The organism is Caldinitratiruptor microaerophilus, assembly GCF_025999835.1.
GTDB classification, from domain to species: Bacteria; Bacillota; Sulfobacillia; order Symbiobacteriales; family ZC4RG38; genus Caldinitratiruptor; species Caldinitratiruptor microaerophilus.
In genome coordinates, this window is sequence record NZ_AP025628.1 from 574,427 (window position 1) to 631,433 (window position 57,007).

General features: G+C 70.7%; 51 protein-coding genes and 2 pseudogenes (2 of these 53 cut by a window edge). 26 read left to right on the forward strand and 27 right to left on the reverse strand.

Annotated elements, in window-relative coordinates:
- From nuoI to caldi_RS02760, 7 genes are all read left to right on the forward strand, one after another.
- A protein-coding gene (gene nuoI, locus caldi_RS02730; RefSeq protein ID WP_264843582.1) for an NADH-quinone oxidoreductase subunit NuoI crosses the window boundary here: on the forward strand, positions 1 to 307 show its 3' portion. 182 nt of this gene lie to the left of the window's left edge; the window shows 307 of its 489 coding nt (coding positions 183-489); its start codon lies off the left edge, out of view; its stop codon occupies positions 305 to 307.
- Positions 304 to 807, forward strand: a complete 504-nt coding sequence (locus tag caldi_RS02735; protein WP_264843583.1) for an NADH-quinone oxidoreductase subunit J family protein — start codon at positions 304 to 306, stop codon at positions 805 to 807. The genes nuoI and caldi_RS02735 overlap by 4 nt, the downstream gene beginning before the upstream one ends.
- A gap of 34 nt (positions 808 to 841) precedes the next feature.
- The gene (nuoK, locus tag caldi_RS02740) at positions 842 to 1,144 is read left to right on the forward strand and encodes an NADH-quinone oxidoreductase subunit NuoK (protein WP_264843584.1); all 303 of its coding nucleotides are present in this window, start codon (positions 842 to 844) and stop codon (positions 1,142 to 1,144) included.
- Positions 1,145 to 1,219: 75 nt separating this feature from the next.
- Complete coding sequence (gene nuoL, locus caldi_RS02745) at positions 1,220 to 3,151, forward strand: NADH-quinone oxidoreductase subunit L (RefSeq protein ID WP_264843585.1); 1,932 nt, start codon at positions 1,220 to 1,222, stop codon at positions 3,149 to 3,151.
- A gap of 22 nt (positions 3,152 to 3,173) precedes the next feature.
- Complete coding sequence (locus caldi_RS02750) at positions 3,174 to 4,670, forward strand: NADH-quinone oxidoreductase subunit N (protein ID WP_264843586.1); 1,497 nt, start codon at positions 3,174 to 3,176, stop codon at positions 4,668 to 4,670.
- Complete coding sequence (locus tag caldi_RS02755; protein WP_264843587.1) at positions 4,667 to 5,053, forward strand: hypothetical protein; 387 nt, start codon at positions 4,667 to 4,669, stop codon at positions 5,051 to 5,053. The genes caldi_RS02750 and caldi_RS02755 overlap by 4 nt, the downstream gene beginning before the upstream one ends.
- Before the next feature lie 106 nt (positions 5,054 to 5,159).
- Positions 5,160 to 5,672, forward strand: a complete 513-nt coding sequence (locus caldi_RS02760; protein ID WP_264843588.1) for a MogA/MoaB family molybdenum cofactor biosynthesis protein — start codon at positions 5,160 to 5,162, stop codon at positions 5,670 to 5,672.
- A 9-nt stretch (positions 5,673 to 5,681) separates the two neighbouring features.
- Here caldi_RS02760 and caldi_RS02765 read toward each other — a convergent pair whose 3' ends face one another.
- The 19 genes from caldi_RS02765 to caldi_RS02855 form a co-directional block, all read right to left on the reverse strand.
- On the reverse strand, positions 5,682 to 6,731 hold the full coding sequence (locus caldi_RS02765) for a hypothetical protein (protein WP_264843589.1): 1,050 nt from the start codon (positions 6,729 to 6,731) through the stop codon (positions 5,682 to 5,684).
- Positions 6,732 to 7,282: 551 nt separating this feature from the next.
- Positions 7,283 to 8,794: a tripartite tricarboxylate transporter permease gene (locus caldi_RS02770; protein WP_264843590.1), complete on the reverse strand. Its 1,512-nt coding sequence runs from the start codon at positions 8,792 to 8,794 to the stop codon at positions 7,283 to 7,285.
- 19 nt (positions 8,795 to 8,813) lie between these two features.
- Entirely contained in the window at positions 8,814 to 9,344 is a 531-nt protein-coding gene (locus caldi_RS02775) for a tripartite tricarboxylate transporter TctB family protein (RefSeq protein ID WP_264843591.1), read from the reverse strand.
- 87 nt (positions 9,345 to 9,431) lie between these two features.
- Positions 9,432 to 10,529, reverse strand: coding sequence for a Bug family tripartite tricarboxylate transporter substrate binding protein (locus caldi_RS02780; RefSeq protein ID WP_264843592.1), 1,098 nt, complete (start codon positions 10,527 to 10,529; stop codon positions 9,432 to 9,434).
- A gap of 34 nt (positions 10,530 to 10,563) precedes the next feature.
- A complete protein-coding gene (locus caldi_RS02785; protein ID WP_264843593.1) occupies positions 10,564 to 11,511 on the reverse strand; it encodes a hydroxymethylglutaryl-CoA lyase in 948 nt (315 codons plus the stop codon).
- 13 nt (positions 11,512 to 11,524) lie between these two features.
- A complete protein-coding gene (locus caldi_RS02790; RefSeq protein WP_264843594.1) occupies positions 11,525 to 12,775 on the reverse strand; it encodes a CaiB/BaiF CoA transferase family protein in 1,251 nt (416 codons plus the stop codon).
- A gap of 4 nt (positions 12,776 to 12,779) precedes the next feature.
- Complete coding sequence (locus caldi_RS02795) at positions 12,780 to 13,787, reverse strand: LacI family DNA-binding transcriptional regulator (RefSeq protein ID WP_264843595.1); 1,008 nt, start codon at positions 13,785 to 13,787, stop codon at positions 12,780 to 12,782.
- A 191-nt stretch (positions 13,788 to 13,978) separates the two neighbouring features.
- Entirely contained in the window at positions 13,979 to 14,605 is a 627-nt protein-coding gene (locus tag caldi_RS02800; protein WP_264843596.1) for a response regulator transcription factor, read from the reverse strand.
- A complete protein-coding gene (locus caldi_RS02805) occupies positions 14,574 to 15,767 on the reverse strand; it encodes a GAF domain-containing sensor histidine kinase (RefSeq protein ID WP_264843597.1) in 1,194 nt (397 codons plus the stop codon). The genes caldi_RS02800 and caldi_RS02805 overlap by 32 nt, the downstream gene beginning before the upstream one ends.
- Positions 15,768 to 15,859: 92 nt before the next feature.
- On the reverse strand, positions 15,860 to 16,888 hold the full coding sequence (locus caldi_RS02810; protein ID WP_264843598.1) for an XdhC family protein: 1,029 nt from the start codon (positions 16,886 to 16,888) through the stop codon (positions 15,860 to 15,862).
- 7 nt (positions 16,889 to 16,895) lie between these two features.
- Entirely contained in the window at positions 16,896 to 17,360 is a 465-nt protein-coding gene (locus caldi_RS02815) for an SRPBCC family protein (protein ID WP_264843599.1), read from the reverse strand.
- Between the two features lie 93 nt (positions 17,361 to 17,453).
- Complete coding sequence (locus caldi_RS02820; RefSeq protein ID WP_264843600.1) at positions 17,454 to 19,802, reverse strand: aerobic carbon-monoxide dehydrogenase large subunit; 2,349 nt, start codon at positions 19,800 to 19,802, stop codon at positions 17,454 to 17,456.
- Complete coding sequence (locus caldi_RS02825; protein WP_264843601.1) at positions 19,799 to 20,302, reverse strand: (2Fe-2S)-binding protein; 504 nt, start codon at positions 20,300 to 20,302, stop codon at positions 19,799 to 19,801. The genes caldi_RS02820 and caldi_RS02825 overlap by 4 nt, the downstream gene beginning before the upstream one ends.
- A gap of 24 nt (positions 20,303 to 20,326) precedes the next feature.
- Positions 20,327 to 21,199 carry an FAD binding domain-containing protein gene (locus tag caldi_RS02830; protein ID WP_264843602.1) on the reverse strand — a complete coding sequence of 291 codons (873 nt, stop codon included), beginning with the start codon at positions 21,197 to 21,199 and terminating at the stop codon, positions 20,327 to 20,329.
- Positions 21,200 to 21,478: 279 nt separating this feature from the next.
- Positions 21,479 to 22,030, reverse strand: coding sequence for a Uma2 family endonuclease (locus caldi_RS02835; protein ID WP_264843603.1), 552 nt, complete (start codon positions 22,028 to 22,030; stop codon positions 21,479 to 21,481).
- A gap of 121 nt (positions 22,031 to 22,151) precedes the next feature.
- A complete protein-coding gene (locus tag caldi_RS02840; RefSeq protein WP_264843604.1) occupies positions 22,152 to 22,877 on the reverse strand; it encodes a polysaccharide deacetylase family protein in 726 nt (241 codons plus the stop codon).
- A 105-nt stretch (positions 22,878 to 22,982) separates the two neighbouring features.
- On the reverse strand, positions 22,983 to 23,519 hold the full coding sequence (locus tag caldi_RS02845) for a hypothetical protein (RefSeq protein ID WP_264843605.1): 537 nt from the start codon (positions 23,517 to 23,519) through the stop codon (positions 22,983 to 22,985).
- Positions 23,504 to 24,838 carry a ribonuclease H-like domain-containing protein gene (locus caldi_RS02850; protein WP_264843606.1) on the reverse strand — a complete coding sequence of 445 codons (1,335 nt, stop codon included), beginning with the start codon at positions 24,836 to 24,838 and terminating at the stop codon, positions 23,504 to 23,506. Before caldi_RS02850 ends, caldi_RS02845 begins: the two co-directional genes overlap by 16 nt.
- Positions 24,839 to 24,875: 37 nt before the next feature.
- Positions 24,876 to 27,164, reverse strand: coding sequence for a DEAD/DEAH box helicase (locus caldi_RS02855; protein ID WP_264843607.1), 2,289 nt, complete (start codon positions 27,162 to 27,164; stop codon positions 24,876 to 24,878).
- Between the two features lie 81 nt (positions 27,165 to 27,245).
- Between caldi_RS02855 and bshB1 the strand changes: the two genes are divergently transcribed.
- From bshB1 to caldi_RS02895, 8 genes and pseudogenes are all read left to right on the forward strand, one after another.
- A complete protein-coding gene (gene bshB1 / locus caldi_RS02860) occupies positions 27,246 to 28,004 on the forward strand; it encodes a bacillithiol biosynthesis deacetylase BshB1 (RefSeq protein WP_264843608.1) in 759 nt (252 codons plus the stop codon).
- Positions 28,005 to 28,105: 101 nt separating this feature from the next.
- The gene (gene bshA, locus caldi_RS02865; RefSeq protein WP_264843609.1) at positions 28,106 to 29,218 is read left to right on the forward strand and encodes an N-acetyl-alpha-D-glucosaminyl L-malate synthase BshA; all 1,113 of its coding nucleotides are present in this window, start codon (positions 28,106 to 28,108) and stop codon (positions 29,216 to 29,218) included.
- Between the two features lie 355 nt (positions 29,219 to 29,573).
- Entirely contained in the window at positions 29,574 to 30,539 is a 966-nt protein-coding gene (gene pfkB, locus caldi_RS02870) for a 1-phosphofructokinase (RefSeq protein ID WP_264843610.1), read from the forward strand.
- Position 30,540: 1 nt separating this feature from the next.
- Positions 30,541 to 30,996, forward strand: a complete 456-nt coding sequence (locus caldi_RS02875; RefSeq protein ID WP_264843611.1) for a PTS sugar transporter subunit IIA — start codon at positions 30,541 to 30,543, stop codon at positions 30,994 to 30,996.
- A gap of 108 nt (positions 30,997 to 31,104) precedes the next feature.
- Complete coding sequence (locus caldi_RS02880; protein ID WP_264844716.1) at positions 31,105 to 31,260, forward strand: PTS sugar transporter subunit IIB; 156 nt, start codon at positions 31,105 to 31,107, stop codon at positions 31,258 to 31,260.
- Positions 31,257 to 31,658 (forward strand): annotated as a pseudogene (locus caldi_RS02885) (hypothetical protein); the annotation flags it as partial. The gene caldi_RS02880 and the pseudogene caldi_RS02885, both read left to right, overlap by 4 nt.
- A gap of 479 nt (positions 31,659 to 32,137) precedes the next feature.
- Positions 32,138 to 33,283, forward strand: a complete 1,146-nt coding sequence (locus caldi_RS02890) for a metallophosphoesterase family protein (protein ID WP_264843612.1) — start codon at positions 32,138 to 32,140, stop codon at positions 33,281 to 33,283.
- 5 nt (positions 33,284 to 33,288) lie between these two features.
- Positions 33,289 to 35,817 carry an ATP-binding protein gene (locus tag caldi_RS02895; RefSeq protein WP_264843613.1) on the forward strand — a complete coding sequence of 843 codons (2,529 nt, stop codon included), beginning with the start codon at positions 33,289 to 33,291 and terminating at the stop codon, positions 35,815 to 35,817.
- A gap of 64 nt (positions 35,818 to 35,881) precedes the next feature.
- On the opposite strand, the gene caldi_RS02900 is transcribed toward caldi_RS02895, so the two are convergent.
- The gene (locus caldi_RS02900) at positions 35,882 to 37,090 is read right to left on the reverse strand and encodes a CaiB/BaiF CoA transferase family protein (protein ID WP_264843614.1); all 1,209 of its coding nucleotides are present in this window, start codon (positions 37,088 to 37,090) and stop codon (positions 35,882 to 35,884) included.
- A 39-nt stretch (positions 37,091 to 37,129) separates the two neighbouring features.
- The gene (locus caldi_RS02905) at positions 37,130 to 37,480 is read right to left on the reverse strand and encodes a hypothetical protein (RefSeq protein WP_264843615.1); all 351 of its coding nucleotides are present in this window, start codon (positions 37,478 to 37,480) and stop codon (positions 37,130 to 37,132) included.
- 281 nt (positions 37,481 to 37,761) lie between these two features.
- Here caldi_RS02905 and caldi_RS02910 point away from each other — a divergent pair, with 281 nt between their 5' ends.
- Both caldi_RS02910 and caldi_RS02915 read left to right on the forward strand, forming a co-directional pair.
- Complete coding sequence (locus tag caldi_RS02910; protein ID WP_264843616.1) at positions 37,762 to 38,406, forward strand: dimethyl sulfoxide reductase anchor subunit; 645 nt, start codon at positions 37,762 to 37,764, stop codon at positions 38,404 to 38,406.
- A gap of 17 nt (positions 38,407 to 38,423) precedes the next feature.
- Positions 38,424 to 38,594: a hypothetical protein gene (locus tag caldi_RS02915; RefSeq protein ID WP_264843617.1), complete on the forward strand. Its 171-nt coding sequence runs from the start codon at positions 38,424 to 38,426 to the stop codon at positions 38,592 to 38,594.
- Positions 38,595 to 38,694: 100 nt separating this feature from the next.
- On the opposite strand, the gene caldi_RS02920 is transcribed toward caldi_RS02915, so the two are convergent.
- The 3 genes from caldi_RS02920 to caldi_RS02930 form a co-directional block, all read right to left on the reverse strand.
- Complete coding sequence (locus tag caldi_RS02920) at positions 38,695 to 39,264, reverse strand: Uma2 family endonuclease (protein WP_264843618.1); 570 nt, start codon at positions 39,262 to 39,264, stop codon at positions 38,695 to 38,697.
- Between the two features lie 102 nt (positions 39,265 to 39,366).
- Complete coding sequence (locus tag caldi_RS02925; RefSeq protein WP_264843619.1) at positions 39,367 to 40,197, reverse strand: SWIM zinc finger family protein; 831 nt, start codon at positions 40,195 to 40,197, stop codon at positions 39,367 to 39,369.
- 5 nt (positions 40,198 to 40,202) lie between these two features.
- Complete coding sequence (locus tag caldi_RS02930) at positions 40,203 to 42,998, reverse strand: SNF2-related protein (protein ID WP_264843620.1); 2,796 nt, start codon at positions 42,996 to 42,998, stop codon at positions 40,203 to 40,205.
- Between the two features lie 619 nt (positions 42,999 to 43,617).
- On the opposite strand from caldi_RS02930, the gene caldi_RS02935 reads away from it, so the two are divergent.
- The 3 genes from caldi_RS02935 (at position 43,618) to caldi_RS02945 (ending at position 45,153) form a co-directional block, all read left to right on the forward strand.
- On the forward strand, positions 43,618 to 43,785 hold the full coding sequence (locus caldi_RS02935) for a hypothetical protein (protein ID WP_264843621.1): 168 nt from the start codon (positions 43,618 to 43,620) through the stop codon (positions 43,783 to 43,785).
- Positions 43,786 to 43,964: 179 nt separating this feature from the next.
- Positions 43,965 to 44,249: a ribbon-helix-helix protein, CopG family gene (locus caldi_RS02940; protein WP_264843622.1), complete on the forward strand. Its 285-nt coding sequence runs from the start codon at positions 43,965 to 43,967 to the stop codon at positions 44,247 to 44,249.
- A gap of 163 nt (positions 44,250 to 44,412) precedes the next feature.
- Complete coding sequence (locus caldi_RS02945; RefSeq protein WP_264843623.1) at positions 44,413 to 45,153, forward strand: hypothetical protein; 741 nt, start codon at positions 44,413 to 44,415, stop codon at positions 45,151 to 45,153.
- Positions 45,154 to 45,204: 51 nt separating this feature from the next.
- On the opposite strand, the gene caldi_RS02950 is transcribed toward caldi_RS02945, so the two are convergent.
- Positions 45,205 to 46,065, reverse strand: coding sequence for an HNH endonuclease (locus caldi_RS02950; RefSeq protein WP_264843624.1), 861 nt, complete (start codon positions 46,063 to 46,065; stop codon positions 45,205 to 45,207).
- 310 nt (positions 46,066 to 46,375) lie between these two features.
- Between caldi_RS02950 and caldi_RS02955 the strand changes: the two genes are divergently transcribed.
- The 5 genes from caldi_RS02955 (at position 46,376) to caldi_RS02975 (ending at position 53,585) form a co-directional block, all read left to right on the forward strand.
- Positions 46,376 to 47,263: a restriction endonuclease gene (locus caldi_RS02955; protein WP_264843625.1), complete on the forward strand. Its 888-nt coding sequence runs from the start codon at positions 46,376 to 46,378 to the stop codon at positions 47,261 to 47,263.
- A 40-nt stretch (positions 47,264 to 47,303) separates the two neighbouring features.
- Positions 47,304 to 48,767: a type II toxin-antitoxin system RelE family toxin gene (locus caldi_RS02960; protein WP_264843626.1), complete on the forward strand. Its 1,464-nt coding sequence runs from the start codon at positions 47,304 to 47,306 to the stop codon at positions 48,765 to 48,767.
- 71 nt (positions 48,768 to 48,838) lie between these two features.
- The gene (locus caldi_RS02965) at positions 48,839 to 50,029 is read left to right on the forward strand and encodes a PDDEXK family nuclease (protein ID WP_264843627.1); all 1,191 of its coding nucleotides are present in this window, start codon (positions 48,839 to 48,841) and stop codon (positions 50,027 to 50,029) included.
- Positions 50,030 to 50,423: 394 nt separating this feature from the next.
- Positions 50,424 to 52,691, forward strand: a complete 2,268-nt coding sequence (locus caldi_RS02970) for an ATP-binding protein (RefSeq protein ID WP_264843628.1) — start codon at positions 50,424 to 50,426, stop codon at positions 52,689 to 52,691.
- Between the two features lie 633 nt (positions 52,692 to 53,324).
- The gene (locus caldi_RS02975) at positions 53,325 to 53,585 is read left to right on the forward strand and encodes a hypothetical protein (RefSeq protein ID WP_264843629.1); all 261 of its coding nucleotides are present in this window, start codon (positions 53,325 to 53,327) and stop codon (positions 53,583 to 53,585) included.
- A 7-nt stretch (positions 53,586 to 53,592) separates the two neighbouring features.
- On the opposite strand, the gene caldi_RS02980 is transcribed toward caldi_RS02975, so the two are convergent.
- On the reverse strand, positions 53,593 to 54,921 hold the full coding sequence (locus caldi_RS02980; protein WP_264843630.1) for an IS110 family RNA-guided transposase: 1,329 nt from the start codon (positions 54,919 to 54,921) through the stop codon (positions 53,593 to 53,595).
- A 310-nt stretch (positions 54,922 to 55,231) separates the two neighbouring features.
- Between caldi_RS02980 and caldi_RS17860 the strand changes: the two are divergent.
- Positions 55,232 to 56,284: pseudogene (locus caldi_RS17860) on the forward strand (IS1634 family transposase); the annotation flags it as partial.
- A 189-nt stretch (positions 56,285 to 56,473) separates the two neighbouring features.
- Here the strand turns inward: caldi_RS17860 and caldi_RS02995 are convergent.
- Positions 56,474 to 57,007 carry the end of an ATP-binding protein gene (locus tag caldi_RS02995; RefSeq protein WP_264843633.1) on the reverse strand. The gene runs 3,927 nt beyond the window's last position, so the window shows 534 of its 4,461 coding nt (coding positions 3,928-4,461); its start codon lies off the right edge, out of view; it ends in the stop codon at positions 56,474 to 56,476.

A 57,007-nucleotide genomic window follows, 5' to 3' on the forward strand; every position in this document is an offset into this window, starting at 1 on the left:
CTGCCCGGCCAACGCCATCACGGTGGTGGCGGCGGAGAACGACCCGGCCGCCCCGCACAGCCCGGGCGAGCGGTACGGGTACAAGTACCAGGTGGACCTCCTCCGCTGCATCTTCTGCGGCCTGTGCGAGGAGGCGTGCCCGACCGACTGCCTGCACCTGACCCAGGAGTTCGAGCTGGCGGCGTTCACCCGGGAAGCCGAGGTCTACCAGAAGGACCGGCTGCTGGCCAGAAGGCCCTCCGGCTACCGGGTGCCGGAGAACGTCTACCCGCCCTACACGGGCCGGAAGGCGGCGGTACACGCATGATGGCGGTGTTCGTCGTGGCGGCGCTGGTGGCGCTGGCGGGCGCGGTGGGAGTGCTGCGGGCCCGCCAGCCGGTCCACAGCGTCCTCGCCCTCATCCTCAGCTTCGGCGCCCTGGCGGTGCTGTACCTCAGCCTGGCCGGCGAGTTCATGGCCGTGGTCCAGCTCATCATCTACGCCGGCGCGATCATGGTCCTGTTCCTGTTCGTCATCGGGCTCCTGACCGCCCGGCTCGACCCCGCCGAGAAGGGCCCCGAGCCGCTCCGGGGGCAGGTGCCGGCGGCCGCGGCGGCCATGGCCGTGCTGGGCCTCCTCCTGGCGGGCGCCGGCCTGCGGGCGGCGTACGCCCCGGCCGACCCCGCGCCGGCGGCGGGCTTCGGCGGGGTCCGGGCGTTCGGCCACGAGCTCCTGGTCACCCACGTGTTTCCGTTCGAGCTGACGGCGTTCGTACTGATGGTCGCCGTCGTGGGCGTCCTCATCCTGGTCGGCCGGCGGCACGCGTAGCCGCCGGGGGCCGGCCCGAGGAGGCAGTCACGTCATGGTTCCCATCTCGGCCTACGTGGCCCTGGCGTCCGTCCTCTTCATCCTGGGCGGGGCCGGGGTGCTCCTGCGGCGGAGCCCGCTCGTGACCCTCATGTCGATCGAGCTCATGTGGAACAGCGCCAACCTGCTCCTCGTGGCGTTCTCGCGGCAGTTCGGGTCCCACGACGGCCAGGTCTTCGCCTTCCTCGTCATGGTGGTGGCGGCGGCCGAGGTGGCCATCGGCCTGGCGCTGGTGGTGCTGGTGTTCCGGCGCCGCGAGCGGGTCGACCTCGACGATGTCCACACCCTGTCCGGCTAGCCGCTGCCGGACCGAACGCGCATCTGTGGCGGACAGGCCCCGATCCTGCCCGCCCACGAAGGGGACGAGATCACGGTGCACGACTCGCTCCTGCCTGTCCTGATCCTCATCCCGCCGCTCCTGGGCGCCGCCGTGATCGCCGGACGGACGCGGTACTGGCGGAGCGCCGCGGCGATCGGGGTGCTGGCGTCGGCGATGGTCCTGGTGGCCTTCGGCTTCACCCTGGGCGCCTTCGTCGAGCTCCAGCGGGTGGGGCCGGACGCGATCCTCCGGACCACGCTGACGTCCTGGGAGATCGGCGGCCACCGGTACCAGATGGGCCTCATGATCGACCAGCTGTCGATGTGGTGGCTCCTGGTGGTCACCGGCGTGGGCTTCCTCATCCACGCGTACTCCACGGGCTACATGCACGGAGACCCCGACTACGGCCGCTACTTCGCCAAGCTGAACTACTTCGTGTTCGCCATGTCCCTGCTGGTGATGGCGAACAACTTCCTGACCCTGGTCATCGGCTGGACGAACGTCGGCCTGGCGTCCTACCTCCTGATCGGGTTCTACCGCACCCGGCCGGCGGCGAACGCCGCGCAGATCAAGGCGTACGTCGTCAACCTGATCGGCGAGGTGTTCATGCTCACCGGCATCGGGGCCGCGGTGGCCCGCTACGCCACGGTCGACTTCTGGGACGTGGCGCAGGCGGCCCGGTTCGACCCGCCCGGGGCCACGGTGATCGCCCTGCTCGTACTCGTCGGCGCCGTGGCCAAGTCGGCTCAGATGCCGCTCCACGTCTGGCTTCCGGACGCGATGCAGGGTCCCACGCCGGTGTCGGCCATGCTCCACGCCGCCACGATGGTGACGGCGGGCGTCTACATCGTGGCGCGGCTGTTCCCGATGTTCCAGGCCGCACCGGTCGCCCTGGCGGCGGTGGCCGTGGTGGGGGCGGCGTCGGCCCTCCTGGGGGCCATCTTCGCGACCCGGCAGTACGACATCAAGAAGGTCCTGGCGTATTCCACGCTGTCGCAGATCGGGTACATGTTCCTCGCCAACGGCGTGGGCGCGCACGCCGCGGCGGCCTTCCACTTCGCCACCCACGCCTTCTTCAAGGCGGCCCTCTTCCTCGGCGCGGGCATCATCATCCACGCGCTCCACGGCGAGCAGGACATCCGCCGCATGGGCGGACTGAGCCGGCGCATGCCCTTCGCCTTCGCGACCTTCCTGGCGGGGCAGCTGGCCCTCGTCGGCATCCCGCCGTTCGCGGGCTTCTTCTCGAAGGACGAGATCCTGGCGGCCGCCTGGAACTCCGGCCACTACGTCCTCTGGGCGGTCGGCCTCCTGGCCGCAGGCTTCACGGCCCTGTACAACATGCGGCTCCTGGGCCTGGTCTTCCTGGGCCGGCCCTACGACGTGCCGGCCACGGCGGCGCGGTCCCGGGGCCGCAAGACCGCGGGGGCCGGCCACGACGCGCACGCCGGCCACGGGGCCCTCCACCCGATCCCGCTCAGCATGAACGGGGTCGTGGGGGTCCTCGCCGTGCTGTCGGTGGTGGGCGGCGCCGCCCTGGCGCCGTTCGTCGAGCCGTACCTGGAGCCCGTGTTCGTGCGCAACCGGGTGTTCGAGGTCAGCACCCACGCCGCCCTGTGGTCCGTCCTCGTCACCCTCGCGGTGATCGCGGCCGGCCTGGCGGCCGGCTGGTGGCTCTGGGGGCCGAACGGCGTCCGCCGGGAGGCCGAGCAGCGCACCCTGGGCGAGCCGGCCGGTGTGCTGGGGCGTGCCTTCTACTTCGACGAACTCTACGATCTGGTGGCCGTCCAGCCGGCGTTCGCCCTGTCCGATTGGGCCCGGAACTTCGACCTCCGGCGGATCGACGGCGTGCTGCACGCGCTGGCCGGCCTGGCGCAGGCGGGTGGCGCCTTCCTGGGCCGCCTTCACGGCGGGATCGTCCGCCGCTACGCCCTGACGCTGGTCACCGGCGTGGTGCTCATCGCCGCCTACTTCGCCCTGTACCTGTAGACGGCAGAGGGGGTCTCTCTCCGTGCCGAACGTTGCCGAGGCCCTGCCGGTCCTCTCGCCCCTCCTGGCGCTGGCGCTGGGTGCGCTGGTGGTCCTGCTCCTGGACCTCCTGCTCCCGGCCCGGCAGGCCTACCCGTGGTGGTTCCTGGTCGCGGCCGCGGCAGTGGTCGTTGCCGGCGGTTACCTGCCGGGGCTGTGGCGGCTCCGCCCGGCGCCCGCCTTCGGCGGGGCCCTGGTCCTGGACCGGCTGGCCCTGGCGACGGCCGCGGTGATCCTCGTGGCGGCGCTGGCCACGGTGCTCCTCAGCGTGCACCGGGGCGAGGAGGACGTGTCCGGGTACCTGGCCCTCGTGCTGTGGGCCGCCATGGGGATGGCCGTGCTGGCCGCCGCCGGGAACCTGATCACCGTCTTCCTGGGGCTCGAGCTCCTGTCGCTGGCCCTGTACGTCCTGGTCGCCTTCAAGCCGGGCAGCCGGGTGGCCTGGGAGGCGGCGCTGAAGTACTTCTTCCTGGGCTCTGCCGCCGCCGGCTTCCTCCTGTTCGGCTTTGCCCTGATGTACGGGGCCAGCGGGTCGCTGGATCTGGCGGCGATCGGGCAGTACGCCCGCACGGGCAACATCACCGTCCTCTACCGGGTCGGCATCGGCCTGGCCGTGGTGGGCTACGCCTTCAAGCTGGCGCTGGCCCCGTTCCACACCTGGGCGCCTGACGCGTACCAGGGCGCGCCGACCCCGGTGACGGCGTTCATGAGCGTGGGCACGAAGGCGGCCGCCTTCGCCGCCCTGACCCGGTTCCTGATCGCCGCCGTGCCGCCCGGGGCTGCGCCGGCGTACCTGCTGCCGCTCACGGTGCTGGCCCTGCTCTCGATGCTGGTCGGGGCCCTGGGCGCGATCCGCCAGACCCACATGAAGCGGCTCATGGCCTACTCCGGCATCTCGCACGCCGGCTACCTCTTCATGGGCCTGGCCGGGCTGGAGCCGTACGGCGTCGCGGCAGGCATCTTCTACCTGGTCGCCTACCTCGCCGCCAACACGGCGGGCTTTGCGGCGATGCTGTACCTCGAGCGCCTCGGCGAGGACGGCGACGACCTGGCCGCATACGCCGGCCTCTTCCACCGCCGGCCCGCCCTGGCGGCGGCGATGACCCTCGCCCTCGCCGGCCTGGCCGGCATCCCGCCGACGGGCGGCCTGCCCGGCAAGCTGTTCCTCGCCGTGGCTGCCGCCCGGGCCCAGGCGTGGAGCCTCCTGGTGATGCTCATGGTCACGACCGGTATCAGCGCGTACGCCTACTTCCGCATCGTGGCGAGCATGATGCGGCAGGTCGAGACCGCCCCGCGGCGGGTCACGGCAGGCGTGCCGGCAGCGGGCGGCCTGGCGCCGGACACGGGCCCGCTGGCCCTGCCTCCGGGCGTGGTCCGCTGGGTGACCGGGCTCGTGCTGGTGGCGTCCGTCCTGGGCGTGCTCGTGACCGGCGTGTTCCCGTCCCTGATCCTCGACCTGGCGGTGCGCATGCTGCCATGAACCCGCTGCTCGTTCATCCGCTCGTGGGGCTCCTGTCGATCCTCCTGGCCTACGTGGCCTTCCGCCTGGACTCGGAGCGTGAGACCCGCGGGGCAGCGCACCGGATCGTGGGCACCCTGAGCGTGGTGCTGGGGGGCGTCGCCCTGTGGATGGGCCTGCAGGCGAGCCTCGGCTCCCGGGCGCCCACGGTGCTCATCATCCACCGCTTCCTCGGGATCGCCACGTTCAGCGTCCTGCTCGTGGTCGGGGTGCTCGGCGTGGCGAGCGAGGGCGGGCGCAAGGCGATCGGGCGGGTCCACGGCGCGATCAGCAAGGCCGTGCTGATCCTGGGCGGGCTGCTGGTGATGTTCGGCCTGGCGGGGCTGGACGCGATCATCCGCTGAGCGGCGGCTGTGCGTCCGCCGGGCACGAAGCGGGCGAACCGGGGTCGCCTGGGGGCGCCCCGGTTCGCCCGCAGCTCGCGTGACATGATCCGGGAGGTGGGACGGCATGGGCGTCGAGGACCACAAGAAGGCCGCGCGGGATGTCGGCACGCTGGTCGCCGCCATGCTCACCGTGAGCGATACCCGGACCGCCGACACCGACGAGTCCGGCCGGATCGCCATGGAGCTGATCCGGCAGGCCGGTCACGAGGTGGGCCACTACGCCATCGTGCGCAACGAGCCGCTGGAGGTCCGGACCGAGGTGCTGCGCCTCGTCGCCGAGGGCCGGGTCGACTTCATCATCACGAGTGGCGGCACCGGGGTCTCGCCGCGGGACCAGACCATCGAGGCGCTGCGACCGCTCTTCCAGAAGGAACTCGAGGGCTTCGGCGAGCTGTTCCGCCTCCTGAGCTTCCAGGAGGTCGGCACCGCCGCGCTGCTCTCGCGGGCCACCGCGGGCACGCTCGGGCGGGCCGTCCTCTTCTGCCTCCCGGGGTCGAAAGCGGCGGTGCGGCTGGCGGTGGAGAGGCTCATCCTGCCGGAGATCCGGCACCTGATCGCGCAGCACCGGAAGGCGTGAACCGCCGGGCTACGCCCCGGCTGCCTTGCGGATATACCGCTGGCTGACGGCGGTCAGGTACCGGACCACCGGGTCCTCCCTCCGCACCTCCCTCAGCGGAAGGAAGCCCTCCAGCCGGGCGCGCACGCCTTCGAACGTGAGATCCTGCGGTCGGACCACGACGATCGTCACCCCGTGGTCGCGGGCGAGGGCGTGCTTGACGAGGTCTCGCAGCTGCTGGGTCCGCACCTGCTCCGGGTCGGGGAAGGCGCCGGTGGTCTGGTAGTGCTGGGGTCCGTTGAACTCGATGGCCACGCCGTGCTTGTAGTACCAGCGGTCGAACTCCAGCCGCTCTCCCGTGAGCGGGTTGACAAGGAATCCCGGGCGGGCGTTGTCCTGGAACTGATCGGTGGCCACCAGGACGTTCAGCAACTCCTTCAGGATGGCTTCGCCGATGTATCTCTCCCGCTCGAGCCGCAGCCTGACCCGCTCGAGTTCGGCCTCCCGGGCGGCCCGGTGCGGGTCGAGGACCACGTAGGTGTTGGTGTGCGGTCCGTGGCCAGGGTAGACCCGCAACCAGCCCGCCGCCTGCAGACTTCTGGCGTGCAGGCGAAGCGTGGTCGGGCTGTCGACCGCAGTCCACCGCATGACCGTGGGCACGGCCTCGCTGCAGGCTCGTGTGCGCGGGTCGGAGTGGATGAGCAGGGCGACGTAGAGGCACCTGGCCGTGGGCGAGAGCGTCGGATGCGTGGCGAGGCTGGCCGGCACCGCACGGGTGTGGGCGGCCGACAGGGGGCCGCTGGGGGTGCGCAGTTCGTACGTGGCCGCCTGCCGCCCGCGGCGCTTCTGGACGAGCACCCAGCCCGCCCTTTCCAGTGCTGCGGCATGTGCCGGGATCGGGTTCGGGCTGCGAAGTCCGCACAGTCCGGCCAGTTCACGGCAGGTCGCGCGGGCCTGCCATGCACCGGGGCTGCCTCGCGTCAGGAGTGCCATGTACAGGCACCGCGACGCATGGGTGAGCGCCGGGTCCTCCAGGATCGCCACGGGAACCGGTACGGTCCACCACAGGTTCCCCTGCACGTTCGTCCGCCCCTATGCCTGGATCAGATACCATTTATTGTTTCATATGGACCCAACACCCTGCAAGAGTCAGCTAACGAGAGTCGAGTGCGACCGTAGAGTCACACTTTCTGACTCGCTGCCGGATACGAAGTTACATAACCCCACTGGCAGGGACGTGGTGATCCCACGAGGTCGACGTAAGACCTGTTCCGGGTCGACTCCTGGCCCTCTGCAACGACTCCGACGGCTTGTACGGTGGCAATGAGTCAGTTCGTGGGACACAACGCCACCGCCCGACTCACACAAACTGACCCATGGACTGTCACTCGGAACACCGTCACGCACTGCGGAACCGCAGACGTCCCACGGTACCATGGGCGACAGTATCGCCCCTCCGCCGCCGGCCCCCCGCCGGCGTGACGGCGGCGGGCGTGCAATCCCCCGGAGAGCGGCGGCAGGGCGGCCGACCAGGTGACGGTCCGGCCGCGCCCCGCCCTCCGGGCCCGCCACGCGCGCCGAGCCCCCGGCCTTCCTCGGGCGGGGGCTCGGCGGCACCTATCAATCGACCTTCACGCCGCCGCGGTGCGGTGCCGCAGCCGGCCGCGGCGCAGGAGTCGGGCCTGCAGGTACGGGCTGAACAGGGACAGCACGCAGAGGGCCAGGATCGCCGCAGCCAGGGGCTGGCTGACGAAGATGCGCAGGCTGCCGTCGGACAGGGCGACGGCGCGGCGGAAGTTGTCCTCGAGGCTCTTCCCCAGCACCAGGGCGAGGATCATGGGGGCCGGCGGGAAGTCGTACCGGCGCATGAACCAGCCGAGGGCGCCGAACAGGAGGAGGAGCCAGAGGTCGAAGACGCGGCCGTTCACGGCGTACACGCCGATCGTGCTCAGCACCAGCACCATTGCCGCCAGGACGGCCGGCGGGATGCGGAAAAGCTGGATCCAGACCCGGATGAGGGGCAGGTTCAGGACCAGCAGCATCACGTTGCCGACGTACATGCTGGCGATGACGGCCCAGATGACGTCGGGGTTCTGCTGGAAGAGGAGCGGTCCCGGCTGCAGCCCGAACATCATGAAGGCGCCGAGCAGGATGGCGGTCGTGCCCGAGCCCGGGATCCCGAGCGTGAGGAGCGGGACCATGGCGCCACCGACCGAGCCGTTGTTCGCCGCCTCGGGCCCAGCTACCCCTTCGATCGCTCCCTTGCCGAACTCCTCCGGGTGGCGGGAGAGCCGCTTCTCCAGCGCGTAGGAGAGGAACGACGCGATCGTGGCCCCGGCCCCGGGCAGCACCCCCACGATGAATCCGAGGAGGGAGCCCCGGAGCCAGGGGCCGGCCGAGCGGCGGAACTCCTCCCGGGTGAGCCACGCGCGGCCCTGGAAGGTCAGGTGGGTCGGAGGCGTCTGCCGGATGGTCCCGGCCATCTCCAGGACCTCCGTGATGGCGAAGAGGCCGATCGCCGGGATGAGGAAGTCGATCCCCTCGTACAGCTCGGGGAACCCGAAGCTGAAGCGGGGGAAGCCGGCGATGTCGATGCCGATGGTGGCGATCACGAGGCCGAGGACCATCGAGATGAGGGCCCGGATCACCGAACGGCCCGCCAGGGACGACACGGTGGTGAGCCCCAGCAGCATCAGCGCGAAGTACTCGGCGGGGCCGAAGCGGATCGCCACCGACGCGATCGTCGGACCGATCAGCATCAGGAGGACCGTGCTCAACGTGCCGGCCACGAACGAGCCGATCGCGGCCGTGGCCAGCGCGGCCCCCGCCCGGCCCTGCTTCGCCATCGGGTAGCCGTCGAGCGTCGTCACCACGGAGGACGGCTCGCCCGGCGTGTTGATGAGGATCGAGGTGGTCGAGCCCCCGTACATCGCCCCGTAGTAGACGCCGGCCATCATGATCAGGGCGGTGCTCGGGTTCATGCCGTAGGTGACCGGGATGAGCAGGGCGACCGTCGCCACCGACCCGATGCCGGGCAGGACCCCGATGACGGTGCCGACCAGGACGCCGATCAGGGCGAACACGAGGTTGATGGGGCTCAGCGCGATGCTGAAGCCCGTGCTCAGGTTCGCGAGGAACGACACCGGTGGGGATCGCCCTCCTTCAGCCCAGCAGCCCCTTCGGGAGCACGACGTCGAGCAGCTTCACAAACAGGAAGTAGATGCCGGCGGACAGGACCGCCGCCGCCAGGACCGTGCGGAGCCAGTGGCCGCGGCGGGTTTCCATCACCGCCGTCTCGTAGACCATGAAGACGAACGTGGACAGGAGGAAGCCCAGCCGCTCGTAGGCGAGGGCATACAGGACCAGGCCGGACGCGGCGAGAAGGACCGTCCGGTAGTCCAGTTGCGTCCCGGCGTCCTGTTCCAGCACCTCGGCCACGGCCCGGGCGGCAGCCGCGACCGCATCCTCGTCCGGCGCGGCCTCCTCTGCCTTCCGCGGGGCGGCTGTGCCGGCCTTGACGAACGTGCTGGCCAGGAGGGCCACCCCGAGCACCACCAGGCCGATCGCCAGGAGCTTGGGGAAAACCTCGGGCCCGACGGGCTGCCGGAGCAGCGGCTCCGGCAGGTTGTCGGCGAGGTACCAGTACCCTGCACCCAGTAGAGCGATGACGATCCCGACGATCCGGTCGACCATACCCAAGCTCCCTTCCCAGGAGAGCCGGGGAGCCGGCACCGGCCCGCGGCGCCGGCTCCCCGCGCCGGCCCTAGGCCCGCTCCCGCGTTACTTCTTCAGTGCGCCGGCCGTGCGGAGCAGGTTCTCGAGCATGCTGTTGAACTCGTCGAGGTAGGACGGGAACTTGTCCGTCATGAAGGCGTCCGACCAGCCGTACTTGTCGAGGATGTCGCTCCAGGTCTTACCCTTGACCATGGCGCCGAACTTCTCCTGCCAGTACTTGACCGCTTCGGGCGGCATCCCGGGCGGGCCGAAGAAGCCGCGCCAGTTCCGGATCGAGAAGTCGACGCCGGCCTCCTTCATCGTCGGAACGTCGGGCAGGGCCTTCTCCCTCTGTTCGCCCGTCGTGGCCAGGACCCGCAGCTGGCCGGCCTTGACGTGCTGCAGCAGCTCGCCCACGGTGGTGACGCCGGCGTTCACCTGGCCGCCCAGGACGTTGGTGACCACCTGGCCGCCGTCGAAGCCGATGAACTTCACCTTCGTGATGTCGATTCCCGCCGCGCTCAGGAAGCCCATGGCGGCGACCCAGTCGTCGGCGGGCGGGTCGGACCCGGCGATCGAGACGGACTGGGGATCCTTCTTGATCCGGTCGATCAGGTCCTTCAGGTCCTTGATGTCACTGTCGGCCTTGACGATCACGCCGTAATGGGTCCCGGCGATCGCGGCGATGGGGGTCAGGTCCTTGTACCCGTAGGGCGAGGTGCCCATGATCTTGTTGGACAGGAGCGGCATCGAGCTGACCAGCAGCGTGTCGTCCTTGCCCTTGTGCTGGTTGACCATCTCGGCCACGGCCACGCTGCCGGAGCCGCCGACCCGGTTCACCACGTTGATCGGGACGCTCACGATCTTGTCCGTGGTCAGCGCCTGCTGGGCCGCCCGGGCCGTGGTGTCCCAGCCGCTCCCCGGGCCGGCGCCGGCCAGGAAGGTCACCGCGCCCTTGGGCTCCCAGGCGCTGGCGGCGGCCTGGCCGCCCTGCGAGCCTGTCGCGGGCTGGGACTGTTGGGCCTGCTGGCCCGAGCCGCCCTGGGCGGCGGAGCCGGCGCCCGACTGCCCGCTCTGCCCGGCGCCGCCGCAGGCGGAGAGGACCAGCATCGCGGCAGTGGCGAGCAGTCCGAGTCCGAGCCTCGAGATCCGGGACGTCTTCATCCGACGCAACCTCCCCATGGAATGGATGACTGCCTCACGAGATCTTCTTGACCTGACCGCTGGTGCGGCGGCCCAGCACGTCCCGGCTCTTGCCGGCCCGCAGCAGGGTCGACTCCAGCGGATGAGGCACCCAGGTGGACATCCAGCGGACGACGTCGAGCAACGCATCCAGGTCGACACCGGTCTCGATGCCCATCTCGTGGAACATGTGAACCATGTCCTCGGTGGCGATGTTGCCGGTGGCGCCCGGCGCGTACGGGCAGCCGCCCATGCCGCCGGCGGCACCGTCGAAGTCGGTGACCCCGGCCTCGAGCGCGGCGATGATGTTCGCCGTCGCCATGCGCCGGGTGTCGTGCAGGTGCAGCGAGAAGTGCACGTCCGGGTAGCGGTCGCGGAGGCGGCTCAGCCGGTCGTAGACGAGGGCCGGGTTGGCCATGCCGGCCGTGTCCGCCACGCCGATCTCCCGCACGCCCATCGCCAGGTAGGCGTCGACCACCATGAAGAGCCGCTCGGGCGGGGGGAAGCCCTCGAAGGGGCAGCCGAGGGCCGTCGCCATCCCGCCCACGACCCCGATGCCGTGGTCCAGCGCCATGCGCGCGACCGGCTCGAGGTTCTTGAGCGCCTCGGCCGTCGTGGCGTTGGCGTTGGACAGGCTGTGAGAGTCCGTGACGGAGAGCATCAGGTTCACCTTGTCGACCTTCGCCGCCAGTGCGCGCTCCATCCCCCGGAGGTTCGGGACGAGGGCCTCGTAGGTCACGCCGGGGACGCGGTCGATCTTCGCCATGACCTCCTCGGCGTCCCGGAGCTGCGGAACCGCCTTGGGGTGCACGAACGACGTCACCTGGATGGTCTTGAAGCCGACCCGGGAGAGCCGGTTGACGAGTTCCACCTTGATCTCCGTGGGGATCCACTGGTCCTCGATCTGGAGGCCGTCCCGCGGCCCCACCTCCGTCACCGTGACCCGTTTGGGCAGATGCTGCACGCCAGCCCCTCCTTCAGATCACCTTGAGGCGCTCCAGTTCCTCGAGCTCTCCGTCGGTCAGTCCCAGCAGGTCCCGGTAGACCATCCGGTTGTGCTCGCCCGGGTCGGGCGCCGCCCGGACGACCCGGCCGGGGGTCGCGCTCAGGCGGGGCACCACGCCCGGCATGGCGATCCGGCCGAAGCGGGGGTGGTCCACCGTGACGATGCTCTCGCGGGCCCGGTACTGCGGGTCGTCGAAGATGTCGGCGATGGAGTAGACCAGGCTCACGGGGACCCCCGCGGCGTCGAGGGTCCGCTTCACCTCCTCCCAGGTGCGGCGTCCGAGCCAGTCGGAGACGATCGCGTCGACCTCCTCCCGGTGCTCCACCCGGCGGGCGTTGGTGGAAAAGCGCGGGTCCGTGATCATGTCGGGCCGCCCGATGGCCTCGGCCAGCCGGTTGAACGTGCTGTCCGTGCTGCAGACGAGGACGACCCACTTGCCGTCGGCGGTACGGTAGGTGCCGGCCGGGCTGGCCCCGCCCGGCGATCCGCCCCGGCGCTCCGGGATGGTACCGGTGACGCTGTACTGGGCGGGGAGGTCCTCCAAGAGGCGGAAGACCGACTCGTAGAGCGAGATGTCGGCATCCTGGCCCCGGCCGCCGCGGGCGTCGCGCCAGTAGAGGGAAAGGAGGGTCGCCATGGCGGCGAAGGTGCCGGCGAGGAGGTCGGCGAGGGGGATCGGAGGGTTCATCGGCGGGCGGTCTGGGTAACCAAGGATGTACGTGAGGCCGGCGAAGGCCGTCGCCGGGGTACCGAAGCCTGCCTTGTCCCGGTCCGGCCCGGTCTGCCCGTAGCCGGAGATGCGGACCACGATGAGGTCGGGGTTGTCCTGCCGCAGGACCTCCGGCCCGAGCCCCCACCGCTCGAGGGTGCCGGGGCGGAAGTTCTCCACCAGCACGTCCGCCGTGGCGCACAGCCGGCGGAACAGCTCGGCGCCCCGGGGGTGACGGAGGTCGAGCGTGATCCCCTTCTTGTTACGGTTGAGGCTGGGGAAGCGCAGGGACTCCCCGCCGGCGAACGGGCCCATGTTGCGGCCGGGGTCGCCTGTCCCGGGCTGCTCGATCTTGATGACCTCGGCGCCGAAGTCGGCCAGGAGGCCGGTGGCGAAGGGGCCGGCGATCACGTGGGTGACGTCCACCACCCGGATCCCCTGGAGGGGCCCCCTTGCCGGGTCGAGCGATCCCCCTCGTGGGGCTGGGTTGAAAGGTTCGTTCGAGGGCGACAAAGGATCACCTCCTGAGCGGGCACCCGCACGAGCGGCGGATCACGACCTCGCACGGGAGGGCGATGTGCTGGGGCTCCTGCACCTCGCCCCCGATGGAGCGGAGGAGCAGGTCGATCGCCAGCTCCCCCAGACGCCGGACAGGCTGGGCAACCGCCGTCAGCGGCGGGTCGGTGACCTGGTACCACGGTGTGTCGGTGTAGCCCACCAGGGCGACGTCCTCCGGGACCCGCAGGCCCATCTCGCGGATGGCGACCAGCGCCCCGAGGGTCATGGACGTGCCGAGGGAGCAGATGGCGGTGGGGGGGCCGGGCTGCTGCAGGAGTTCCCGGGCGGCGGCCATGCCCCCCTCGTACTGGGCGTGGCCGTGGCGCACCAGCCGGGGGTCGGGTTCGATCCCCGCCTCGCGCAGCGCGCGCTCGTACGCCTCCAGGCGGTCCTGGCTCGAGGGCGAGCCCGGCACGCCCGAGATGACGCCGATGCGCCGGTGCCCGTGCTCGATCAGGTGGCGGATGAGTTCGTACGTCGCCGGCCCGGAGGCCATGGTGACGGAGGGGGCGTCGATGCCGGCGGGCCGGCGGTTCACCAGGACGAGCGGGGCCCCGATGCCCACGACCTCGGCCAGGACGGCCTGGTCGTTCGGCGCCGGGGCCACGAGGAGGCCGTCGACCTGACGGCCGAGGAGGAGGTCGACGTACTCCCGCTCCTTGGCGGGGTCGTCGTCACTGTTGCAGAGGATCACGCTGTACCCGTGGCGGCGGGCGACGTCCTCCACGGCGCGAGCGATCTCGGTGTAGAACGGGCTGACGATGTTCGACACGATGAGGCCGATCGTGTTCGTCCGCCGGGCCCGGAGGCTTCGCGCCACCCGGTTGGGCCGGTAGCCGAGCGCCTCGATCGCCTCCAGCACCCGCTGCCGCCTCTCCGGGCTGACCGGGCGGGTACCGTTCAGGACGTAGGACACCGTGGCCACGGAGACTCCGGCGAGGCGGGCGACGTCGGCGATCGTGACCATGGCGACCTCCTCGGCGACCGGCGGCGGGCACCGTGCGAATGAATCGTTTAGACCAAACTAATCGTTTCAACGCGCCGCGGTCAAGTCATGCCAATTCGCCTTCGCTTCGGATTAGGTCCTTCACACACGTGAGTTTCTCCCAATCGCTCTCTCAGGCAGAGAATTTCTTTTCTGACCTCAACCTGGCGGCGCTAGAGCAGCCCTCTGCGTACGCCCTCCATGACCGCTTCCACGCGTCCTTTCACCCTCAGTTTCCGGAAGAGCTCCAGGACCCGGTCCTTGACCGCACTCTCGCTCAGGTACAGCTTCGTGGCGATCTCGCGGTTCGTGAGGCCCCGGGCGATGTAACGGAGGAGTTCCAGTTCCTCCGCGGAGATGTGATCGGGGTGGTCGAGCTCCTTCATGCAGTCCATGAGGAGTGCTGCGGCACGGGGGGCCAGGGCGGCCTCCCCGCGCACCACGGCCCGTACGCTCCGCACCAGGTCGAATCCCTCGACGTCCTTGAGCAGGTACCCCCGGGCCCCTGCCTGCACGCACTCCCGCACGAGGGCTTCGTTGAGAAAGCTGGTCAGGATCAGGACGGCGGTCCCCGGGGCCAGCTCACGGATGCGCCGGCAGAGGTCGATGCCGCTCATTCCCTGCATGCGGATGTCGACGAGGGCGACGTCCGGCGGGGCCCGGACCACGTGTTCGAGCGCCTCCTCGGCCGACGCCACGTCACCCGTGACCTCGAAGTCCGGCTCGGCGGAGAGGATGGCCCGGAGGCCCTGCCGGACGATCTGGTGGTCATCCACGATGAGGACCCGGATCCGGGACAACGCCGTTCCCCCCCGTCCGGCCGTCTGACGGGCTCAGGGGCGCCCACACGCGCAGCAGGCAACCGCCCTCGACGCCACTGCGGATCTCGGCGCCCCCGCCCAGCCGTTCGGCCAGGCGCCGCAGGGTCGCGATCCCGAACCGGCGCGCGCCCGGTGAAGGGTCCACGGCTCCCGGCCGCAGCCCGACGCCGTTGTCCTGGACGGTCAGGGTGACGGTGTCCGAGTCGATGGCCAGGTTGACCACGGCCATGTCGGCGTGCGCATGCTTGGCCACGTTGGTCAGCGCTTCCCGGGCCGCCCGGCACATCAGGTCCCGCACCGGGTCGGGCACCCGGTGCACGTGACCGGTGACGACCAGCCCGATCTCGAGGCCCGAACGGGTCTTGAACTCCTCGATGAGGGCCGCCAGCTGCCGGTAGATGTTCGCATCACCAGGCAGCCCGCCGCGATCGTGGAGCTCGGCGATCGCGGCGCGCACCCGGGCGGCACCCCGTGAGGCGAGCTCACGCAGGTACTCGAGCCGATCCCGGTGGGAGGCCGGCACCACCTCCCGGAGCCGCTCGGCCTCCATCCCGATGGAGAAGAAGATCTGGGCCACGGTGTCGTGCAGGTCCATGGCCAGCCGCTCGCGCTCGCGCAGGATCGCCAGTTCCTCCACCTGCCGGTACAGCCGGGCGTTGTGGATGGCCACCGAGGCGTGCGCGGCGAACGCCAGGAGGAGCTCCTCGTCTTCCTCCGTGAAAAACGGCCGGCCGGCGAAGTTCGCCACGAACAGCGTGCCCAGGATCTGATCCTGGAACCGGAGGGGCACGCCGAGGAAGGGGCCGACCGGAGGATGACCGGGCGGTGTCCCCACCGACCGGGGGTGACTCGGCACGTGGTCGACACGGACCGGCCGGCCGGTAGTGATCGGCAGGTTGAACACCCCGGCGCCGGTCGGATAGTGGGCGGGCGGGGTGTCCCAGCCGGACACCCAGAAGCCGCCGTAGCGGGTGGGGTCTTCCTCGGCCAGCATGAGCAGCCCGCTCACGTCCGCCCGGCAGAGGCCCCGGGCGCTGTCCACGACGGTCTGCAGGAGGGTGCCGAGCTCGAGCTGGGAGGCGAGCATCGAGCTGAGTTCGAGAAGGCTGGAGAGCCGCTGCATCTTCGTGTCCGATCCCATCCCGAATCCCCCGCAGAGCGTCCCGCATGCGCTCGGATGGATTCGCCGGAGGATTTCGGTTCTCCTACCCATGTGCGACGGTTCAAACGAAATTACGCCGACCCGGGACCGTCCTCCCCGGCCAGGTACCGCTCCGGGTCCTGCAGGAAGCGGTGCCGGCAGTGCGGGCAGCAGAAGTAGAACGTGCGGCCGGCGTGCTCGGCCACGTGGCGGGCGGTGGTGACCTCCACGTCCATGCCGCACACCGGGTCGCGGGCGAACTGCGGTGGCCCGGCGGCGCGGACCGCCCCGGCCGCTTCCTCCCACAGGCCCCGCCGGTACTCCGCGACGACCTCGGCGAGGATCGACACGGCGATCTCTTCCTGGGTGGCGGCCCCGATGTCGAGCCCGGCCGGGTTGCGGATGCGGGCGAGCTCGGCCTCCGGGAGGCCACGGGCCCGCAGCACCTCGAGTACCGCCCGGGCGCGCCGGCGACTGGCCACCAGCCCGATGTAGCGGGCCGGGGTTCCGAGCGCCGCCGCCAGCGCGTCCTCGTCGTAGTGGCCGGCTGACGCCACCACGAAGAAGGTCCGGGGCCCGAACCGGGCCGCGGCCAGTCCAGCCAGGTCCAGGCGGCGCGGGCCGTCCTCGGCCGGAGCCGGGCCGGCGGCAGGCGGGGACGTGCCAGAGACGAGGACGACCCCGAAGCCGGCCACCGGCGCCATCTGTGCCAGCGCCTGCACCAGCGGCGTGTCGCCGACCGCCACGAGCTGGGGTTGCGCCACCCGGGGCTCGATGTAGATCGCCACCTCGCCGCCGCTCGGACAGGTCATCACGACCGTCGTGGCGTCCTCGTCACCGGGCGCCTGAGCCGGCACGTCCGTGCTCAGGCGCACGAGCCGTGGCCTTCCCGAGTGGATCGCCGCAAGCGCCTCCCGGCGGACGACCGGCTGGGAGCAGCTGCCGCCGATCCACCCGACCAGCCGGCCGTCCGCGGTGACGATCGCCTTGTCCCCCACGTGTGCCGAGACGGGAGGTCGGCGGGAGACGACCGTCGCCACGGCGTACGGCTCGCCCGCGGCCTCCAGCTCGCGTGCCAGGCGCAGCAGCGGGTCGCCGAGAAGGGAGGCCGAGCTGTTCATCCCCCGCTCACCCCCCCGCCCTGTCGCGGGCCACCTCGAGTTCCTGGCGGATCGAGCGGAAAAGCTGTTCGATGACCTTCCGGGCCTGGCCCTCCAGAAGCCGTCCGCCGACCGTCGCCAGCGGGCCGCTCACCGCGGCGCGCGCCTCCCACACGAGGTTCGTGCCCTCCCCGGACGGCTCGAACCGCAGGCGGCTCGTCAGGCTCAGGCCGCTGCCCATCCCGGAACCCGTCAGGGAAAGGCCTGCGCCGTCGGAGCCCTCGCCGGGGTCCAGCGCCACGTCCAGCCTGAACCGCCCGCGGACGGGTCCGACGCCCACCTTCACGTAGGCCACGAAGTGCCGCGAGTCGGCCACCTGCAGTTCCTGGAGGTCCGGGAGGCAGCGGCCCACCTGCTGCGGGTCCAGGACGAACGCGCGCGCGGTGGCCGGGTCGGTACGGATCGGCTCGACTCCCTGGAAGTTCAGGTTCACCACAGATCACCCCAGATCGTGGGATCGGGGTCCCGGCCGGCTCCGGCGCCGGGGCCCTCCTGTCCAGACCGGCAGCTCGCCGTGGGCGTGCAGTCACCCCGTGATCCCGTGGGCGCGCAGGATCCGCCAGACCTTTTCCCGGGTGATCGGCATGTCGATGTGCCGGACGCCGAGGGGAGACAGCGCGTCCACCACGGCGTTCACGAAGGCGGCCGGCGACCCCACGTTGGGCGACTCGCCGACGCCCTTCGCCCCGATGGGGTGGTGGGGCGACGGCGTGACGGTGCGGGCCGTCTCCCAGCGCGGGGCCTCGACGGCGGTGGGGACCAGATACTCCGTGAAGTTGCCGGACAGGCAGTTCCCGTTCTCGTCGTAGGCGATCTCCTGCATGAAGGCGATGCCGTAACCTTCAGTGAGCCCGCCGTGGATCTGGCCTTCCACGATCATGGGGTTGATGACCGTGCCGCAGTCGTCCACGGCCACGAACCGGCGCACTTTGACCTCGCTCGTGCCCTTGTCGATGTCCACCACGCAGACGTACGTCCCGAACGGGAACGTGAGGTTGGGCGGGTCGTAGTAGAACACCGCCTCCAGCCCCGGCTCCACGCCGGGCGGCGGGTTCGTGTAGGCGGCGAAGGCCACCTCCTTCATGCCGACGCTCCGCCCCGGGGCCCCGCGCACTTGGAAGCGCCCGTCCACCCACTCCAGATCGTCCTCGCCGCACTCCAGGAGGTGCGCCGCGATCTTGCGGGCCTTCTCCCGCACGCGCCGGCCGGCCAGGGCCGCGGCGCCCCCGGCTGTGGGCGTGCTGCGGCTGGCGTAAGTCCCGAGGCCGTACGGAGCGGTGTCGGTGTCGCCTTCCTCCACGATCACGTCTTCCACCGGCACCCCCAGCTCGTGCGCGATCACCTGGGCGAAGGTCGTCTCGTGGCCCTGGCCCTGGTGGCGGGTGCCGAGGCGGGCCAGCACCTTGCCCGTCGGGTGCACCCGGATCTCGCAGCTGTCGAACATCTTGATCCCGGCGATGTCGAAGGAGTGGCTGGGCCCGGCGCCCACGATCTCCGTGAAGCTCGAGATGCCGATCCCCATGAGCTCGCCCCGGCGGCGCTTCTCGGCCTGCTCCCGGCGCAGGTCGGCGTAGCCGATCATCTCGAGGGCGAGGTCCAGGGCCGCCGCGTAGTTCCCGCTGTCGTAGGTCCACCCGAGCGCCGACCGGTACGGGAACTGCTCGGGCCGGACGAAATTCTTGCGCCGGAGTTCCGCCGGGTCCATCCCGAGCTCGGCCGCCAGCACGTCCATCGTCCGCTCGATGAGGTACGACGCCTCGGTCACGCGGAACGAGCACCGGTACGCCACGCCGCCCGGGGCCTTGTTCGTGTAGACGGCGTCGACCTCCGCGAAGGCGACGGGAAAGTCGTACGACCCGGTGCAGATGCTGAAGAGGCCGGCCGGGTAGCGGCTGGGGTTGGCCTGGGCGTCGAAGGCGCCGTGGTCGGCGATGGTCTTCACCCGCAGCGCCCTGACCCGCCCGTCCCGTGTGGCGGCGATCTCCGCCGTCATGTGGTAGTCCCGGGCGAAGTGGGTGGTGGTCAGGTTCTCCGTGCGGGTCTCGACCCACTTCACCGGCCGCCCGAGCTTGAGGGACGCCACCACGGCGCAGACGTAGCCCGGGTAGACCGGGACCTTGTTGCCGAACCCGCCCCCCACGTCCGGCGACACGACGCGGATGAGGTGCTCCGGGATCCCGGCCACCATGGACAGGAGCGTCCGGTGGGCGTGGGGCGCCTGCGAGGTGACGTACAGCGTGAGCCGGCCCGTGCCGCGGTTGTAGTCGGCGATGCACCCGCAGGGCTCCAGCGGCGCCGGGTGCACGCGCTGGAACCGCACGTCCTGCTTCACGACCACCTCGGCGGAGCGGAGGGCGGCTTCGGTGCCTTCCCGGTCGCCGACCTCCCAGTGCCAGATGTGGTTCGTCTTCTGCTCGCGGTCCTCGCGCAGGACCGGGGCGTCGGGCCGCAGGGCCGCAAACGGGTCCACGACGACGGGGAGCGGTTCGTACTCCACCTCCACGGCGTGGGCCCCGTCGTAGGCTGCCTCCCGGGTCTCGGCCACCACGGCCGCGACCTCCTGGTACTGGAAGAGCACCTTGCCCGTGGCGAGCACCATCTGCCGGTCGCCCGCCAGCGTGGGCATCCACGCCAGCCCTGCCTTCTCCAGGTCTTCCCCGGTGATCACGGCGAGGACCCCGGGGATGGCGAGGGCGGCGTCGGTCCGGATCGCCCGGACCCGGGCGTGCGCGTACGGGCTCCGGACCAGCGCCAGATACGCCATGCGGGGGAGCACGATGTCGTCCAGGTAGCGGCCGAGCCCCTGGATGAAGCGCGGGTCTTCCTTGCGTTTGACCGGCTTGCCGACCACAGCGACGGTTTCCACGGCGCTCATGCCTCGCTCCCTCCTCTGCGGTCCCCTGCCGCGCCGGCCAGGGCCGTGGCGGCCTGCTGGATCGCCTTGACGATGTTCTGGTAGCCGGTGCAGCGGCACAGGTTGCCGGAGATCGCCCGGCGGATCTCGTCCTCGGTGGGGCTCGGATTGCGCTCCAGGAGCGCCACGCCGGTCATGAGCATGCCGGGCGTGCAGTAGCCGCACTGCAGGCCGTGCTGGTCCCAGAAGGCCTGCTGGAGGGGGTGCAGCTCGCCGCTTGGCGCCAGCCCCTCGACCGTGGTGACGGCGCGCCCGTCCGCCTGCACGGCGAACAGGGTGCAGGACTTGACCGGGCGGCCGTCCAGGAGCACCGTGCACGCGCCGCAGCTCGTCGTGTCGCAGCCCACGTGGGTGCCGGTCAGCCCGGCCACCTCGCGGATGAAGTGGACGAGGAGCTTCCGTGCCTCCACGTCCCCCTCGTACCTGTGACCATTGATGGTGAGCGTCACGTGGTAGAGCATCGGGGTCCCTCCCGCTTCGGGTGCTCAGGCCGCCAGGGCCTGCGCCGCCGCCGCCCGGAGCGCCCGGACGGTCAGCACCCGGACCATGTCGCGCTTGAACTCCTCGGAGCCGCGCGTGTCGGCCACCGGCGAGCAGGCCGCGGCGGCCAGCTCGCCGGCCCGGGCGAAGACGGCCTCCGTGAGCGGCTGTCCCACGAGGAACGCCTCCGCCTCACGGGCCCGCAGCGACGTGGGCCCCACGGCGCAGAGGCCGATCCCTGCCGCCGTGCACCGGCCGTCTTCGCCCACGGCGACCTGAACGCCCACCGCCGCCGTCGCGAAGTCGCCCACCTTGCGCTCGATCTTCTGGTAGCTGCCGCCACTGCGGGGGCCGGGGGCCGGCACCCGGACTTCGGTGAGGAGCTCGGCCGGTTCCAGGGCCGTGGTGAAGGTGTCGACGAGGAAGTCGTCGAGTGCCAGCGTGCGCTGCCCCCGCGGTCCCGTCAGGACGACCTCCGCCCGGGCGGCGAGGAGCGCGGCCCCCCAGTCGCCCGCCGGGTCGGCGTGGGCGAGGGACCCGGCGACGGTGCCCAGGTTGCGCACCAGGGGATCGGCGACGACCCGGGCGGCGCCCGCCAGGAGAGGGTAGCGCCGCCGGATGAGCGGCGAGTGCTCGAGGTCGGCGTGCCGGACGAGGGCGCCGATCCGGAGCACGCCGTCCTCCTCGGCGAGGATGTCGAGGCCGGGGATCCGGCCGATGTCGACGAGAAGCCCCGGCGTCGACAGGCGGAACCGCATCGCCGGGATGAGGCTCTGCCCCCCGGCGATCACCTTGGCGTCGGGGCCGTGGCGCTCGAGGAGACCGATCGCCTCGGCCAGCGAGCGCGGGGCGACGTACTCGAATGCGGCCGGAATCATGTGCGACCTCCCCTCGGACTCCGTATTGTAATGAATTGACAACCAACAGATACCGGTACAAATTGTATCGGAAGCGGGTGGGACCGTTTGGGTGTATTTCTTGCCACCGTTCGGTCGATTTCGCGCCCCGACCTGCCCGCCACGGCCACGTCCGCCGCCGGGGGCGTCAGACACACGGAGCCCCCGGTCAGCGACCGGGGGCTCCGCCCACACTCTGTCCCTCAGGCGCCGCCGGGAACTCGGACAGGGTGCTTGCCTGCCCCGTCCCCGCTCGGCGCATCACTTCTCTCCGAAGAGTTCCGCCAGCCGGCAGGCGAATCCCGGCAGGACAGGCTCCTCCACCACAGCCTCGGGCGCCGACCAGACGCGCGGCTCCTCGCCCGGCGCGTGGCGGGTCAGGGTCCCGGTGTCCGGGTCCACGACCCACACGGCGCGCACGCCGCCTTCGAGGTACTGCCGGATCTTGCGGCTCAGGTCCGGCTCCGAAGGGTCATGGACCTCCACGGCGAGGTCCGGCGGCACCTCCGGGAATCCCTTCCGGTCGCGGATCCGGGCGAGCCGCTCGTTGGAGTAGAAGGCCACGTCGGGAGCCCGAAGAACGTCCGGGTCGCGCCGGACGAAAAACCCGATTTCGCCGCCGGCCACTTCGCCCAGCCCGTGCTCCGCGACGAAGTTCCCCACGATGCGTCCAATCCGCACCTGGAGCCGCCCATGTTCGAACCCCGCCGGAGCCATGATGACCAGCTCCCCCTCGTCGATCTCGTAGCGCCACCCTTCCGGGAGCCGGTCCAGCTCCTCTGCGGTCCAGGGCTTCCTCGTGGCGGTACCCATCGGCCAGCCCCCCTTCGCTCCTCGGTTCCAGTGTAGCACGGCGACAGGGCCGCCGCACGGCTTTGCGGGTATGGCCCCGCCTGGGCGGCCGGCGACTGGAGGTTCGTACCAGTCCCTTCCGTCACGGCGCCGTCACCAGTTCGGACACGGTGCCCGGCTGCAGGCCGCGGTCCCGCAGCGCCCGCAGGATCGCCGGCAGCGCCTCGGCCGACGTGGTGGCGAAGCCGCTCGCCTGGATCCGGATGACGTCTCCCGCCTGCAGGCGGGCCGTCACGCGCCGGGCGATCTCCCGTGGAGGCGGCGGGGGTGCCGTCATCTCGCCGGCGTCGACGCTCCACACGACGGTCTGCAGGCCGCTCCTTGCCGCCGCCTCCAGCACGGCCGGGTTCCAGCGCCCGCCGTACGGGCGGTAGAGCCGGGCCGGTCGCCCGAGGGTCCGGGCCAGCAGGCCCTGCGCGAACCGCAGCTCGGTCTCCAGTTCCTCTGGTTTGAGCGCCGTGGGGTCGGCCATGCGGAACCCCAGCGTGCCGACCTCGTGGCCGGCGGCGTCCAGGCGGCGCAGGAGGTCGGGGTAGTTGGCGGCCCAGTGGTGGCTGACGAAGAAGGTGGCGTGCACCTTCTCCGCGGCCAGGACCTCCAGGACCTCGAGCAGTTCGGCGTCGCTCCAGGTCACGTCGAAGGTCAGGGCCACCCGGTTGCCGGCGTTCTCGGCCCGGCGCAGAGGCCCTGTCCCGGTCAGGGCCGGATACGCGTTGGCCAGCCAGAGCCTCGCGGCCAACACCAGCGCGGCGAACCCCAGGACGACCCCCGTCCGGAGGAGGACGCCACGACGTGCCAGGAACACCATCCCCGGGACACCCCCGAGAAGGCGTATGCCCGGGTTGGCCGATCATGCGGGTGTCCGGGAAGGACGCCGCAAACATACCGTCTTGCCGGCGCCCTGCAGAGGCGGCTAGCCGGCGTCGGCCGTGTCCCGCAGCACGTCCTCGAGTTCCGCCAGTTCCTCCTCCGGGCGGCCGGTCTCGGCGAGGAACTGCTCGCGGGAGGCCTTCCGCCCGTTCAGCTCGTACGCGACCTGATCCCGCCGGTCGAGGTACACGACGGCCGCCCACTTCCCGCCGCCCGGGTAGGAGCGGACCCACGAGAAGGAGACCCGGCCGTCGTCGGGGAACCGCCAGCCGCGGTGGAGGAGCTCCAGGAGGCGCATGTGCTGCCGCTCCTCGGCCACCCGCAGCGCCTCCTCCATCGCCCGGAGGCGATCGACCGGCAGGCGGACGGCCGAAGCGAGGAAGCGGTCCCGGTCGACCTCCTGCCAGTTGACGAAGTACCGGTACCCCTCTCCGGGCCGGTGCCGGATCTCGAAGCGGTTCGTCTCGCCGAGGATCGGGTCCTCGCAGTACGCCCGGTACTCGCCGTCTTCGTAGCGGAACCCGGTACCCTGCTCTGCCAGGTAACGGAGAAGCCGGTAGAGGCTCAGATCTCGATCCATCGAACGTGCCTCCTGCTCCGCGTGCGCTGCAGCTTGGTCTCGATCCGCTCGAGCCGGTGCCGGAGCTCGGCAACCTCCGCCCGGACCGCGCCCGTGCCGAGCAGGGCCTGCCGCTGCTCCAGCACGGCCATCGCCCGGAGGGTCATTTCCCGGGCCGCCTCCAGGTTGCGCTCCCTGTGCTCATGATACTTGGCGAGCTCGACGTACGGCGTGACGCTGCGGGCCCCCTCGGCGATCATCGCCTCCCAGATGCGGCGGGCCTCGGCGTGGCTGCCGGCCCGCCGGTAGGCTGCGGCGAGCTCCCGCTGGCAGCGGGCCCGGGCCGGGCCTTCCAGGCCGCGCTGGAGCGCCTCCTCGAGGCAGGCCAACCCGGCGGCCAGTTCGCCCTGATCGAGCAGGAGGCGGCCGAGCGCATGGAGCTCGGACCCCGTGAGCGGGGAGCCGGCGGGAGCGGCACGGAGCGGGTCGGCCGCCGCCAGGCCGAGGTAGCCGGCGAGGGACGCCAGGCTGAGGACGTCGAGCCGGTTGTGCTCCAGGACGGGCGCCAGGGGCTCGGCCTCGCCGGTGCGGAGGTAGTGGAAGTAGAGGGAGGGGATGAGGAGCCCGGGGACGTCGCCGTGGCGGGTCTCGCCGAGGGCGTGGCGCTCCAGGTCGACCAGCCGGCAGCTTTCCGCCTGGTCCCGCCACAGCCGCCGGGCGGGGTAGAGGAGGTCGAGGTGCGGGACCTCGGGCACCGGCAGCCGCCCCAGGGTCAGCCGCGTGGTGAGGAGGGGCCAGTCGAAGCTCTTGCCGTTGAAGGTGACGACCGCGCGGGCGCCCTCCAGCTCGGCCAGCACGGCGTGCAGGAGCGCCGGCTCCTCGTCGTAGTCCGGGAGGAAGAACTGGCGGACCCGGAACCGCCCGCCGGCGAACCGCCCCACGCCCACGAGGAAGACGTGGGTGCCCGTGCCGCGTTCGAGGCTCGTCGTCTCCGTGTCGAGGAACACGACCTGCTCCGGGTCGAGGCTTTCCCACGCCGGCTGCCGGCCGAGCCTCGCCCAGCCCCTGCCCGGGACCCGGAGCAGGGCGCCGACCGGCACCGCCCCCCGCCGGTGGTCGGGCGGGAACGTGACCTCGACGCAGAGGGCCGTCCCGGCCGGGGTGGGGAAGGGGCGGGCGCGGAAGAGGTGAGCGGCCGCATCCCGCCGGGGGTGAGAACCCCGGCCGGCCGGTGAGGCCTGAGACGGCCGAGCATCCACCGGCGCCGCCTCCGCCGGTGTCGCACCCGCAGGCTTGGCACCCGCCGGCCGCATGAGCCGGAGCCGCTGCCTCAGGTCCACCGCTGCCCCCACCTCCCCGGGGCCGGCCGCCCCCGGATCACGACGCCGGGACCTCCGGGTGGGACAGGGCGAGTTCCAGCAGGCGCCGCGTCGCCTGCTTCCCGTGGCTCTCGGGCCCGACGCACGACGGGCAGCCGCTCTCGCACGGGCAGGCCTGGACCCGGTCGAGGGCGGCGCCGAGCAGGAGCGCGTGCAGGTCGTACGCCTTCTCCGCCAGGCCGATGCCGCCCGGGTACGCGTCGTACAGGAAGAGCGTGGGCCGGTCCGTGTACGGCGACTTGATCTGCGGCGCCGCCCGCAGGTCCCGGGCGTCGCACAGCAGGTAGGCCGGCGCCAGGCCCTCGAGGAGGTGGGCCAGCCCCACCAGGGCCGACTGCAGCTCGTCCGGCTCGAACCGGGCCGTCACCGCTTCCGGCAGGGTGAGCCAGTAGGCGGTCGTGTGCATCTCGTCCTCGGGCAGGTGGATCTCACCCCAGCCGACGTTCTCGTGGGTGTGCAGCTTGATCTTCTTGAATATGGTGGCCTTCGCCGCCGTCATGACCTCGCCGAACGCCTTGGTGAGGCCGAGCTCCTCCCGCTCCTTCAGCACGTCGAGCGGCCGCACCGTGACGGCCAGGTGGGCGTCGGTGTAGTAGTCGACGTCCACCGCGTGGACGTATGCCTTGCGCTCCTCCCAGGCCAGGCGGTCGACGTGGTACTGCTGCCCCTCGTGGATGTAGATGGCGTTCTCGTGCAGCATCGTCATGGCCGCCAGCCGGTCCATCTCGCCGATCACCCGGGGCTCCGGGCTGGTCGTGTCGACGATCACGAAGTTCTCGCTGGCCGCGCTGCGCAGGGAGATGTCCTCGGCCGGGAAGTTCTCGTTCATCCAGTGCCACTTGCCGCCGGCGTGGTGGAGGATCTTCTCCTCCTCCAGGTAGGCGAGGATCTCCGCGGTGCCGGCCGGGTCGAGTCCGAAGGCCTCGCCGTCGGCGAAGGGCAGCTCGAAGGCGGCGCACTTCAGGTGGCTCGTCAGGATGAAGAGGTTGTCCGGGTTGACGAGCCCGTGCTCGGGCGCCCGTCCGAAGAAGTAGTCGGGGTGGGTGACCATGTACTGGTCCAGGGGCGAGGACGAGGCGATCAGGATCGCCGCCGACGTCCCCTGCCGCCGCCCCGCCCGCCCCGCCTGCTGCCAGGCGGAGGCGATGGCCCCGGGGTAGCCGGCCATCACGGCCACCTCGAGCTGGCCGATGTCGATCCCGAGCTCGAGCGCGTTGGTCGACACGACGCCCAGCACCTCGCCGGACCGCAGCCCCTGCTCGATCGCCCGGCGCTGGGCCGGCAGGTACCCGCCTCGGTACCCACGGATGCGCTCGGCCCGCCGGGTGGTGAGCCCCGCCTTGCCCCGGGCCAGGTCCTCCTTCAGGTACGTCACGAGCACCTCCGTGGCCAGCCGGGTGCGGGCGAAGACGATGGTCTGGATGCCGTTCTGCAGGAACGTGCCGGCCACCCGCCGGGCCGCCTTCAGCACGGGCTCCCGGAGCCCGTCCCGGGTGACGACGGGCGGGTTGTAGAGGATGAAGTGCTTCTCGCCCCGGGGGGCGCCGCTCTGGTCGACCAGCTCCACCGGCCGCCCGGTGAGCCGCTCGGCGAGTTCCTTCGGGTTGGCGATGGTGGCCGAGGTGCAGATGTACACGGGGTTCGACCCGTAGAAGCGGCAGATCCGCTCCAGCCGCCGCAGCACGTTGGCGAGGTGGGAGCCGAAGACGCCACGGTAGGTATGCAGCTCGTCGATCACCACGAACTGGAGGTTCTCGAAGAGCCGCACCCAGCGGGTGTGGTGGGGGAGAATCCCCGTGTGGAGCATGTCCGGGTTGGTCATGACGACGTGGCCGGCCTGCCGGATGCGCGGGCGGAGGGTGTCCGGGGTGTCGCCGTCGTAGACGTAGGGCTCGATCGGGGCCCCCGCGGCCTCGACGAGTTCCCGCAGCCCGGCGAACTGATCCTGCGCCAGCGCCTTGGTCGGGAAGAGGTAGAGGGCGCGGGACGCCGGCCGCTCCAGGATGCGCTGGACCACCGGCAGGTTGTAGCAGAGGGTCTTGCCGGAGGCCGTGGGCGTGACCACCACCACGCTGCGGCCCGCCAGGGCGGCGGCGGCCGCCTCGGCCTGGTGGCTGTACAGGCGCTCCATCCCCCGGGCCCGCAGCGCCGCCACCAGGCGCGGGTCGAGTCCCTCCGGGAAGGGCGCGTACCGCGCCGGCTGGGCGGGCAGCACCTCCCAGCGGCTCACGTTCGCCATGAAGCCGGGGTCGGTCCGGAGGCGGTCCAGGAGCTGGGGCAGGTTCATGAGCGCACCTTCACCCCGTGCGGTACAATTGGTACTCGGAGCGCTGGAAGCTTCGACGGACGACGCGCGGGGGTGAGAACCATGGGAGAGCGGGACGGGTACGGATTCGACCTCCTCGCCTTCGGCCCCCACCCCGACGACGTGGAACTCGGCATGGGCGGCACCATCGCCCTGCACGCCGCCCGGGGTCACCGGGTGGCGATCTGCGACCTCACAGCCGGGGAGTTCGGCACGGGGGGCGACCGCCGCACGCGGGCCCGGGAGGCGGAGGAGGCCGCCCGCATCCTGGGGGTCGGGCTGCGGGTGAACCTCGGCCTGCCCGACCGGGGCCTCGTCTACGGCGCCGGCGGACGAGGGGCCGGCGGGGAGCAGGTGCGCCGGGCGGTGGAGGTGATCCGGCGCCTGCGGCCCCGGGTGGTGGCGCTGCCGTGGGGCGACGACCGCCACCCCGACCACGTGGCCGCCCACCACCTGCTGCGGGAGGCGGTCTTCACCGCGGCGCTCGCCAAGTACGAGACGGCCGAGCCGCCGCATCGCCCCCAGCAAATGGTTTTCTACTTCCTCAACGACGCCCCCGAACCCTCCTTCCTGGTTGACATAAGCGTGTTCTGGCAGAAAAAAAGCGAAAGCCTGTTCGCATACCGGTCGCAGTTCGAGAGGACCCCAGGCGGGCCCGAAACGCCCCTCAACGCGCCGCACGGCCTCCTGTACCGGATCGAGTCCCGGGACCGGTACTACGGCAGCCTCATCGGGGTCGGGTACGCCGAGGGTTTCCGGCTGCGGCAGCCGCCGGTGCTGGACGGCCTGCCCGGCCTGCACGGGCCGTCCGGCCAGGGCTAGCGGCCCCGGGGGCTGCGTGAGCACACGGCCCGGTGCGCCCGCACGGCCCGGCGCGGCCGGACGGCGCGCCGCAGGACTCCCCCGAAAGAAGGTCAGCCCCCGTGAAGATCGCGATCGTCTGCTACCCCACCGTCGGCGGCAGCGGCGTCGTGGCGACCGAGCTGGGCAAGCACCTCGCCCGCCGGGGCCACGAGGTGCACTTCATCAGCTCCGAGCCGCCGTTCCGGCTGCGGGGGTTCCGGCCGAACGTCGCGTTCCACCAGGTCGACACCCCGAGCTACTACCTGTTCAAGGACGCACCCTACCTCCTCAGCCTGGCCAACAAGATCGCGGAGGTCCACCGCCACGTCCACCTCGACGTGGTGCACGCGCATTACGCCATCCCCCACGCCACGGCGGCCTATCTCGCCCGGGAGATGACGGCACCCGACGGTCCCCGGGTCGTCACCACCCTCCACGGCACCGACATCACCCTCATGGGGCAGGAGCCCTCGTACGCCGGCAGCATCGCCTTCGCCATCGAGAAGTCGGACGGGGTGACGGCCGTCTCCGAGCACCTGCGCCGCCTGACGGTCGAGACGCTGGGGGTTCGCCGGCCGATCGTCCACATCCCGAACTTCCTCGACTGCGACGAGTTCCGCCCGGCCGCCCCGCCCGGCCTGCGGGAGCAGTACGCCCGGCCGGGGGAGCGGATCGTCGCCCACCTGTCGAACATGCGGCCGGTGAAGCGGGTCGACCGGGTCGTGGAGATCTTCGCGCGCATCGCCCGGGAGGTGCCGGCGCGCCTCCTCCTCATCGGCGACGGGCCCGAGTGCCCGAAGGCCTGGCAGCTCGTGCGGGAGAAGGGGCTCACGGAGCGGGTGTACTTCCTGGGCAACCAGGACGAGGTCGTGCCGCTTCTCAGCATCGCCGACGTCTTCCTGCTCCCGTCGATCCAGGAGAGCTTCGGCCTCGCCGCCCTGGAGGCGATGGCCTGCGGCACGCCGGTCGTGGCCAGCCGCATCGGCGGCCTGCCGGAAGTGGTGGGGGAGACGGGGTACCTGCTGCCGCCGGACGACGTCGACGGCATGGTCGCCGCCGCCCTGCGCATCCTGACCGACGCCGCCGAGCACGACCGCCTCGCCGCCAGCGCCGTCGTGCGGGTGCGGGAGCAGTTCTGCGCCGACCGGATCGTCCCGCGGTACGAGGCGTTCTACCGACAGGTGCTGGGGTAGGGTGGGTCCCGGCGGCCACCCGGGGGCCGGCGGTCCGGTGCGCCCGGCCCTGTGGCACAACCACGACGGGGTTCCGCCGTCGCCCGCATCCGGTGTTTGCCCGGAGAACACACCGGTGCCCGGCGAGGGCGTCCGGCGGGTCCTTCGTGCCCCCAACCGCGCATTTTGCAGGACTCATGCCGGGGGCTGCCGCACTGCCCGGCTGCGCCGCGCGCTTGACCGATCATATACGCGAAGCCGGGCTGGACGTGCTCGTGGCCCCGGCCGGCCCCGGCGGCGAGGTATCGAGGTATGAAGAGCCGGACGATGAGGCCTGATGGCCCGGGGACCCGCCCGGGCGCCGGGAGGTGAACCGGTGGCGAAGGCCGTGGCGACCGTGACCCTCAACCCCGCCCTCGACCGGACGGTCGAGGTGGAGGGGTTGCGTCTCGGCGGCACGAACCGGGTCGCCGCCGTGCGGGTCGACCCCGGCGGGAAGGGCCTGAACGTGGCTCGCGTGGCCCGCCGCCTGGGGCTGGAGGCCATCGCCCTCGGGCTCCTGGGTGAGGAGAACAGCCACCTCTTCCACCGCGTGCTGGCCTGGGAGGGCGTCGAAGACCGTCTGATCGAGGTGCCGGGGGAAACCCGGACCAACCTCAAGATCGTCGACCGCCTCTCCGGGCTCGAGACCGAGATCAACGAGGTCGGGTTCACGGTCACGCCGGAGCACCTCGAGCGGCTCCGGGAGGTGCTCGAACAGGTCCTGGACCGGACCGGCGCGCTGGTGGTGACCGGCAGCCTCCCGCCCGGCGCCCCGGCGGACACGTACGCCCGCCACATCCGGCTAGCACGGGCGGCGGGCGTCCTCACCGTCCTGGACGCTTCCGGTGACGCCCTGCGACAGGGGCTCCGGGCCGCCCCGGACGCGGTCAAGCCGAACCGGGCCGAGCTGGAAGAGGCCGCCGGCCGGCCGCTGTCCGATCTCGGCGCCGTCTACCGGGCAGCTTCGGACCTGCTCACGAGCGGGCCCGGGTGGGTTCTGGTCTCGCTGGGGGCCGAGGGCGCCGTGCTCGTGACCCCGGAGGGAGCGTGGCGGGGCACGGTCCCGGACGTGCCCATCCGCAGCACGGTGGGCGCCGGCGACTCGATGGTGGCCGCGCTCGTGCACGGCCTCCTTCACGGCATGGACCCGCCCGGGATCCTGCGCCGGGCCCTGGCCGCCGGGGTGGCGACGGCGACCCTGCCGGGCACCGAGCTGTGCACGGCGGAGGCGGTCGACGAGATGGCACGGGCGATCACGGTCCATCCGTGTGAGCCGGAGCGCGTCGGGGAGGACGACTGAGATGGAGTTGGCGCTGGGCGAGCTGCTGGACGAGCGTCTCATCACGCTCGACCTGCAGGCCACCGAACGGGAGGGCGCGATCCGGGAGCTGGCCGGGCTCATCGACCGGGCCGGGAAGCTGGCCGACCGGGACGAGTACGTGAACGCCGTGCTGGCGCGCGAGGCGCTCGGCAGCACCGGCGTGGGCCACGGCGTGGCCATCCCGCACGGCAAGAGCCCCGCCGTCCGGGAGGCGGCCGTGGCCTTCGGGCGTTCCCGGACAGGGGTCGACTTCGCGGCGCCGGACGGCCGGCCCGCCGACCTGGTGTTCCTGATCGCCGCGCCCGAGGGCGCACACGACCTGCACCTGAAGGCCCTCGCGCACCTGGCACGGCGCCTGGTGCACGACGAGGTCCGCGAGGCGCTGCGGCAGGCGGGTTCCGCGCACGAGGTGGTGCGGGTGCTCGCGCAGGCGTAAGGTCCCCGGTCTCGTAGCGGTTGGAAGCCCCTCACGCAGGAGGTGGACGACATGCCACGCAAGGTGGTGGCCGTGACGGCGTGCCCGACGGGCATCGCCCACACGTACATGGCCGCCGAGGCCCTTGAGAAGGCGGCCCGGGAGAGGGGGATCGAGATCCGGGTCGAGACCCGTGGGTCCGTCGGCGTGGAGAACCCCCTGACGCCCGAGGAGATCGAGGCGGCGGACGCCGTGATCGTGGCCGCCGACGCCAAGGTCGCATGACGCCCCCGCTGGGCCTCGCCCTGGCGACCTGGCTGGCGCCCCGGAAGTTCACCCAGGAGGAGCGGGAGGCCGGCAAGGCGGCCGCGGTGCTCGGGATCTCGTTCATCACCGAGGGCGCCATCCCGTTCGCGGCAGCCGACCCCCTGCGGGTCATCCCGTCGATCATGGCCGGCTCCGCCGTCACCGCGGCGCTCTCCATGGCGTTCGGGGCGACCCTCCGTGCGCCCCACGGCGGGATCTTCGTCCTGCCGATCCCCGGCGTGGTCGGGAACCTCGGGCTCTACGCCCTCAGCATCCTCGCCGGCACGCTGATCACGGCGGGGGCCGTGATCGCCCTGAAGCCGGAGCTTGCCCCGGCCGCGCGGCCGGCCGGGCGCGTGCCGGCCGGAGCGCACTGACGCGGCCCGCGCCGCCGGGGCCGAGCCGGTGCTTTTGGAGGCGCAGGGTTCCGCCCGGCGTGACGGCGTTCTGCCATTTGGGTGATGAGACAATCGGTGTGGGGTCAAGCATCTGCGTTGTGTGGCACCGATTGTCTCACCACCCCTTCGCGCCGTCCGGCATGCCGGAACAGCAAGTCTCCGGTCGACCACAAACCGATGTTATGTCAAACCGAAACCGCCCCGGACACCCGACCGGCCACCTGCTGGGGCCCGGTGAGGCAATCCGTGACACACAACCGGTTTCGTTGACTCGCACATCTTGACTCTTGGAGGGGGCCATTTCCAGTCGGCCCGGACGGCACCTGCGCCGCGTCGAACCGGCCGGAGAGCGAAGCCGGCGACCCGGGCGGCGGCGCGGCCGCGCGACGCACCGCCCGGCCCGGAAGGCGTAGGGGCGGCGCGCAGAGAAAACGCTTCCGGGGGGGTGCCGCCAGCCGATGCGTCCCGTCAAGATCGTCCACTGCGCGGACGTGCACCTCGACGCGAGCTTCGCCGGCGCCGGGCTCACGAACACGGCGGCGAAGCTCCGGGCGGAGGAGCTCAAGGACGCCTTCGCCCGCATCGTCGGCCTCGTCCGGTCCGAGGAGGCCGGCCTCTTCCTCATCGCCGGGGATCTCTTCGAGCACGAGTACGTGCGCAAGTCCACCGTGCAGTTCGTGATCGACCGCATCGCCCGGCAGATCCCGGACGTCCCGGTCTTCATCGCCCCGGGCAACCATGACCCCTACCGGCCCGACTCCTACTACGCCACCCTCACCTGGCCCCCCAACGTGACGATCTTCGGCCCCCGCTGGGAGCGGGTGCACCTGCCGCAGCTCGGCGTCACCGTCCACGGCTGGGGCTTCGACCGGGAGCACGTGGCCGAGCGCCGGCTGGCCGAGCTCCGCATCGACCCGGAGGAAGCCGCGCGGGCGATCCAGATCGTGGTCCTCCACGGCTCCGACGAGCGCGTCCCCGCCGAGGAGGACGTGTACCTGCCCCTGAGCGCGGCGGAGTGCCAGGCCACGGGCGCCGACTACATCGCCCTGGGCCACTTCCACGGCCACCACGTCGTCGCCACGCGGCCGGGGGCCGCCGGCCCCCTCGCCGCCTACCCGGGCAGCCCGGAGAGCCTGTCCTTCGGCCAGAGCCGGCCGCACGGCGTCCTGGTGGGGACGGTCGGCAGGGAAGGCAACGACCTGCGGCTCGTCGCCGTGGGACAGCGGGAGCACCTCACCGCCGAGGTCGACGTCACCGGCGCCGCCACCCTCGAGGACGTCCTGGCCCGCGTCGAGGCCGCCATCCCGGCCGCGGACCGCGCCCGGCACCTGTACCGGGTCACCCTCACCGGCGAGGTCGACCCCGACCTGGACGCCGACCCGGCGGTCATCGAGGCCCGGCTGGCGGATCGCTTCTACTCCCTCACTGTCCGCGACCGCACCGCCCCGGCCCTCGACCTCCAGGCCCTGGCCGCCGAGAACTCGCTGCGCGGCCACTTCGTCCGGGAGGTCCTCGCCCGGCTGGAGGGCGCCGCGGCCGGCGAGGCGGAGGAGCTCCGCCTGGCCCTCCGCTACGGCCTGCAGGCGCTCGCGGAGAGGAGGTAGGCCCGGTGCGCCTGGACGAGCTCCGCCTCATCGCCTTCGGCCGCTTCCGGGACCGGGTCCTGCGCCTGGGGCCCGGCCTGAACGTCGTCTACGGCCCCAACGAGGCCGGCAAGTCGACCCTCGTCCACTTCATCCAGGCGATGCTCTACGGCTTCGCCCGGCCGGACCTCAAGGTCCGCCGCCTTCTCCCCGAGCACGCGCGCTACCGCCCCTGGGCCGCCGGCGGCTACCGGGGCGCCCTCGTCCTCACCCTGGACGGCGGCCGGCAGCTGCGCGTCGAGCGCGACTTCGCCCGCCACCAGGCCCGGGTGTACGACAACGTGACCGGCGAGGCGCTCCCGTTCCCCACCGACACCCGGGGCGAGCCCCTGATCGGCGAGACCCTCCTCGGCCTCTCCCGGGCCGAGTTCACCAGCACGGTGTGCATCGGCCAGCTCCAGACCGCCCGGATCGACCCGGCCGACGCCGAGGCGCTCGCCGCCCGCATGGCCGCCCTCCAGGCGACCGGGCGGGAGGACGAGTCCGCCGCCCGGGCCCTGGCGCACCTGGAGGCCCGGGAGCGCGAGATCGGGTCGGAGCGGGCGCGCAAGAGCCCCCTCGGCGCCGCCCTGGCCGAGCTCGAGGCCGTGCGGGCGGAGGTCGACCGCGTCCGCCGCGCCCGGACTGAGAACCTGGGGCGGGAGGCGGAGCTCCGCCGGCTCCAGGCCGACCTGGCGAAGGTGCAGGCCGAGGAGGCCCGCGTCGGCGCCGCCATCGCTGCCGCGCGGGCGCGCGCCCTGGAGGAGCGCCTCGGGCGCCTCCTCGCCGCCGCCGGCCAGGCCGAGGCCGCCGCCGCCGAGGCCGCCCGCCTCCGGGAGGAGCTGGCACCCCTTGCCCCCCTGGCGCAGGTCGACCCCGGCGAGGCCGAGCGCGTCCCCGCCTACTTCGAGGCGTACGTGGCCGCCCGGGCCCGTGAGGCCGAGGTGGCCGCGACGTTGCGCCGCCAGACCGAGGAGGTCGCCCGCCTGGAGGGGGAACTCCGGAACCTCGGACTGCCCGACGACGCCGCCGGCCTGGAGGCCCGGCTCGACGGCCTCCAGGCCGACGTCGACCGACTCCAGGCCCAGGTCGCCGCCCGGGAGGCTGCCGCCGCGGCCCGCCCCGGTGCGGCCGCCCCTTCCCGCGCTCTTTTCTGGATCCTCGCTGCCGTCACGGCCGTCGCCGCCGTGGTCCTCGCCCTCCGGTTCTCCCCCTGGGCGCTTGCCCTGCTGCTGGTCCCGGCGGCCCTCGCCTGGCTGGCCCTCCGCGCACCGTCGCCGCCCCCCGCCCCCGATCTGCCCGGCCTGCGGGACGAGCTCGAGACCCGCCGCCGGGAGCTGCAGGACCTCCTCCGGCAGCACGGGTGTGCCAGCGCCGGCGAGCTGAAGGGCCGCCTGCGCCAGGCGGCCGCCCTGCGGGCGCAGCTCGACGCCGCCCGGGCGGCCCTCGACCGCCTCCGCCCGGCCCCGGCCGGCCCCGTCACCCCCGACCCGCTCGACCGCCTCCTCGCCCCGCTCCGCATCGCCGCCGAGTGCAGCCCCGCCCTGGCCGGCGCCGTCCGCGCCGGCCCGCCGACCCGCGCCGCGGTCGACGCCTTCGTCCGGCTCTGGACGGCCTACCGGGAGGCAGACCGGCGCCTGGCGGACGCCGAATCCGCGCTCGAGCGGGCCTGGGAGCGGGCGGAGGCCGAAGCCGCCGACCTTGCCGCTGCCGGCCACGAGTGGGCGGCTGCCCTCGCCGGGGCCTGCTCGGCGCGCGACCCTGCCCGGCTGCGCGAGGCGGTGGCCGCCGCCCGAGCGGCCCTGCCGCCGGCCGCCCCCGGCGACGGCGGCGGGGAGCCGGCGCCCGACCCCCGCGCCCTACCCGACCTCGAGGCGCGGCGGGCGGCGCTCCAGGAGCGGGTCCGCTCCCTGACCGCCTCCCTCAGCGAGCTGCAGGGGATGATCCGCAAGGCGTACGAGGACCTGCCCGACCTCGCCGAGCTCGAGCGCCGCCAGGAGGAACTGGCCGGGCAGGTAGAGTCGCTGGAGCGCCACCGCCGCGCGGTCGCCCGCGCCCGGGACATCCTCTCCGAGGTGGCCGGGCGGATGCACCGGGACTTCGCCCCCCGCCTCGCCGCTCGGGTCGGGCCGATCATCGAGGTCGTGACCGGCGGCCGCTACCGGGACGTGCGGGTGGGCGAGGGGCTGGCGCTCACGACCGAGGTGCCGGAGACGGGGGAGCTGAGGCCCGCGGGCGACCTCAGCTCCGGTACCCTCGACCAGTTCTACTTCGCCCTGCGGCTGGGCGCCGCCCTCGAGCTCACCGCCGGCGGCGAGACGCCCCCGGTGATCTGCGACGACTCGCTGGTGCAGTACGACGACGACCGGGCCGCCGGCGCCATCCGGTACCTCGCCGACCTGGCCCGGGGGCACCAGGTCGTCCTGCTCACCTGCCACCGGGCGCACGTCGAGGTGGCACGGGACCTCGGGGCGCAGGTGGTCGACATGACCGAGGGGGCGCACCGGGCCGGCTGAACCTGGGGCGACCCCGGGGCGGCTGAGCCCGCCGCCGGCCCGGACCACCGGCCGCCGGCGGGGATCACCCAACTGCGGCCGGCCGCTGCACGGCGGCGCCCGAGGCCAGCAGCTCGTCGATCTCGCCCTGCCGGTAGCCGAGCTCGGCCAGGACCTCCACAGTATGTTCGCCCAGGAGCGGCGGAGGCCGGCGGATCTGGCCCGGCGTGCCGTGGAGCTTCACCGGGATGCCGACGGCCCGGTACGTTCCCGCCGTGGGGTGGGGGACCTCCTGGAGCATTTCCCGGTGGAGGACCTGCGGGTCCCGGAAGACCTCGTCGAGCGTGTTGACCGGGCCGGCGGGGATCCCCGCCTCCCAGAAGGCCCGGCACCAGTCCATCGCCGGCCGCCCGCGCAGGGCCTCACCGAGGATCGGCAGGAGCTCCCGGCGGTTCGCCACGCGGTCCGGGTTCGTGCGGAAGCGGGGGTCGTCGGCCAGGTCGGGGCGGCCGATGAGCTCGGCGAACTTCCGGAACATGCGGTCGTTGCCGATCGCCAGGTAGATCGGGCGGTCGGCGGTGGGCAGGAGGTCGTAGGGCGAGATGCTCGGGTGGCTGTTGCCCACCCGCTCCGGCACCTTGCCGGAGTGCAGGTAGTTCGTGTGCCCCGGGTGCGCCAGGGCGACGGCGGTCTCCAGGAGAGACGCCTCCACGTGCTGCCCGAGGCCGGTCTGCGCGCGGTGGTACAGGGCCAGGAGGATGGCCGAGAACGCGAACAGGCCCGTGGCGAGGTCGGCGACGGGGATGCCGATCTTCAGCGGCTGGCCCCCCGGCTCGCCGTTGAGGCTCATGAGGCCCGCCATCGCCTGGACGGCCGCATCATACCCGGGCAGGTTGGCGTACGGGCCGCTCCTCCCGAAGCCCGAGATGCTGCACAGGATGACCCGGGGGTTCAGCTCACGCAGGGTGTCGTAGCCGAGCCCCCACCGCTCGAGCGTGCCGGCCTTGAAGTTCTCCACCACCACGTCCGAGGTCCGGACCAGGCGACGGACAACCTCGCGGGCTTCGGGTCGGGCGAGGTCGAGGACGATGCCCCGTTTGTTGCGGTTCAGGGCCAGGTAGTACGCCGACTCCCCGCCGGCGAACGGCGGGCCGTACGCGCGCGTCTCGTCGCCTGCGGGGGGCTCCACCTTGATCACGTCGGCCCCGTGGTCGCCGAGCATCATGCAGCAGAACGGCCCCGCCAGCACCCGGGAGAGGTCGAGGACGCGGAGCCCCGCCAGCGCGCCGGGCATCACAGTTCCAGGACGCAGGCCACCACCCCCGCGGGCCGCTCAGGCGTGCTTCAGGTGCCAGACGGCCTCGTCGAGCCGTGCCAGCTTGTCGAGGAAGTAATCGAACCGTTTCTCCAGCTGGTCAAGACGCTCCTTGGTCTCGGATCGGAACGCGAAGAGGTCGATCCGGAGTTCCGCCTGGCCCTTCTCGAGCGCGCTGATTCGCGTGGCGAGCTCGGCCTGGCCCTTTTCGAGCGCGGTGATTCGCGTGGCGAGTTCGGCCTGGCCCTTCTCGAGGCCGGAGATCCGCTCCGTGAGTTCGGCCTGACCCTTCACGAGCGCGGCCGTCCGCGCGTGGACCTCGTCGAGCCGCTGCAGGGCAGCTCTGAGCAGGTCGTTCGTCTCGTCCACCCGACTTCCCCCCTCCCCGGGTAATGAATACGGCTTCGCCCGGCCAGGCCCCGGTTCCTGCCGCTGGGGGGACGGCGCCGCGGGGCCGGCAGGGACTCCGCCAGGGCCTGCGCCCGCTCCTGGTCGGCCCCGGGGCTCAGGACCAGCTGGTAGACATCGTACCCGTCATCGCTGATATGATCTTGGCCGTGTTGACAACTGCGGACCCGCCGGAGGGGGCGGGTCCTCCTGATATGCCCGGCTCAGCTCGGCGAAACGCCCGGTGCGGTCCCGCATGCCGGGTGGCTCAGGGGGAGGACGCGGAGCTCCGCCGCCTGGTCGGGGTCCTCACCGGCGTGGCCGGCCTGGTGGCGATCTACATCCAGGCCCAGGTCTACCGGATCCCCGGCCGGCCGATGTGGAACCACCTCTCCACCGAACTCCTCTTCTACAGCACCGCCTTCCTCCTGGGGCCCCTGGTGGTGGGCGTCGTCTTCAGCCTCGCCCGGGGCAGCGCCGTCCCGGCGGAGAAGGGGGAGCCGGTCTACCGGCGCTCCCACCAGCGGCTGGGCATGACGTTGCTGGTGGTTGCCGCCCTGGAGGCGGTTGCCATCGCCTGGCGCACCCACTACCTGGCGTCAGCCCTCGACGGCCCGCAGCCCGTCGCCCTCCTGGGGAAGGCGATGGTCGGGAAGGAAACGATCCGCACCGCCCTGGCCATCGGTGCCCACGTCCTTCAGGGCGAGTACGAGTGGCTCCTCCCGGTGCAGTGGACCCTCTCCGTGGCGGCTCCGGCTCTCTTCGCCGTTGGCCTGTGGGCGTGGCACCGCCGCGGCGGGAGCCTCCGCACCGCGGGCCGTGCGATCATCGGCATCACGGTGCTGGCGATCGCGGGGGAGTTCGCCGGGCGGTCGCTGTTCTACCTGACCGGACGGCCCTGGTTTTGAGGAAGGAGGCACAATCGATGCGCCGACGGTTCCTGCTGCGACTCTTCGCCGCCTTGCCGGCCGCCGCCCTGCTGTGGCTGGAGCACCGGGGCCTGCCCGGGGCCGGGCGACTGGTCCGCCGCATGGCGCCGAATCCGGCGCCGGCGAAGGTGGAGTACTACGGGTACAGGGAAGTGAAGCTGTCGTAGAAGGAGGGCCGGCGCTCAGGGCCGGCCCTCCGCCCGCACGGTGCTGCCCGGCGGGTGATGTGCGGGGCAAGATTACCGCCCCGTTCACACCAAGGCAGGGTCAAGCACTGAACACAGGCCCAAGGTCAAGCGAAAACTGAGGGAGTTCGGGCTCAAGCGCGACGCGATCAGGCTTCTCGTGGCGGTCGGCTTTCCGACCGGGCCGGTACACTTCAACCGTTTGCGAGTCCGGGTCGATGAGGACGGCCAGTCGCGCTCCGTTGGCCAGGTAGGCCTCCATCTTCTCTCGCAGCTCGTCAAGTGTGTCCGACTTTGAGCGTACCTCGAAGACGCAGTCCGGGCAGAGGGGGACGAAACCCTCCTGCTCCTCAGGTGTGAGCGCCTCCCAACGCTCGCGCCGGACCCAAGAGGCGTCGGGGCAGAAAAGCGAACCGTCGCGAAGTCGAAAGCCCGTGGAGGAGTCGAAGACGATACCCAGCCGTGTTCTGAGGTTCCAAGCGTATAGCTGTCCGAACACCTCGCCGCTGCGCTGCCCACTCTTGCCGCCGGTAGGTGTCACGACGAGCCTCCCTTCCGCCGTGCGTTCGAACTGGTAGCCAGGGTTGCGCTCGGAAAGCTTCAGGATCTCTTCGTCGGTCACGCGGTGGGCTAGGCGCAGCGTGATCGCCATGAATACCCCCCTCCCGGGTCCACTGTCTCGGGGAGCTCATCTGCGGCTTTCTGCCGCCAACGTAGCACGAGAGGACTCCGCCAGGCAAGGGCGGCCGATCCGTCAGGACTCCTCCGCTGGGTCGCCCCCGAGCCTCTGCTCGCGCGCCCGGCGCGTGACCACCTCGTAGTAGCCCGAGAGGTGGGCGAGGACCGCCCCGGCGTCCGGCAGGCCCGCGGGCGGTCCCAGGCGCCGGAGCACGGCCCCGACCACGTCCGGCGGGTCGAGCCGGATGGCGATGCGCTCGATTTCGGGTCCCAAGGTCCAGAACCGGTCGAGGGTCCCGGCCAGGTCGGGCGACCCCTCGTCCGGATCGCCGGACGCATCCCCTCTTGCCGCCGGCACGCCGGGTCCACCGGCGGCAGCGGCCCGGTGGGCGCGCAGGGCGTCCAGGACCTGGTCCCGGTCGCGCCCGCGCAGCCGGAACAGCACGAACGGGTCCGCGTCGAACTCCTGGCCGAGGCGATAGAACACTGCGGCGATGTGCTTGCAGGGGTTGGCCCAGTCCGGGCAGGAACAGGCGGTGCGGAGGTCGCGGGCCGAGCGGGGGAAGAGGGTCACTCCCGCTGCGGCGAAGGCCTCCTCGATGTTCTCCGGCATCTCCCCGGCCAGCAGCCGGGCGGCGAAGACCGCCCGGCCGGCCATGGCGCGGGTCACCTGCTCCCACTCCCGGTCCGACAGCGGGTTCAGGGCGATGGTCACCCGGTACGGCTGGGGACGCGAGCCCTGAACCCGAGCCTCGACGGTACCGGGCGTGATGACGATCGCCAGCACGTTGCCGGCGCGGGCGTAGGCGCGCCCCCGCCGCAGCCGGCTGGCCCAGCCGAACGACTCCAGCACTCCGGTCCAGCGCTGGGCCCACCAGTTCGAGCCGAACTCCGGCTTCCGTCCCATGTCGATCACTCCCGGTCCAGGCTCAGGAGGCCGCGGAGCTCGTCGTCGGAGAGCTCCGTCAGCCAGGCCTCGCCCGTTCCGACCACCCGCTCGGCCAGTTCCCGCTTGCTGGCGATCAGGGCGTCGATCTTCTCCTCCACGGTGCCGGCGCTGATGAGCTTGTGGACCATGACGCGCCTGTGCTGCCCGATCCGGTACGCCCGGTCGGTTGCCTGGTTCTCCACCGCCGGGTTCCACCAGCGGTCGAAGTGGAAGACGTGGCTGGCCCGGGTCAAGTTCAGACCCACGCCGCCGGCCTTCAGCGAGAGGACCATGATCTGGGGGCCGTCCGCGGCCTGGAAGCGCTCCACCATGCGGCTGCGGGCTGCCCTGGGGACGCCCCCGTGCAGGAAGAGCACCTCCTGGCCGAAGGTCTCGCGCAGGAACCGCTGCAGGAGCGTGCCCATCTCCGTGAACTGGGTGAACACGAGGGCGGCGTCGCCCTCCTCCAGGACCTCCTCCAGCATCTCGGCGAGCCGGTCGAGCTTGCCGGAGCGGCCCGGGAGCGCGCTGCCGTCCCCCAGGAGGTGCGCCGGGTGGTTGCACACCTGCTTGAGCTTCGTGAGGGCGCTCAGCACCAGCCCCCGCCGCTCGATGCCGTCGGCCGCGGCGATGCGCTCCAGCATCTCCTCGGCGACGGCCGCGTAGAGGGTGGCCTGTTCCGGCGTGAGGTTGACGTACACCGGCAGTTCCTGCTTCTCCGGCAGGTCCTGGATGATGGCCGGGTCCGTCTTGACCCGCCGCAGGATGAAGGGCCGGACCAGCCGCTGCAGGCGGGCAGCCGCCTCCGCGTCCCGGTACCGCTCGATGGGGACGGCGAACTGCCGGTGGAACGCCTGGGCGGAGCCGAGGTACCCGGGGTTCAGGAACTCCATGATTGACCACAGGTCGCCCAGCCGGTTCTCCACCGGGGTGCCGGTGAGCGCGATCCGGTACCCCGCCCGCAGCGCCCGCAGGCTCTGGCTCTGGCGGGTCGCCGGGTTCTTGATGTTCTGGGCTTCGTCCAGCACGATGCCGTTCCACGTCATGGCGGCCAGGTCGGCGGCATCCCGCTGAGCCAGGGCGTAAGTCGTGATCACCACGTCGTGGGCCTCCGCCTCGGCGCGGAAGTCCTCGCCCCGCAGGCGGTCTGCACCGTGGTGCACGAGCACGCGCAGCGAGGGGGCGAACCGCGCCAGCTCCCGCTGCCAGTTCCCCACGACGGAGGTGGGGCACACGAGGAGCGTGGGGCCGGCGGCGAGCCCGGCTGCCCGTTCGTGCAGCCAGAGGGCGATCACCTGGACCGTCTTGCCGAGGCCCATGTCGTCCGCCAGGCAGGCGCCGATGCCCCGCTCCCGCAGGAAGGCCAGCCAGGAGAAGCCGCGCACCTGGTAGGGCCGCAGCTGCCCCCGCAGCCCCGCCGGGGTGGGGAGCTCCTCCAGGGTCCCGTCGCCGCTCAGCCGGCGGAGCAGGTCGGCGGCCGCACCTTCGGCATCGACGCCCACCACCGGCAGCCCCGGCGCGGCCTCGCCGGCGCCCGCCGCCAGGCGCAGGGCATCGCCGACCGTGAGGGTCCGGCCCTGGCGCTCGAGCCGCCGGAGGGCGTCGGCGAGCCGCTCCGGGTTCACCTCGACCCACTGGCCGCGCATGCGGACCAGGGGCACCTTCAGCCGGGCGAGGCGGTGCAGCTCCTCGCGGCTGAGGGGCTGGTCACCCAGCACGATCTCCCAGTCCACATCGAGGAGGTCTGACAGGCCCAGGCCGCCCCCCGCACCAGCCCGCGGCGACGCGGACGACGACCGCACCCGCAGGCGGGCACCCAGCCGGGCCCCGCCGGCCAGGCTGGCCGGGAGGAGGACCCCCAGTCCGCTTTCCTGGAGGAGCAGGGCCCCCTCCTTGAGAAAGAGGTACGCCTCGGTCGGGGTGAGCGGGCAGGATTCCGGGCGGGCCTCGTCGAGCGCGCGTTCTAGCGGGGGGAAGAGGCGGGCCGCCACCCCGAGGTCCGCCAGCAGGCGCTCCTGCGGGTGGTCCAGGCGGCGGTTCAGGTACCGCAGCGTGCTGCCCCGGGCCCGCCAGACCTCGGCCGCCGGCACCAGCAGGCTGGGGTCGTCGGCGGCCTGGAGGAGCACGTGCAGCGCCCAGGACGCCCCGTCGCCGGCGTCATCGCCGTCCGGCGGCTCCAGCCGGAAGCACGTGCGAAAGGCGGCAGGCGCCTGCCCCTGGACGACCGGGGCGGACCAGGCGGATAGCCGCGTGCGGAGCGTGTCCACCTCAGCCGGCGTTCCCGGGATCGCGGCGGTGGGCGCCGCCAGGGCTTCAAGCCACCGGCCGGCCACGCCCGGTACCGGCCGCGGCGCCCGGCCCGCGCGCTCCGCGGCCGGCGTTTCGCCCAGCCAGCGGCGGATGAGCGCATCCGCCCCCGCCTGCAGGAAGCCCGTCACGAGCGCCAGGGCGTCCGGCGCCGGGTACGTCGCCGGGTCCGCACCGGCTGGCGCCAGGGCCCGGCAGACCGGCGGCAGAGCCCCCGCCAGGGCCTGCACCCGTTCCTGGTCGGCCCCAGCGCTCAGGACCGGCTGCCAGACGGCAGCGGGGGCGTCAGGGTGCACGGCCGGCACGAACCGCCCACGCGCGAGGAGTTCCAGCGCCAGTCGGGCCGCCAGGGTCCAGCAGCGCAGGTCGGCGCCAAACCGGTAGTAGGGCTGCCCGGGCCGGTCCGGGAGCGCCGCCAGCCAGGTGACCGCGCGGGCCGGCTCCAGGGCCAGCCCGGCCACGTTCCAGGCCATCAGGCGCGGTTGCGCGCCCGTACCCCTCTCGAAATCCGCGACCCCTTGCGCCGCGAGGTCTGGAGAAGGCAACGGCCCCGTACCCTCGGCTCCCGGCAGCCGCAGGACACAGGTCATCTCGGTAGCACCCGGCAGGAACTGAACGAGCCCGCCCGGAGGCGCCTGGAACGGGTGGACGGGAATGGTCTTGTGCGCCGGCCGCCGGCGTTTGCCGGGCAGACGCGTCGCATCCTCGGCCCAGACGAAGAACCGGCCCCCAGCCGCAAAGGGGGCCCACGTGCCGTGGAAGACGAACACCGAAAGGGATCACGCTCCGGAAGCCGCAGGCGTCCTTGCTCCTTCCCGTTTCGGTGGACCGGACCGGCGTTCCTGCGCCGGCCCGCATGCCGCCGGCCGTCGTCGGTGGAAAGCTGTGACACCGGCAGGAAAGGTCTTCCCGGTCGAGAACCTTTCTGGGAGCGAACGGGAATCCGGAGTGCCGTTGGCTACCGGGACGCGGAAGCCGGCCCGGGTGCACCGGCACGGACCCCGGGAGGCCCGTGGCCGCATCGGGAGTCAGGAGTGGTGTCCGGGGTGACGGTGAAGCCTTGCCCGCGAGGCGACGGAGGCCAACCCCCACGTGCTCCCCTACTTCCTGGGACAGGCCGAGCCTCCGGTGGACCTGCCCGACTACATCACGCTCGGAGGGGAAGATGAAGCCGCATCCTACGCGATGCTGGCAGCCCGGTGGTGGTTCGGGGAGCCGAGGGCCGTGGCCTGGCTGAAGACGCCGTTGAAGCGGGAGTGAGCCGACCCCGGCCCGCATGGTGTTGCCCTGCCGCACCGGCCGTTGACCCGCGGCTCGTCCGACCCAGCAGGCCGGCGTCCGCAGCCCGTGTTCGGTCCAGCGCCGTGAACAGGCGAGCACAGGCGAGCGCTCCGCTTGACAGAGGCGAGTGCAGCAGCCGAAGGTAGGTTACGGATATGATGACCGTAACCGGTACTCAGCCACGGGGGAGCAATGTCCTGACGGAGCGGCTGGAAATCCGGCTGGACCCGACCACGATGCGTCTCTTGCGGGAAGAGGCTCGTCGCCGGGGCATTTCCATGGGGCAGCTCCTCCGGCAGGCGATCGACTGGTTCCTTCACGAGGAGCGGCAGGCGCGCCTCAAGGCGCCAGGGGCGCTCTTCCCGGTCGAAGCCCCGGCTCCCGACTGGGAGGTCATGAAGCGCGAGATCGAGACGGCCCGGCTGCAGGATGCTCCGCGGTGAGCCGCGTGTTCATCGATGGCAACGTTGCATGTACGCGGGCGGGCGACCATCCACTTCAGGTGCCGTTGCAGCACGTTACCCGGGCCGTAGTGGCCGGCAAGCTTGATCTTCGGCGAGGGAGGATAGGGCGCGGAAGTCGAAGACCGCCAGGGAGCGCTGCCGGGTGGTGGATACCGTGCAGCGGCGCAGCCTCGAAGCGGTCCTCGGGGTAGATGACGGCGTGCCCCTGGAAGGACTGGCCTGGGTGTCGCGCGACCGCATGCACAGAGAGGGCGCGGACGGCGGGTTCGAAATCCGGACCGACGAGGCCCCAGGGGCATCGGTCAAGAAGGGCGAGATGCCCATCGTGCTGCTGGGCGGCGAGGCGATCGTCAACCTCCCGATCGAGAAGGACTTCGGCATCCGGCGGTGGCCGCTGACCCTGTACACCGACGCGCTCGACGGGGGGCGGGAAGGGGAAACGCGATGCGGATCAGGCGTGCTTCAGGTGCCAGACGGCCTCGTCGAGCCGTGCCAGCTTGTCGAGGAAGTAGTCGAACCGCTTCTCCAGCTGGTCCAGACGCTCCCTGGTCTCAGAACGGAAGGCGAAGAGGTCGATCCGGACTTCGGCCAGGCCCCTCTCGACCGAACTGATTCGCTCCGCAAGTTGGGCCTGGCCCTTCTCAAGCGAAGCGACTTGCTGTGCGAGCTCGGCCTGGCCCTTCTCGAGCCCTGCCATCCGGGCGTTGACCTCGTCGAGACGTTCCAGGATGGTCTGGAGCAGATCCTTCGTTTCGCCCACCCCGTCGCCCCCTCTTTGGTGATGCTCACGGCTTCGGCCGGGTTAGCCACCTTTCCTGCTAACCTTCCGGGGGCCGCGGGGACTGCGCATGCCGTCACCGCCGGGTCCCCCCAGGGGGTGTGACCCGGGAACGCCGCCGACCCCGTCACGGCGCAGAAGCGGGAGCCCGGCCGCTCAGCCGGCGCGCAGGTGGTGGTTGAGCGTCAGCGGCTCGACGACGCCGTTGGGGAAGAGGAAGGACAGCGTGCGGAAGTCGAAGACCGCCGGGGCGCGGTGGACGGCCGCGTGGTGGTTCGGGCAGAGGATGGCCACGTTGTCCCGGGTGTCCTCCCCGCCCCTGGAGAGCCAGATCAGGTGGTGCCCCTCGGCGAGGTCGACCCGGTACCGGCTGCCCGGGTTCACCCCGCAGACCTGGCAGCGGCCCTCGTACTCGTCGTACAGCTGCTTGATGATCGCCCGGGAGCGGGTGCGGTCGACCGCCTCGTACAGGTACCGGCGCCGGAGCGCGGCCTCGTCGCCGCTTTCGGCGCGGAGGAGCCCTTCCACGTCCTCGATGCCGTGCAGGAGCGCGGCCTCGAACCGGTCCTCGGGGTAGATGGCGGCGGCCGTGAGGGTCGGCAGCTGCGCCGCCAGCTGGGCGAGCCAGGCGCCGTCGGCCGGGGAAAGCCTGCGGACGGCGGCGTGCCCCTGGAAGGACTGGCCGAGGTGCCGCGCCGCCGCGGCAACGGAGAGGGCGCGGACGACGGGTTCGAAGTCCGGACCAAGGTCGACGTCGAAGTACCGGGACCGCTGCAGGTCGCCCCACACGCGGTACCGCCCGTAGCGGAAGCCGGGGCGGTTCTCGGTGACCGCGACCACGACCAGGTCGGCGGCCAGCACGTAGGCCCCGTCGGAACGCCGGCGGGTGAAGGCCCACACGTGGTCGCCGGCCTGGAGCTCCTTGAGCAGCGGGCTGTTCTGGTTCAGGTGGTAGCCGAACCCGAACTGCCGGTCCGCCCGGTAGTTGTCCGGGCGCCAGTAGTAGAGGACGTCCATGCAGGGTTCCTGCCAGTGCGTGTGGTGGTTTCTACTGCCTGCACAGTTTTGGCGCGGGCGACCCGGAATCCTTTCCCGCAGGCATGAACGGCAGCCCGGCCGCACTTCCCGCCTATCGGGCGGGGTTTTTCCCCACGGCGCCGGCATCTTGAGTGGAGCCCCGTCGGACCGACGCGAGAGGGATCGCTACGAAGCAGGGAGAAGGACAATTTCGCCAACCGATCGGCCAAACGCCCGCGCCGGGGCCAGTCGGACCAGGGAAGGTCCCGAACCTCATCGACGGCCGCACTTCCCAGTCGAGGTGAGCCACATGTCGAGGCTTCCCGGCAAGCGTGCCATCGAACTGCCGCTGCTCCGGGCCTTGATCCAGCTGGGTGGTCAGGCCCGACCTCAAGACGTCTACCCCCTGGTGACGAAAGCGTTCCCCCACCTCACCGAAGCGGACCTGGCGCAACAACTCCCGTCGGGTGGAAACAAGTGGAAGAACCGAATCCACTGGACCCGGCAAGATCTCGTGGACCGCGGCGAGATGGCAAATCCGTCATGGGGAGTCTGGGCGATCACGGACAGGGGTCGCCAACGAGTCCTGGCTGCGGATCGAGGCGAACCCTGGACAGAGGCGGGGGGCTCCGCCGACACAGACGGGGGGCAGGCGGTGTCGAACGGGTCACCGCCTACCCCGGTCGACCTTCTGGAGCTGTACGACCAGTACGAGGCAGCCTTCAAGCGCGCCATTCTGTCCCGTCTTCATGACCTGGAACCGGCGCAGTTCGAGAACTTTGCCCGCAAGCTCCTCGAAGCGTACGGCTTCACGGAGACGGTGGTCACGCAGGTGTCCCGAGACGGGGGAATCGACGGGCATGGCCGGCTCAAGGTCGGCCTCGCCATGATGAACGTCGCCTTCCAGTGCAAGCGGTGGCAGGGACCCGTCGGGCGGCCGGAGATCGACAAGTTCCGCGGCGCCATCCAGGGCGAGTTCGAGCAGGGCATCTTCTTCACGACCTCCGATTTCACGACGGAGGCCCGGGAGGCCTCCATCAAGAAGGGCGCGGTGCCCATCGTCCTGCTCAACGGCGAGGCGATCGTCGACCTCATGATCGAGAAGGACTTCGGCATCCGGCGGCGCCCGCTGACCTTGTACACCGACGCGCTCGACGAGCTCTTCACGGACCTCGACGGCCGGCCGAAGCGCGGGTGAGACCCGCCCCGCGGCGGACCGCTGACGGGGAGGGAGCGCCGTGCGCGAGCTGACCATCAAGCCGAGTGGCCTGAACGACCTCTTCAGCCTGCCCCGCGACGTCTACCCAATGGTGCTCGAGAAGGTGAAGCGGCTTCAGGAGGACCCCCGGCCCGACGGCCACGTCAAGAAGAAGGTCGTCCAGCACCCCAACCTGTACCGCCTGCGGGCCGGCGACTTCCGGATCTTCTACACCTTCGACGATGGGGCCGTCTACCTGCTGGCCATCCGCCGGCGCCAGGAGGCAACGTACGCGGCGCACGAGGTACCGGCGGCGGTCGCCTCCGGCCCATCGCCCGACCTCCCCGCCGTCCCCGACGACCTCCCCGACGAGGACGGCACCGGTCTTCCCGCCGCCTCCCGGACGGTTGCCGAGCAGACGGCCGCCGCCCTCGCACAGCCGGCCGCGCCCCGCCCGCTCCCCCGGGCCATCACGCCAGAGTGGCTCCGCGACCTCCTCATCCCGCCCGAGTTCCACCCCGAGCTGTGCCGCTGCAGGCACGAGGACGACCTGCTCGACGCCCGAGTCCCTGCCTGGGTGCAGGAGCGGGTCCTGGACAACCTGTACCCGCGCACCCTCGGCGAGCGCCTCGCACAGCCCGACCTCGTCGTCCCCGAGGCCGAGGACCTGCAGCGCTACCGGGAGGGCGACCTCCTCGGCTTCCTCCTCCGGCTCGACCCCGAGCAAGCCCGCCGGATCGACGGGTCCGCCCGGGGCCCCGCCGGCATCAAAGGCGGGCCCGGCAGCGGCAAGAGCACGGTCGCCCTCTACCGGGTCCGGCGCATCCTGGACCGTGCGGCGGCCGGGGGCGGCCCCGCCCCGCGCATTCTCTTCAACACCTTCACGAACGCGCTGACCCGCTTCAGCGAGCAGCTCCTGCGCCAGCTCCTGGGCGAGCGGGCGCAGCTGGTCACCGTCAGCACCGCCGACCACGTGGCCCGGACCGTGCTGAGTCACGTCGAGAACGTACCCGAACCGGCCGACCGCCAGAGCCTCCTCCACATCCTCGGCGAGGTCCGGTCCCGGTTCGTCCCGCCTGCACCCGGCCGCTTCGAGCAGGCGGCCCGGAAGGCCGCGCTCGACCGGCTCCGGGCTGACCGCACCTGCCGGGGCGTGCCGCTGCCGACCGGCCTGCGGGAGGCAGCCCGCTACATGACGGGGAACGACCTGGACCTGGAGGCGCCGGAGGTCAAAGTGATGACCCTGCACTCCGCTAAGGGGCTGGAGTTCCCCATCGTGGCCGTTCTGGGGCTCCGGGACGGGACGATCCCCCGCGTGCCCCCGGACCTGTCCGCGGAGGAGGTGGAAGAGGAGACGCAGGCCTTCCGGCGGCTCCTCTTCGTCGGCCTCACCCGGGCGATGCGGGCCCTGCTCGTGTGCTATCCGGTGTCCCGCCCGTCGCCGTTCGTGGCGGAGCTCGATCCTGCGTACTGGCAGGTGGGGTGGGCGGTGCCGGGGTCGTAGCTGGCCCCCGCCGGCCCGCACCGCCGACCCGGTCTTGCCGGAACACCCCGGGTCCACGGGAGGATGATCGCATGAGCGGGCGGGTCTATGTGGTCCAGGCGGACAACACCCTGCAGTCGATGGCCGAGGAGCCGTTCTCCAGTGAGGACATGCTGCAGAGGTTTCTCAAGACGTACCCTGACCTGCTGGCGGGCGATCAGATGAACCCGATCGCACCCCGGCAGTGGCTACTCATCTCCCGCGAGTTGCCCGTACCCGACAGCGAATCGAGCGGCGGGCGCTGGGCCGTCGACCACCTCTTCATCGACCAGGACGGAATCCCCACGCTGGTCGAGGTGAAACGCAGCACCGACACCCGCATCCGGCGGGAGGTCGTCGGCCAGATGCTGGACTACGCGGTGAACGCGGCGGTCTTCTGGTCCATCGACCAGATCAAGGCGGGCTTCGAGGAGACCGTCAGGAGCCGGGGGAGAGAACCGGCGGAGGTACTGCTGGTGTTCCTGGACGCCCTGCCTGACCGTGACCCCGAAGCGTTCTGGCATACGGTACACACGAATCTGAGAGCCGGACGGCTTCGACTGGTGTTCGTGGCCGACGTCATCCCCATCGAAGTCCGGCGGATCGTCGAATTCCTGAACGAACAGATGGCCGACGTCGAGGTGCTGGCCGTCGAGATCCGTCAGTTCGTGGGTCAGGGCGTCCGGGCCCTCGTGCCGACGGTGTTGGGCGTCACCGCAAAGCCGGGTGCGGGAGCCATGTCCGTCGCTGGGCGCCGGTGGGACCGAGCCAGTTTCCTGTCGGTTCTGGAGCAGTATCACCCGGAGCTCGCGCCCATCGCCGGCCGCCTCCTCGACTGGATCGCCCCCTTGGTCTCCTTCATCGCCTGGGGGCGGGGAAAGGTTTACCCCCAGTGGTCTCCCACGCTCATGCTGGACGATGGCCGTCGGTGCGCCCTGTTCTATTGCTGGGCGGCACCCAATAGCGCCACCATCCAGATCCCCTTCGGGACTCTCAAGGACCGTCCGCCGTTCACGGATCCGGCGAAGCGCGAGGAGCTGCGCCGCCGCCTGAATCAGATCGACCAGGTCGACATACCTGAGGACGGGACGGAGCGTTACCCCACCTTCCCGCTCGCAGCCCTGAGCACGGCGAAGGCATTCACGGAGTTCCAGACTCGAGCCATCCAGAGCCGCCGCGACGGAACCCTCCTCTCCTACCGTCGGACCTCTCGCCCAAGGAGGTGGAGGAGAGCCAAGCCCTAGGGCCGCGACCCTTCGTCGACCTCGTCTTGGCGGCGCGTGCCCTTCCCGTGTGTTACCCGGCGTCCCGATCGTCGCCCTTCTGGTAGGGCTCTACTTTGCCTATTGGGAGGTGGGGTGGACCGGCATCGGGGTCACAGTTCTTCACTTGCCATCGGTCCTCGTATGTGTGTGGGTTGAGTTCCTCCCTGTCCCACTGCAAGGTCAGCCAACGTCACATTCCGACCGCGCGGCACCGGTCTGGTGCCGTTGTACGATGATCTCGTTAGCTGATAGATCTCTCTGAGGAAGAACGATAGGCGCCGTTCAAGTCGAGTACCCCGATGGGCTGACCGTTTGGTTCTGAGCAAAGTAAGTCTAGCCTACGGACGTTTCGTCAACCGGAGATCAAGCTCACATGACCGATGAGGTGGTAAAGTTGAAACCCCGACTGTCTCAGCGGAGCCGACTAATCATCGCCCTTATCTATCTTACCGCTGGGTCCCTATTGGCGTGGGTCAAGCTAGGGCGATTTCCGGGTCTGGGAAGTTACGACGTGTGGTTTTGGTCTGGCTACGTTGTCATAGTCGTTGGGACGCTCTTGGACGCCCCTTGGTACACAAAGCCAATAGACGCGTTAACGAACGCGATTGGGTCTTTGATCGCCGCGTTAGGGCTAAACCCAGACACATCAGTTGCGGCGGGCGCGTTCGCCCAGAAGTTCCAGATTCTGGGCATTGCACTGTCTAGTGTCGGAATAATCATAGCTCTGACGGCAATATGGTATAAAGACTCGGAAAGCATGCGCCTACGTTACCTAGCGTTTATGGGGACAAAAATATGCGCTCAACTCGGAGCCCCGAGTATCATGTTTGGGCCTATCATGCTTTCTTCACTAATATGGTCATTTTATAATCAGGTGGACACGTTAATTCTGATGACCATCGTCTTGGCGGTACTTCTGTTTGGCAGGCCTCTGGAACGTGGGTGGGGGTTCCTTTCGGAAGCATTCGGGAGGGGACCGGCCCTGTTGAGAAAGGTTGGGAAGCCACTGGCTTGGAACCATCCTGGCATAGTAGAGTTCGAGCTTGACGCGAGCGCTGCTGTGGCCCCCCGGGATGTTGTGGTTATCTGTGCACCCGGTCAGGAAGCTGAACTAGGAATAGTCGTGGACCTTTTCGTGTTGTCGGACAGGAAGTGGGGGAGGACCATTCTCACGGGGGTTCAACTGTCCAAAACGGACCTTCGATACAGTGTCTCTCCGGGAGAGAGTGACGTGGGCATCTTCAAGGTTAACCCCGCTCAGTTGCCGGAGGATGTCCGAGAGAGGTTGGGCGAGCACCCAATCAGTATAAGAGCCGACTCATTTCTGGGGTTGGTAAGCGACCAAACCGATATCCTTCACCTTGTCTTTGATCTGCTAACCCCTCATCCAGAACTGGCGGAGGGATCTCTTGTAACAACAGAAATCAATAACGACCGTGTAGTCTACCAAATTGTAAATGCTACAGTTAAGGAGAGGGGTCTCGATGCACAAAGTGTTCGTGGAGTACTATCAGTTGAAGCAGTGAAACTCGGAAAGTGGACTGATGCTGGCCCTGAGCCGGTGAAGTGGGTTCCAAGACCTAATACACCTGTCTTCCTCGTACCACCCAAGGGTGCGGCTTTTGACCTTTCCACAGTCGGAGTCGTACCTCGTAGCAGCGTTTACGTCCGCCCGGATATAAATAGAATGGTACATCACAACACCGCGATCATTGGGGTTCTTGGTGCTGGAAAGTCTACGATTGCATACCAGATCATTCATCGGATGATTCGCGAGGGTATAAACGTACTCGTGATTGATATTACCGACCAATACTCGATTTCGCTTAGCCATCTGTTCCGCGAGGACGAAAACAGAAGCAGGACAACGAAGATTCAGATGGCAATTGCCCCCACAGTCAACCGTGTGGACCAGAGCCCTGAGCGCGGAGGAAACATAGTGGATTTCAGGCGGGCGCTGGCCGAGGAAATGAATAGTTTCATGGATGGCGAAGACCGTCTGTGGATCGTAAACCCCCAGCATTTTGATGTTACGATGCAGGAGGGACGACCTTCCGGTAGTGCTGCCGCTTTCCGCCATCTGAGTATGGTAGAGATAACAAAACACGTTGCGGAAGCGGCTCTCACAAAGGTACAAGCGGATGGCCTCTCGGAGAGTGCTAGACTGTGCATCGTGTTGGAGGAGGCGCATAGTCTCGTCCCGGAGTTCAATTCGGCTGCCAGCAAACAGGATCAGGAAGCCGCGGTTGGGACGGCCCGCGTAGTTATGCAGGGTCGCAAATACGGGCTTGGTTTCCTGGTCGTAACGCAACGTACGGCTAACGTATCAAAGAGTGTTCTTAACCAGTGTCACACGGTTGTGGCCCTACGGAACTTTGATCTCAGGGCGCAGGAATTCCTGGAGCCATACCTAGGCCCCCATTTCGTCAGAGTCCTCCCTACCCTGGAGCAGCATCATGGGATTGTCTATGGCCCCGGCTTTAACCTCCAGCAGCCGCTGCTGGTCAAGTTCTGGGATTATGAGGAATTCAAGAACGCCGCCCTGGAACAGTGGGGCTCCCAAATCCTAACGGAGCGGGGGGTAGGAGAGGCGGAGGTCGCAGAAGAGAACTTGTCGCTTGACGACGAGGTTCCTTTTTGAGAATTTCGCTTGGTTCCGCGTGGGCGACAGGGGGCAGGTGTTCGGCCTGACAGTGCTCAATCGCGTCGCTAAACAGGTCCTGGAGGGCTGGGATTCGGTACGGAGGGGATCACGGTCAGGACGTAAGCTTCGGTCGTCAGCCGCTGCAGGCGGTCCCCACTTGAGACCAAGGACCGGTCCCGGTGCACTTGGCTCCTCTCCACCTGCGTCACGCGCAGCGGCGGTGCCGGCGGGGCGCAGCTCCTGTCCAAGGAACGGCCGGGCGGCTCGTTGTTGGCGACGCCGAAACAGAGCGCCTGGCAGCCTACGCGGGAGTGCTGTGTTGAGCTTGGTTGTACGTCCAGTTGGGAACTGCTCCGCCGTCGCCTCCGTGTAGTGCTGGTACTTCAGAAGCCTGGTGGAACATCTCGCTCGGCTTGGCGGCAGGAGTCTCTGTGGCCAGCTGTGGATTCCGGACCTACGCGATCACCTGATCCGACGAGTCCTGATCACCCGGTCGGGAAAGAACCGACCACGCATGGGCTGGGCCTAGCTCCTCCTGCTGCTCTGGGAGCAGCTGGGGTCCCTGCCGCCATCCAGAAGTGCCTGGCCGACCGTGCCTTCCGCACCGACGTGGAGAAGGCCATCTTCGCCATGGTCGCCAACCGCTGCCTCGCCCCCTCCAGCAAGCTGACCGTCGAAGCCTGGCTTGGGAGTGAGGTCTTCATCCCCGGGCTCCCTGAGATCCCGGTGCACCCGCTCTACCGGGCCATGGACGCCCTGCTGGCGATGCAAGACCGGCTGGAGGAACGGGTGTTCTTCTCAACGGCGAACCTCCTGAACCTCGAGGTCGACATCGTCTTCCTTGGCGCTCTCTGTCAAGGTCGAACGACAAGCCTCCCGCAGGCCGCCTGAGATATAGTCAGGGTGTAGGAGCCGGGGCGCGGTAACGCTTGGATGCCTCGTCGACGACGGGCGTGCGGCCGCGACCCGGCTCCTGGGCTGTCTGTTCGGCCCTCCGGCGAATGCTCGCCTCCACGCGGGCACGGTCGTACGGCTGGCCACTGCGGAGGACGGTGTACACGATGTCGGACATGCGACGAGCGACACGCTTGAGGCTCTCCAGCTTCGAGAGGCCGCGAGCCCGGCAACGGTCGTAGAAAGCCCTGGCCAGGGGATCGTGGCGCACGGCGGCCAGGGCCATGAGCCACATCGCGCGCTTGAGACGGTGGTTGGAGCTCTTACGGGCTGCGTGCCGGACCCGCCCCCCGCTGCTGCGTGCAGCCGGTGCGGTGCCGTTGTACTTGGCGAAGGCATGCCGGCTGGGGAAGCGGCGGATGTCACCGATCTGACTGACGACGGTGGCCGCCAGGGTGATCCCAACTCCGCACATGGCCATGAGGGATCGGCCGGGTGCGGGAAGCAGCTCGTCGTCGAGCAGATGCTTCAGTCGCCCCTTGCTTTCGTGGATCTGCAGCAGTTCCCCGCACAGCTGCCCGATCAACTCCGCCCGCAGGCGGTGCACCACCGTGGCCGGCTGCTCGCGAAGGCGGCACGTGGCCTCCAGGATGCGGCTGGCTTGCTGCTCCAGGGCCTGGCGGCTGGCTTCCCGGGAGCGGGGCCCCACGCGCCCTCCGGCCAACTCGCGCAGCACCTCGGCCAGTTCCGGTGCCGTGAGCCCGTTCAGCGTCTGGGGGTAGGGGAAGCGAGCAAAGAACCGCCAGGCCCACGGCCCCTTGATGTCGGAGAAGAAGGTTTCGTAGGTGTCCAGGTAGACCATGCTGAGCTGCAGGTGCAGCCGGTTCATCGCCCGCGTGAAGCGTTCAGACAGGTCCTGGAGCGTGCGCTCCGCTTCGCGCAGGGCAGCGGTTTCCTCGTGGGCGTCCGTGGCGTCCGGGAGGCGTTGGCCACGCCGAAGCACCACGGCGGCAATAGCCCGTGCGTCGATGACGTCGTCCTTGTCCTGCCCGTAGAAGTCCTTCTGCCGGTGGGTCCACAGGGGGTTGACCACGGTGACCCGCCGACCGCGGGCCTGAAGCACCTGGAGCAGCGCCTCGCCATACCGCCGGTGGTCCTCGAGACCGTAGACCACCTCGGCCTGGTGCTCCGCGGCCAGAGCCTGGACGTCGTCGTCGAGACGCTCGATGTCCTCGATCCGGTTTCGCAGCGTGCGGGTGAGCATCACGTGGTCGGGGTAGAGCACCGCTACAGCCTGGTGGGCCCGTTTCGCCGGATCAATGCCGACCGCCAAGGTACGTGACTGCAAGGTCGTCTCTCGCCTCCCGACGTCGATTCGCCCTTCCGGATGCGCTCAGGTGTCAGCGTTGGTCGCAGCGCTCTCTGGTCACCGCGAAGGGCGCGAAGGTGAGGGGGCCCGCAAGGAAAGAGCCTTAGCCCGGAGGGCTAGCTCGACAGTCACGAGCCTTGGCCCTCACCCCCGCAAACTTGTTCGTCAGACCGTCCCTGATGCCCTTGGCCTATGGTCCGGGGCACCAACCCGAGAAGTCTGACCCCGGGGAGGGTCCTGTCCTGTCCCCCTCCCCCTGGACCATCACACACCCGACACCACCACGACCTACTTCGAGATCGAGGCGGAGGACGAGGAAGGCGAGGGCATCCGGCGCCGGGGGTACTCCAAGGACCACCGGCCCGACCTGCCCCAAGTGGTGATCGGCCTGGCGGTGACCCGGGACGGCATCCCGGTGCGGTGTTGGGTGTGGCCGGGTAACACCGCGGACATGTCGGTCCTCCACGAGGTCAAGCGGGACCTGAGCGGGTGGAAGCTCGGCCGGGTGATCACGGTGGTGGACCGGGGGTTCGTCTCGGAGGAGAACCTGCGGGAACTGCAGCCGGCCGGTGGGCACTACATCGCCGGCGAGAAGATGCAAAGCGGGAAGGCGAGCGTGGAGGCGGCGCTTTCGCGGCCGGGGCGGTACCAGCGGGTGCGGGAGAACATCGAGGTGAAGGAGGTCGTGGTGGGGGACGGGGAAGCCCGCAAGCGCTACGTGGTGGTCCGCAACCCGTAGGAGGCGGCCCGGGACAAGGCGAAGCGGGAGGCGATGCTGCAGCACGTCGAGGAGGAGCTGAAGGCGATCGGGGAGCTATCCGGTGAGGGCCACACCAAGGCGGCCTGCGAGTTGGTGGTGCACCCGGTGTATGGCCGCTACCTTGTCACCGACGCCAAGGGTCGGGTGCGGATCAACCGGGCGAAGATCCAGGAGGAGGAACGGCTCGACGGGAAGTACCTGGTGCGGACCTCGGACGACACCCTCTCGGCGGAGGACGTGGCGTTGGGCTACCGCCAGCTTGCCGAGGTGGAGGCCGCCTTCCGGACGCTGAAGCAGCGCCTGGAGTTGGGACCGGTGTACCACCGGCTGGAGCAGCGCATCCGGGCGCATGTGCTCCTGTGCTGGCTGGCGCTGCTCTTGATCCGGGTGGCGGAGGTCAAGACGGGAAAGACGTGGCGGGAGATCCGGTCGGCGATGCAGCGGATGCACCTGGGGCGGTTCGTCGGTGCGAACGGGGAGGTGTGGCAGCGGACGGAGACAACGGCGGAGCAGAAGCAGATCCTGACCGCGCTGGGGATCGGCGAACCGCCCCGCTTCTTGCAGTAACGGCTACGCCGGCGGAGGTGGACCGAATAGTACACGCGCCTCTCGACGGTGCAACCCGGTAGACGGCTTCTGGCGCGCTTTGCGCGCCCTTTGTGTGCCTACGAGCTGTTTGAGCCAGATGGGAGCAACTGCTATTTTCCGGCTGGCGCGGGCAACAGCACACCTCCTCAAGGTGGCCCTTGCTGCTGTCTAGTTGTCCTGGTGCTCTATGTAAGGCTGGACACGCACTCTCAGGAACGGACTGAAGTGTAGGCTTTGCAAGAGACAGTGGAACGGTGGCAGATCTTTGATTAGCGCAGCTAGCCGCTCAGCCTCAGTCCCGGTGGTGCGGCCGAGGAGTGCCTTCACAATGTGCCGAATGTGGTCGTTTTCCGTGGTTGCGAAGTAGAGCTTAGTTGCCGCTGAACCCAGGATCACGTCCCGTAGGTCGCTCGCAAACTGGGTGGCGATGATCACCCCTAGGCCGAAGGCCCTGCCCTCTCGCATCAAGGGCTCTAGATACGGGGAATTGGCGATACGCCAGGCTTCATCTAGGACGAGGGTGCGGGACAACCGATGGGGTTGAGGCCTCTGGATCAGGTGGTTATACAACCCCATGAGCAGGAACTCGGCGACGACGTTCTTCACCTCGTCGGATGGCAACTGACTGAGGCGAACCGTGGCAGCACTTTCGAACAGGTCCTCGAGGCTACCCGCCTCTGCCCGGAATAGTTGCAGATCGAA

What these genes read in the sequence shown, in the direction of transcription:
- caldi_RS02845 (WP_264843605.1), bottom strand. Translation starts at nt 23,519, where the DNA reads ATGGATCGAGATCTGAGCCTCTACCGGCTTCTCCGTTACCTGGCAGAG.
- caldi_RS02760 (WP_264843588.1), top strand. Translation starts at nt 5,160, where the DNA reads ATGGGCGTCGAGGACCACAAGAAGGCCGCGCGGGATGTCGGCACGCTG.
- bshB1 (WP_264843608.1), top strand. Translation starts at nt 27,246, where the DNA reads ATGGGAGAGCGGGACGGGTACGGATTCGACCTCCTCGCCTTCGGCCCC.
- caldi_RS02975 (WP_264843629.1), top strand. Translation starts at nt 53,325, where the DNA reads ATGGTCGCCAACCGCTGCCTCGCCCCCTCCAGCAAGCTGACCGTCGAA.
- caldi_RS02805 (WP_264843597.1), bottom strand. Translation starts at nt 15,767, where the DNA reads ATGGGATCGGACACGAAGATGCAGCGGCTCTCCAGCCTTCTCGAACTC.
- caldi_RS02955 (WP_264843625.1), top strand. Translation starts at nt 46,376, where the DNA reads ATGTCGAGGCTTCCCGGCAAGCGTGCCATCGAACTGCCGCTGCTCCGG.
- nuoK (WP_264843584.1), top strand. Translation starts at nt 842, where the DNA reads ATGGTTCCCATCTCGGCCTACGTGGCCCTGGCGTCCGTCCTCTTCATC.
- caldi_RS02810 (WP_264843598.1), bottom strand. Translation starts at nt 16,888, where the DNA reads ATGAACAGCTCGGCCTCCCTTCTCGGCGACCCGCTGCTGCGCCTGGCA.
- caldi_RS02900 (WP_264843614.1), bottom strand. Translation starts at nt 37,090, where the DNA reads ATGCCCGGCGCGCTGGCGGGGCTCCGCGTCCTCGACCTCTCCCGGGTG.
- caldi_RS02930 (WP_264843620.1), bottom strand. Translation starts at nt 42,998, where the DNA reads ATGGCCTGGAACGTGGCCGGGCTGGCCCTGGAGCCGGCCCGCGCGGTC.
- caldi_RS02965 (WP_264843627.1), top strand. Translation starts at nt 48,839, where the DNA reads ATGAGCGGGCGGGTCTATGTGGTCCAGGCGGACAACACCCTGCAGTCG.
- caldi_RS02880 (WP_264844716.1), top strand. Translation starts at nt 31,105, where the DNA reads ATGGCCGCCGAGGCCCTTGAGAAGGCGGCCCGGGAGAGGGGGATCGAG.
- caldi_RS02820 (WP_264843600.1), bottom strand. Translation starts at nt 19,802, where the DNA reads ATGAGCGCCGTGGAAACCGTCGCTGTGGTCGGCAAGCCGGTCAAACGC.
- caldi_RS02830 (WP_264843602.1), bottom strand. Translation starts at nt 21,199, where the DNA reads ATGATTCCGGCCGCATTCGAGTACGTCGCCCCGCGCTCGCTGGCCGAG.
- caldi_RS02970 (WP_264843628.1), top strand. Translation starts at nt 50,424, where the DNA reads ATGACCGATGAGGTGGTAAAGTTGAAACCCCGACTGTCTCAGCGGAGC.
- caldi_RS02795 (WP_264843595.1), bottom strand. Translation starts at nt 13,787, where the DNA reads ATGGTCACGATCGCCGACGTCGCCCGCCTCGCCGGAGTCTCCGTGGCC.
- caldi_RS02855 (WP_264843607.1), bottom strand. Translation starts at nt 27,164, where the DNA reads ATGAACCTGCCCCAGCTCCTGGACCGCCTCCGGACCGACCCCGGCTTC.
- caldi_RS02920 (WP_264843618.1), bottom strand. Translation starts at nt 39,264, where the DNA reads ATGGCGATCACGCTGCGCCTAGCCCACCGCGTGACCGACGAAGAGATC.
- caldi_RS02840 (WP_264843604.1), bottom strand. Translation starts at nt 22,877, where the DNA reads ATGGTGTTCCTGGCACGTCGTGGCGTCCTCCTCCGGACGGGGGTCGTC.
- caldi_RS02780 (WP_264843592.1), bottom strand. Translation starts at nt 10,529, where the DNA reads ATGAAGACGTCCCGGATCTCGAGGCTCGGACTCGGACTGCTCGCCACT.
- caldi_RS02915 (WP_264843617.1), top strand. Translation starts at nt 38,424, where the DNA reads ATGCGCCGACGGTTCCTGCTGCGACTCTTCGCCGCCTTGCCGGCCGCC.
- caldi_RS02755 (WP_264843587.1), top strand. Translation starts at nt 4,667, where the DNA reads ATGAACCCGCTGCTCGTTCATCCGCTCGTGGGGCTCCTGTCGATCCTC.
- caldi_RS02875 (WP_264843611.1), top strand. Translation starts at nt 30,541, where the DNA reads ATGGAGTTGGCGCTGGGCGAGCTGCTGGACGAGCGTCTCATCACGCTC.
- caldi_RS02735 (WP_264843583.1), top strand. Translation starts at nt 304, where the DNA reads ATGATGGCGGTGTTCGTCGTGGCGGCGCTGGTGGCGCTGGCGGGCGCG.
- caldi_RS02950 (WP_264843624.1), bottom strand. Translation starts at nt 46,065, where the DNA reads ATGGACGTCCTCTACTACTGGCGCCCGGACAACTACCGGGCGGACCGG.
- caldi_RS02835 (WP_264843603.1), bottom strand. Translation starts at nt 22,030, where the DNA reads ATGGGTACCGCCACGAGGAAGCCCTGGACCGCAGAGGAGCTGGACCGG.
- caldi_RS02940 (WP_264843622.1), top strand. Translation starts at nt 43,965, where the DNA reads ATGACCGTAACCGGTACTCAGCCACGGGGGAGCAATGTCCTGACGGAG.
- caldi_RS02890 (WP_264843612.1), top strand. Translation starts at nt 32,138, where the DNA reads ATGCGTCCCGTCAAGATCGTCCACTGCGCGGACGTGCACCTCGACGCG.
- caldi_RS02925 (WP_264843619.1), bottom strand. Translation starts at nt 40,197, where the DNA reads ATGGGACGGAAGCCGGAGTTCGGCTCGAACTGGTGGGCCCAGCGCTGG.
- caldi_RS02825 (WP_264843601.1), bottom strand. Translation starts at nt 20,302, where the DNA reads ATGCTCTACCACGTGACGCTCACCATCAATGGTCACAGGTACGAGGGG.
- caldi_RS02775 (WP_264843591.1), bottom strand. Translation starts at nt 9,344, where the DNA reads ATGGTCGACCGGATCGTCGGGATCGTCATCGCTCTACTGGGTGCAGGG.